The 56,034-nt window shown below is 59.6% G+C and carries 53 protein-coding genes and 1 pseudogene (1 of these 54 only partly in view); 28 read left to right on the top strand and 26 right to left on the bottom strand.

What is annotated here, in order from left to right; translation table 11 throughout:
* Positions 1-615 carry the 3' portion of an HAD family hydrolase gene (locus AC0ZWN_RS23850; RefSeq protein WP_476336797.1) on the top strand. Its footprint begins 93 nt before the window's first position, so 615 of the gene's 708 nt are visible here — the last part of the coding sequence; its start codon lies beyond the left edge, outside the window; its stop codon occupies positions 613-615.
* Positions 616-804: 189 nt separating this feature from the next.
* Here AC0ZWN_RS23850 and sutA read toward each other — a convergent pair whose 3' ends face one another.
* The 4 genes from sutA to glnK form a co-directional block, all read right to left on the bottom strand.
* Positions 805-1,131: a transcriptional regulator SutA gene (sutA, locus tag AC0ZWN_RS23845; protein WP_007920420.1), complete on the bottom strand. Its 327-nt coding sequence runs from the start codon at positions 1,129-1,131 to the stop codon at positions 805-807.
* Between the two features lie 102 nt (positions 1,132-1,233).
* Entirely contained in the window at positions 1,234-1,659 is a 426-nt protein-coding gene (locus AC0ZWN_RS23840) for a secondary thiamine-phosphate synthase enzyme YjbQ (protein ID WP_476336795.1), read from the bottom strand.
* A 215-nt stretch (positions 1,660-1,874) separates the two neighbouring features.
* Entirely contained in the window at positions 1,875-3,212 is a 1,338-nt protein-coding gene (locus AC0ZWN_RS23835; RefSeq protein WP_007920417.1) for an ammonium transporter, read from the bottom strand.
* A 38-nt stretch (positions 3,213-3,250) separates the two neighbouring features.
* Positions 3,251-3,589, bottom strand: coding sequence for a P-II family nitrogen regulator (gene glnK / locus AC0ZWN_RS23830; protein WP_002555808.1), 339 nt, complete (start codon positions 3,587-3,589; stop codon positions 3,251-3,253).
* A 414-nt stretch (positions 3,590-4,003) separates the two neighbouring features.
* Between glnK and AC0ZWN_RS23825 the strand changes: the two genes are divergently transcribed.
* The 4 genes from AC0ZWN_RS23825 to AC0ZWN_RS23810 all read left to right on the top strand — a co-directional run bounded on the left by AC0ZWN_RS23825 (position 4,004) and on the right by AC0ZWN_RS23810 (position 7,973).
* Positions 4,004-4,264: an accessory factor UbiK family protein gene (locus AC0ZWN_RS23825; RefSeq protein ID WP_007920416.1), complete on the top strand. Its 261-nt coding sequence runs from the start codon at positions 4,004-4,006 to the stop codon at positions 4,262-4,264.
* Between the two features lie 359 nt (positions 4,265-4,623).
* Positions 4,624-5,142, top strand: coding sequence for a BRO-N domain-containing protein (locus tag AC0ZWN_RS23820; RefSeq protein WP_476336792.1), 519 nt, complete (start codon positions 4,624-4,626; stop codon positions 5,140-5,142).
* 195 nt (positions 5,143-5,337) lie between these two features.
* Positions 5,338-5,883: an N-acetyltransferase gene (locus AC0ZWN_RS23815; RefSeq protein WP_342593393.1), complete on the top strand. Its 546-nt coding sequence runs from the start codon at positions 5,338-5,340 to the stop codon at positions 5,881-5,883.
* A 596-nt stretch (positions 5,884-6,479) separates the two neighbouring features.
* Positions 6,480-7,973, top strand: a complete 1,494-nt coding sequence (locus AC0ZWN_RS23810; RefSeq protein ID WP_476336790.1) for a YifB family Mg chelatase-like AAA ATPase — start codon at positions 6,480-6,482, stop codon at positions 7,971-7,973.
* Here AC0ZWN_RS23810 and AC0ZWN_RS23805 read toward each other — a convergent pair.
* From AC0ZWN_RS23805 to AC0ZWN_RS23795, 3 genes are all read right to left on the bottom strand, one after another.
* Positions 7,970-9,184, bottom strand: a complete 1,215-nt coding sequence (locus tag AC0ZWN_RS23805) for an aldose 1-epimerase family protein (RefSeq protein ID WP_476336788.1) — start codon at positions 9,182-9,184, stop codon at positions 7,970-7,972. The genes AC0ZWN_RS23810 and AC0ZWN_RS23805 overlap by 4 nt on opposite strands.
* A 219-nt stretch (positions 9,185-9,403) precedes the next feature.
* Positions 9,404-11,380: a methyl-accepting chemotaxis protein gene (locus AC0ZWN_RS23800; protein ID WP_099757500.1), complete on the bottom strand. Its 1,977-nt coding sequence runs from the start codon at positions 11,378-11,380 to the stop codon at positions 9,404-9,406.
* A gap of 184 nt (positions 11,381-11,564) precedes the next feature.
* On the bottom strand, positions 11,565-12,485 hold the full coding sequence (locus tag AC0ZWN_RS23795) for a LysR substrate-binding domain-containing protein (protein WP_007920406.1): 921 nt from the start codon (positions 12,483-12,485) through the stop codon (positions 11,565-11,567).
* 158 nt (positions 12,486-12,643) lie between these two features.
* Here AC0ZWN_RS23795 and AC0ZWN_RS23790 point away from each other — a divergent pair, with 158 nt between their 5' ends.
* Complete coding sequence (locus AC0ZWN_RS23790) at positions 12,644-14,038, top strand: NorM family multidrug efflux MATE transporter (protein WP_476336785.1); 1,395 nt, start codon at positions 12,644-12,646, stop codon at positions 14,036-14,038.
* A gap of 21 nt (positions 14,039-14,059) precedes the next feature.
* On the opposite strand, the gene AC0ZWN_RS23785 is transcribed toward AC0ZWN_RS23790, so the two are convergent.
* Positions 14,060-15,733 carry a putative bifunctional diguanylate cyclase/phosphodiesterase gene (locus AC0ZWN_RS23785; RefSeq protein ID WP_093429679.1) on the bottom strand — a complete coding sequence of 558 codons (1,674 nt, stop codon included), beginning with the start codon at positions 15,731-15,733 and terminating at the stop codon, positions 14,060-14,062.
* A 262-nt stretch (positions 15,734-15,995) separates the two neighbouring features.
* Between AC0ZWN_RS23785 and rep the strand changes: the two genes are divergently transcribed.
* Together rep and AC0ZWN_RS23775 are read left to right on the top strand one after the other, a co-directional pair.
* The gene (gene rep / locus AC0ZWN_RS23780; protein WP_220557163.1) at positions 15,996-18,005 is read left to right on the top strand and encodes a DNA helicase Rep; all 2,010 of its coding nucleotides are present in this window, start codon (positions 15,996-15,998) and stop codon (positions 18,003-18,005) included.
* A gap of 59 nt (positions 18,006-18,064) precedes the next feature.
* A complete protein-coding gene (locus AC0ZWN_RS23775) occupies positions 18,065-18,637 on the top strand; it encodes a xanthine phosphoribosyltransferase (protein ID WP_476336782.1) in 573 nt (190 codons plus the stop codon).
* Between the two features lie 128 nt (positions 18,638-18,765).
* On the opposite strand, the gene AC0ZWN_RS23770 is transcribed toward AC0ZWN_RS23775, so the two are convergent.
* From AC0ZWN_RS23770 to dadA, 6 genes are all read right to left on the bottom strand, one after another.
* Complete coding sequence (locus AC0ZWN_RS23770) at positions 18,766-20,688, bottom strand: acetyl-CoA hydrolase/transferase C-terminal domain-containing protein (RefSeq protein ID WP_476336780.1); 1,923 nt, start codon at positions 20,686-20,688, stop codon at positions 18,766-18,768.
* Between the two features lie 364 nt (positions 20,689-21,052).
* Positions 21,053-21,469 (bottom strand): c-type cytochrome, encoded by a 417-nt coding sequence (locus AC0ZWN_RS23765; protein ID WP_095049336.1) that lies wholly within the window; start codon positions 21,467-21,469, stop codon positions 21,053-21,055.
* A 181-nt stretch (positions 21,470-21,650) separates the two neighbouring features.
* The gene (locus tag AC0ZWN_RS23760; protein WP_007920393.1) at positions 21,651-22,199 is read right to left on the bottom strand and encodes a cupin domain-containing protein; all 549 of its coding nucleotides are present in this window, start codon (positions 22,197-22,199) and stop codon (positions 21,651-21,653) included.
* Positions 22,200-22,287: 88 nt separating this feature from the next.
* Positions 22,288-23,361 carry an alanine racemase gene (gene alr, locus AC0ZWN_RS23755; RefSeq protein ID WP_095049335.1) on the bottom strand — a complete coding sequence of 358 codons (1,074 nt, stop codon included), beginning with the start codon at positions 23,359-23,361 and terminating at the stop codon, positions 22,288-22,290.
* 94 nt (positions 23,362-23,455) lie between these two features.
* The gene (locus tag AC0ZWN_RS23750; RefSeq protein ID WP_476336778.1) at positions 23,456-23,809 is read right to left on the bottom strand and encodes a RidA family protein; all 354 of its coding nucleotides are present in this window, start codon (positions 23,807-23,809) and stop codon (positions 23,456-23,458) included.
* Positions 23,781-25,085 (bottom strand): D-amino acid dehydrogenase, encoded by a 1,305-nt coding sequence (gene dadA / locus AC0ZWN_RS23745; protein ID WP_095049334.1) that lies wholly within the window; start codon positions 25,083-25,085, stop codon positions 23,781-23,783. The genes AC0ZWN_RS23750 and dadA overlap by 29 nt, the downstream gene beginning before the upstream one ends.
* Positions 25,086-25,241: 156 nt before the next feature.
* Here dadA and AC0ZWN_RS23740 point away from each other — a divergent pair, with 156 nt between their 5' ends.
* The gene (locus AC0ZWN_RS23740) at positions 25,242-25,730 is read left to right on the top strand and encodes an Lrp/AsnC ligand binding domain-containing protein (RefSeq protein ID WP_003177284.1); all 489 of its coding nucleotides are present in this window, start codon (positions 25,242-25,244) and stop codon (positions 25,728-25,730) included.
* Between the two features lie 111 nt (positions 25,731-25,841).
* On the opposite strand, the gene AC0ZWN_RS23735 is transcribed toward AC0ZWN_RS23740, so the two are convergent.
* A complete protein-coding gene (locus AC0ZWN_RS23735) occupies positions 25,842-26,195 on the bottom strand; it encodes a YkgJ family cysteine cluster protein (protein ID WP_064389779.1) in 354 nt (117 codons plus the stop codon).
* A 147-nt stretch (positions 26,196-26,342) separates the two neighbouring features.
* Here AC0ZWN_RS23735 and AC0ZWN_RS23730 point away from each other — a divergent pair, with 147 nt between their 5' ends.
* Entirely contained in the window at positions 26,343-27,653 is a 1,311-nt protein-coding gene (locus AC0ZWN_RS23730) for an NAD(P)/FAD-dependent oxidoreductase (RefSeq protein WP_476336775.1), read from the top strand.
* A gap of 114 nt (positions 27,654-27,767) precedes the next feature.
* On the opposite strand, the gene AC0ZWN_RS23725 is transcribed toward AC0ZWN_RS23730, so the two are convergent.
* Positions 27,768-28,013: a DUF1127 domain-containing protein gene (locus AC0ZWN_RS23725; protein ID WP_476336773.1), complete on the bottom strand. Its 246-nt coding sequence runs from the start codon at positions 28,011-28,013 to the stop codon at positions 27,768-27,770.
* A 178-nt stretch (positions 28,014-28,191) separates the two neighbouring features.
* Between AC0ZWN_RS23725 and AC0ZWN_RS23720 the strand changes: the two genes are divergently transcribed.
* Together AC0ZWN_RS23720 and AC0ZWN_RS23715 are read left to right on the top strand one after the other, a co-directional pair.
* The gene (locus tag AC0ZWN_RS23720) at positions 28,192-29,613 is read left to right on the top strand and encodes an aminotransferase-like domain-containing protein (protein WP_186620155.1); all 1,422 of its coding nucleotides are present in this window, start codon (positions 28,192-28,194) and stop codon (positions 29,611-29,613) included.
* Positions 29,614-29,673: 60 nt separating this feature from the next.
* Positions 29,674-31,242 carry a phospholipase D family protein gene (locus AC0ZWN_RS23715; protein WP_476336770.1) on the top strand — a complete coding sequence of 523 codons (1,569 nt, stop codon included), beginning with the start codon at positions 29,674-29,676 and terminating at the stop codon, positions 31,240-31,242.
* Between the two features lie 88 nt (positions 31,243-31,330).
* On the opposite strand, the gene AC0ZWN_RS23710 is transcribed toward AC0ZWN_RS23715, so the two are convergent.
* The gene (locus AC0ZWN_RS23710) at positions 31,331-32,476 is read right to left on the bottom strand and encodes an MFS transporter (RefSeq protein WP_476336768.1); all 1,146 of its coding nucleotides are present in this window, start codon (positions 32,474-32,476) and stop codon (positions 31,331-31,333) included.
* A 188-nt stretch (positions 32,477-32,664) separates the two neighbouring features.
* Positions 32,665-34,158, bottom strand: coding sequence for an aldehyde dehydrogenase (locus AC0ZWN_RS23705; RefSeq protein WP_016985821.1), 1,494 nt, complete (start codon positions 34,156-34,158; stop codon positions 32,665-32,667).
* A gap of 238 nt (positions 34,159-34,396) precedes the next feature.
* On the opposite strand from AC0ZWN_RS23705, the gene AC0ZWN_RS23700 reads away from it, so the two are divergent.
* Positions 34,397-34,759: a cupin domain-containing protein gene (locus tag AC0ZWN_RS23700; protein ID WP_095049328.1), complete on the top strand. Its 363-nt coding sequence runs from the start codon at positions 34,397-34,399 to the stop codon at positions 34,757-34,759.
* Between the two features lie 180 nt (positions 34,760-34,939).
* Here the strand turns inward: AC0ZWN_RS23700 and rpmG are convergent, their stop codons facing one another.
* Together rpmG and rpmB are read right to left on the bottom strand one after the other, a co-directional pair.
* Positions 34,940-35,095: a 50S ribosomal protein L33 gene (gene rpmG, locus AC0ZWN_RS23695; RefSeq protein WP_007894709.1), complete on the bottom strand. Its 156-nt coding sequence runs from the start codon at positions 35,093-35,095 to the stop codon at positions 34,940-34,942.
* 11 nt (positions 35,096-35,106) lie between these two features.
* A complete protein-coding gene (gene rpmB, locus AC0ZWN_RS23690) occupies positions 35,107-35,340 on the bottom strand; it encodes a 50S ribosomal protein L28 (RefSeq protein ID WP_007920377.1) in 234 nt (77 codons plus the stop codon).
* Positions 35,341-35,788: 448 nt separating this feature from the next.
* Between rpmB and AC0ZWN_RS23685 the strand changes: the two genes are divergently transcribed.
* The gene (locus AC0ZWN_RS23685) at positions 35,789-37,375 is read left to right on the top strand and encodes an ABC transporter substrate-binding protein (RefSeq protein WP_476336765.1); all 1,587 of its coding nucleotides are present in this window, start codon (positions 35,789-35,791) and stop codon (positions 37,373-37,375) included.
* Between the two features lie 134 nt (positions 37,376-37,509).
* Here AC0ZWN_RS23685 and radC read toward each other — a convergent pair whose 3' ends face one another.
* Positions 37,510-38,184, bottom strand: coding sequence for a RadC family protein (gene radC / locus AC0ZWN_RS23680; RefSeq protein ID WP_476336763.1), 675 nt, complete (start codon positions 38,182-38,184; stop codon positions 37,510-37,512).
* Positions 38,185-38,319: 135 nt separating this feature from the next.
* Between radC and coaBC the strand changes: the two genes are divergently transcribed.
* From coaBC to argB, 4 genes and pseudogenes are all read left to right on the top strand, one after another.
* Positions 38,320-39,528 (top strand): bifunctional phosphopantothenoylcysteine decarboxylase/phosphopantothenate--cysteine ligase CoaBC, encoded by a 1,209-nt coding sequence (coaBC, locus tag AC0ZWN_RS23675; RefSeq protein ID WP_007920365.1) that lies wholly within the window; start codon positions 38,320-38,322, stop codon positions 39,526-39,528.
* Positions 39,529-39,533: 5 nt separating this feature from the next.
* Complete coding sequence (gene dut / locus AC0ZWN_RS23670; protein ID WP_095049326.1) at positions 39,534-39,989, top strand: dUTP diphosphatase; 456 nt, start codon at positions 39,534-39,536, stop codon at positions 39,987-39,989.
* A 318-nt stretch (positions 39,990-40,307) separates the two neighbouring features.
* Positions 40,308-41,684, top strand: a pseudogene (locus AC0ZWN_RS23665) (phosphomannomutase/phosphoglucomutase); the annotation flags it as partial.
* Between the two features lie 17 nt (positions 41,685-41,701).
* Positions 41,702-42,607, top strand: a complete 906-nt coding sequence (argB, locus tag AC0ZWN_RS23660) for an acetylglutamate kinase (RefSeq protein ID WP_003229488.1) — start codon at positions 41,702-41,704, stop codon at positions 42,605-42,607.
* A gap of 168 nt (positions 42,608-42,775) precedes the next feature.
* Here the strand turns inward: argB and pyrE are convergent, their stop codons facing one another.
* Positions 42,776-43,420, bottom strand: coding sequence for an orotate phosphoribosyltransferase (gene pyrE, locus AC0ZWN_RS23655; protein WP_008078597.1), 645 nt, complete (start codon positions 43,418-43,420; stop codon positions 42,776-42,778).
* 82 nt (positions 43,421-43,502) lie between these two features.
* Here pyrE and AC0ZWN_RS23650 point away from each other — a divergent pair, with 82 nt between their 5' ends.
* Positions 43,503-44,282 (top strand): exodeoxyribonuclease III, encoded by a 780-nt coding sequence (locus AC0ZWN_RS23650; RefSeq protein WP_007920349.1) that lies wholly within the window; start codon positions 43,503-43,505, stop codon positions 44,280-44,282.
* 79 nt (positions 44,283-44,361) lie between these two features.
* Here the strand turns inward: AC0ZWN_RS23650 and gltS are convergent, their stop codons facing one another.
* From gltS to rph, 3 genes are all read right to left on the bottom strand, one after another.
* Positions 44,362-45,573 (bottom strand): sodium/glutamate symporter, encoded by a 1,212-nt coding sequence (gltS, locus tag AC0ZWN_RS23645; RefSeq protein ID WP_186620164.1) that lies wholly within the window; start codon positions 45,571-45,573, stop codon positions 44,362-44,364.
* 357 nt (positions 45,574-45,930) lie between these two features.
* Positions 45,931-46,299, bottom strand: a complete 369-nt coding sequence (locus tag AC0ZWN_RS23640; protein WP_007920344.1) for a DUF4870 domain-containing protein — start codon at positions 46,297-46,299, stop codon at positions 45,931-45,933.
* Positions 46,300-46,327: 28 nt separating this feature from the next.
* Positions 46,328-47,050, bottom strand: coding sequence for a ribonuclease PH (gene rph, locus AC0ZWN_RS23635; protein WP_476336760.1), 723 nt, complete (start codon positions 47,048-47,050; stop codon positions 46,328-46,330).
* 271 nt (positions 47,051-47,321) lie between these two features.
* On the opposite strand from rph, the gene AC0ZWN_RS23630 reads away from it, so the two are divergent.
* The 6 genes from AC0ZWN_RS23630 to AC0ZWN_RS23605 all read left to right on the top strand — a co-directional run bounded on the left by AC0ZWN_RS23630 (position 47,322) and on the right by AC0ZWN_RS23605 (position 52,627).
* On the top strand, positions 47,322-48,185 hold the full coding sequence (locus AC0ZWN_RS23630) for a YicC/YloC family endoribonuclease (RefSeq protein ID WP_476336758.1): 864 nt from the start codon (positions 47,322-47,324) through the stop codon (positions 48,183-48,185).
* A gap of 12 nt (positions 48,186-48,197) precedes the next feature.
* On the top strand, positions 48,198-48,818 hold the full coding sequence (gene gmk / locus AC0ZWN_RS23625) for a guanylate kinase (RefSeq protein ID WP_008078609.1): 621 nt from the start codon (positions 48,198-48,200) through the stop codon (positions 48,816-48,818).
* 167 nt (positions 48,819-48,985) lie between these two features.
* Positions 48,986-49,249 carry a DNA-directed RNA polymerase subunit omega gene (gene rpoZ / locus AC0ZWN_RS23620; protein ID WP_008030604.1) on the top strand — a complete coding sequence of 88 codons (264 nt, stop codon included), beginning with the start codon at positions 48,986-48,988 and terminating at the stop codon, positions 49,247-49,249.
* Between the two features lie 57 nt (positions 49,250-49,306).
* Positions 49,307-51,412, top strand: a complete 2,106-nt coding sequence (gene spoT / locus AC0ZWN_RS23615; protein ID WP_007920338.1) for a bifunctional GTP diphosphokinase/guanosine-3',5'-bis pyrophosphate 3'-pyrophosphohydrolase — start codon at positions 49,307-49,309, stop codon at positions 51,410-51,412.
* A gap of 24 nt (positions 51,413-51,436) precedes the next feature.
* Positions 51,437-51,817: a RidA family protein gene (locus tag AC0ZWN_RS23610; RefSeq protein WP_003229509.1), complete on the top strand. Its 381-nt coding sequence runs from the start codon at positions 51,437-51,439 to the stop codon at positions 51,815-51,817.
* A 69-nt stretch (positions 51,818-51,886) separates the two neighbouring features.
* A complete protein-coding gene (locus AC0ZWN_RS23605; protein WP_476336756.1) occupies positions 51,887-52,627 on the top strand; it encodes a hypothetical protein in 741 nt (246 codons plus the stop codon).
* Between the two features lie 139 nt (positions 52,628-52,766).
* Here AC0ZWN_RS23605 and AC0ZWN_RS23600 read toward each other — a convergent pair whose 3' ends face one another.
* The gene (locus AC0ZWN_RS23600) at positions 52,767-53,624 is read right to left on the bottom strand and encodes an SDR family oxidoreductase (RefSeq protein WP_476336754.1); all 858 of its coding nucleotides are present in this window, start codon (positions 53,622-53,624) and stop codon (positions 52,767-52,769) included.
* A gap of 188 nt (positions 53,625-53,812) precedes the next feature.
* Between AC0ZWN_RS23600 and exbB the strand changes: the two genes are divergently transcribed.
* Genes exbB through AC0ZWN_RS23585 form a run of 3 tightly spaced genes read left to right on the top strand, consistent with a single transcriptional unit; the run spans position 53,813 to position 55,950 of the window.
* Complete coding sequence (gene exbB, locus AC0ZWN_RS23595) at positions 53,813-54,772, top strand: tonB-system energizer ExbB (protein ID WP_099757518.1); 960 nt, start codon at positions 53,813-53,815, stop codon at positions 54,770-54,772.
* Between the two features lie 6 nt (positions 54,773-54,778).
* Positions 54,779-55,207: a TonB system transport protein ExbD gene (gene exbD, locus AC0ZWN_RS23590; RefSeq protein ID WP_007920333.1), complete on the top strand. Its 429-nt coding sequence runs from the start codon at positions 54,779-54,781 to the stop codon at positions 55,205-55,207.
* The gene (locus AC0ZWN_RS23585) at positions 55,204-55,950 is read left to right on the top strand and encodes a TonB family protein (protein WP_127930238.1); all 747 of its coding nucleotides are present in this window, start codon (positions 55,204-55,206) and stop codon (positions 55,948-55,950) included. The genes exbD and AC0ZWN_RS23585 overlap by 4 nt, the downstream gene beginning before the upstream one ends.
* The last annotated feature ends 84 nt before the right edge of the window (positions 55,951-56,034 follow it).

Below are 56,034 nucleotides of genomic sequence, written 5' to 3'. Positions count from 1 at the left end.
CTGAGCGAACATGCGCCGAATCTGGGTGCAGTGCCGGTGGAGCATTTGTGGGGGATTCGTGAGCGGGTGCTGGCCAATGAGCCGGGGTTGAAACATCGCATCAGTGCGCTTCGGCGGCGGGTGTTGTTTCATGCGATGGAAGACGCCGGGTACGCCCATGGCGAGGCATCCGATCTGGCCGACAAGGGCTTTGAAGTGTTTCTGCATGCGCGGCATCAGATCGAAGTGTTCCCTGAAGTTGAGCCGGTGCTGGAGATTCTCGCCAATCACTATGCGCTTGGCGTGGTCACCAACGGCAACGCCGATGTGCGGCGGTTGGGGTTGGCGGATTACTTCAAGTTTGCGTTGTGCGCGGAAGATATCGGCATCGCCAAACCGGATGCCCGGTTGTTTCATGAAGCTTTACAGCGTGGTGGTGCTACAGCCGAAACAGCCGTGCATATTGGCGATCATCCGGGCGATGACATCGCTGGAGCACAACAGGCGGGGTTGCGGGCAATCTGGTTTAATCCGGCGGGGAAAGTCTGGGAAGCGGATCGTCTGCCGGATGCCGAGATTCGCAGCCTGAGTGATTTGCCAGCCGTACTCGCACGCTGGAATGCCACCTCGAAATAATCCACAAACCCTGTGGGAGCGAGCTTGCTCGCGAAAGCGTCAGGTCAGTCACTGCAATGCTGTACGACCTACCGCATTCGCGAGCAAGCTCGCTCCCACAAGGGAACAGTATTCACTTCAGCTCATTTATTCCAGGCATGAAAAAGCCCGCAGCGACGGCGGGCCTTTTCAGCAAGCCAGCGGCACGCCTCAGATAGGGCGGCTGCCGTACTTGTTGTCCGGCTTTTTCGGAGGATCGGCGACCACGTTGGCCTCCACTTCCTGAACCTTGCCGCCTCGCGACAGGAACTCTTCCATGGCCTTGGCCAGGGCGTCGCGTTCCTTGTTCTTGGCTTCAATGCTCGGCAACTCATCTACCGACACCGCAGCCTTGGCTTTGCCTTTGGCAGCCGGGGCCGGCGTATCGTCACCGCCATCGTCGTCAGCAACGTCTTCCGCTGCTGCTTCCAGGCCTTCTTCGGCCTCGTCTTCGTCGCCTACTTCGAGGTCGTCGTTTTCCAGATCATCGTCGCTCATGTTCTACCTCATGACTTGCGAAAAGCAGATTAGTTATAGACCAGCTTTGGCAACTGTCGAAAGTCGCCGTTAAAAAATCAGTAACCATTGATGACCAACGGTTTACGCCCCTTCACCGTGCAAGGTGGCGAGGACTTTTCGGGCACCGCCATGATCACGGTGCTCGCCCAGATAAACGCCTTGCCAGGTTCCCAGTGCCAGGCGACCTGCCGAAACCGGCAGACTGATCTGGCAGCCAAGCACGCTGGCCTTGAAGTGCGCCGGGAGGTCGTCCAGGCCTTCGTCGTTATGCTCATAGCCGTCTGTTCCTTGTGGGATCAGACGATTGAAAAATCGTTCGAAGTCGCGACGTACCGCCGGATCGGCGTTCTCGTTGATGGTCAACGACGCCGAGGTATGCTGCAGCCACAAATGCAACAGACCGACCCGGCACTCCCTGAGTTCAGGCAGCCCTGTGATCAACTCGTCCGTCACCAGATGAGAGCCCCGGGGCCGTGCCCGCAGGGTTATCAGAGTCTGTTGCCACATACAGTTCTCCGCACGTTCGGGGCGCATTCTAGCGCGCTCTGGGAAAAAACAAAGGCCCTAATATTCCTGCAATGATGTAAGCCATTGGCCGTAGAAAAACGCTCGTCGTAAACACGACCAAAGCCGTACGAAAAATCCTTTCAGCTGCTCTCTTTGCGACAAATTCCAGACAAAAAAATGCCCGGCGAACCGGGCAAGTTTTTTAGTGCGCGTACTTACAGGTTGTAGCCGCGTTCGTTGTGTTGTGCCAGATCGAGGCCCACCGACTCTTCTTCCTCGGTCACACGCAGACCCATGACGGCGTCCAGGACCTTGAGGATGATGAAGGTGACGATCGCGGTGTAGATCACCGTGAAGCCCACGCCTTTGACCTGAATCCACACTTGCGCACCGATATCGGTAACGGTGCCGAAGCCACCCAACGCCGGCGCAGCGAACACACCGGTGAGGATCGCGCCGAGGATACCGCCGATACCGTGCACGCCGAACGCGTCCAGGGAATCGTCATAACCGAGTTTGCGTTTCAGGGTTGTGGCGCAGAAGAAGCACACCACGCCTGCGGCCAGACCAATCACCAATGCGCCCATCGGGCCCACGGTGCCAGCAGCCGGAGTTATCGCTACCAGACCGGCAACCACACCCGATGCGATACCCAGTGCGCTTGGCTTGCCGTGGGTGACCCACTCGGCAAACATCCAGCCCAGTGCCGCAGCAGCGGTAGCAATCTGAGTGACCAGCATCGCCATGCCGGCAGTGCCGTTGGCCGCTGCAGCGGAGCCGGCGTTGAAGCCGAACCAGCCGACCCACAGCATCGCCGCGCCCATCAGGGTGTAACCGAGGTTGTGCGGCGCCATCGGGGTGGTCGGGAAGCCTTTGCGCTTGCCCAATACCAGGCAGGCAATCAGACCAGCCACACCAGCGTTGATGTGCACCACGGTGCCGCCGGCGAAGTCGAGTACGCCCCAGTCCCACATCAGGCCGCCGTTGCCGGACCAGACCATGTGCGCAATCGGTGCGTAAACCAGGGTGAACCAGATGCCCATGAAGATCAGCATCGCGGAGAACTTCATCCGCTCAGCGAACGCACCGACGATCAGCGCCGGGGTGATGATCGCGAAGGTCATCTGGAAGGTGATGAACACCGCCTCAGGGAACAAAGCCGCTGGGCCGGTCAGGCTCGAAGGCGTGACACCGGCGAGGAACGCCTTGCCCATGCCGCCGAAGAACGAGTTGAAGTTGACGACGCCCTGCTCCATGCCGGTGGTGTCGAACGCAATGCTGTAGCCATAAATGACCCACAGGATGCTGATCAGACCGGTAATGGCGAAGCACTGCATCATCACGGAAAGAATGTTTTTCGAGCGAACCATGCCGCCGTAGAACAGCGCCAGGCCCGGGATGGTCATGAACAGCACGAGGGCTGTCGAGGTGAGCATCCAGGCAGTGTCGCCGGAATTGAGGACCGGGGCCGCCACTTCGTCTGCCGCCATTGCAAGGCTTGGCATTACGATGGACAACAGGGCTCCTAGCCCTGCGAATTTACGCAGAGTCATATTGTTTTCTCCTGGGGCGTTGGGGTTTGTGGCGGCGCTTAGATCGCGTCGGTATCGGTTTCGCCGGTACGGATGCGGATCGCCTGTTCCAGATTGACCACGAAGATCTTGCCGTCACCGATCTTGCCGGTGTTGGCCGCTTTGGTTATCGCCTCGATAACCCGATCAAGATCCTTGTCGTCGATGGCCACGTCGATTTTCACCTTGGGCAGAAAATCGACCACATATTCCGCGCCGCGATACAGCTCGGTGTGACCCTTCTGCCGGCCGAAGCCTTTAACTTCAGTAACGGTAATGCCCTGCACGCCGATTTCGGACAGCGACTCGCGCACGTCGTCCAACTTGAACGGCTTGATGATGGCAGTGACTAGCTTCATGAAAACTCTCTCCCGAATTGGTGGACTTGCCCCAGGAAAACAAACCCGACTCAAGTCTAAGCGCAGTGCCTGGCTTTGTAACGCATCGTCGGCCTTACCTGCCCGACTGACGCCAGCTAACCGCTGCCGACGAAACTCCCCGCTCCGTCTGCCGCACTGCATTCGTCACAGCGACTGCATCAGTGCATGGGTCACTACCGACTAAGCAGAAAGCTTGCCATCTCGCCAAATTCCCCTGATTTCAATCCCTTGGCCGCTGCCACAGGCGTTAGCGCGAAAAAGGCCCGACGGTTACGCACAACAACGGTGCGTCGCCGCCCGCCCTCTTGCGCGAAAAGCGTGCATCCATGCCTGCATCAGTGACTATAGACACTGCGTGATACACTGCCCGCCACTGTTTACAGGACACATTCCATGCTCGCGCCCAAAGACTTCCTCGACGCCCTGAGCGGCACCGCCTCACGCCTGTTCAGCGGCGACACCCCGCTGCCGAAAGCCGAAATCGAAAGCCAGTTCAAGATGCTGCTGCAAAGCGCCTTCAGCAAACTCGACCTGGTGAGCCGGGAAGAATTCGATAGTCAGATGGTTGTGTTGGCGCGTACTCGCGCTCGCCTCGAAAGCCTCGAAGCCAAAGTCGCCGAGATGGAAGCAAAGCTGACGCCGCCCGCTGAATAATCCGCGCCCCCTGTAGGAGCTGCCGAAGGCTGCGATCTTTTGATCTCCAGCCCTTCAACCATCCCGGCAACGTCCTACAACCTGAATGACCGCCGTCCGATTGCGCCGAAAAGCCCAGGTTTCTAAGCTCACCCGATGCTGAATGTTCAGCACCGGGTTTGGCGACCCGAACAGCTTAAGGCGCACGACAACCATGATGGCGGCTACATTTACCGCCACATCGTTTCATGGCGGTTGTGCGTGGGAGACCTTCGGGTCTGCCGGGTTCCTTTTGCTCCGGTTCGCCAACCCGCGTACAACTGCCACCCAATCGTTTGGCGACGATTGAGGGCAGCCCCTTAAGCAAGAGGAACTGCTCCATGAATCAAGAAGAGACTTATCTAAGCCCGCACATCTTCACCCGCCACAAACTCCCCCTCCACGCCCTCCTCATCCAGAACCAACCCTGGTTCTGCGCCCGAGACCTGAGTCGCCTGCTGCACATCTACCTCAACGAACGCATGCTGCGAAAACTCGACCACGACCAATACCAAACCCGCAAAACCTTGATCCACAACCAGATCGAAAACGCCCTGCTGATCAGCGAATCCGGCATCTACGCCCTCCTCGTCTACCACTACTGCCCCGAATACCGAGCCCTGCGGGAATGGATCACCCACCAGGTCATCCCCACCCTGCGCGACGCCCAACACCCCAGCACAAGCGAACGCCCACATCTCAGCTTGCTCAGTTGGCCGGACATGACGTTGAGTTTGTTGCATTGGAATAATCAGCCGTGGATACGGTTGCAGGATGTGCCACACATGGTGACGGAGCGAGAACAAGCAAACCGCACGGTTGTGAACTCATGGTGGAGAAAGGCTCTGCAATTGATCTGAATTTTTGCGCTGCAACCTCACCAACGGTCATTTCAGTGATACCACTGAAATGACCTGTCTTGTGTCTTCGTTAACTCGCCCCCCCTACTCCGAAATCCTCCACTCACAGAAGTAACGTCCTACAAAACGCGTCCCCCACGTCTGATTTCGCTGCCCCCTCTCTGCTGGCTATCTTCTGCGACCAGATCCAAACAGATGAAAACAATGAGAAGAAAAGGCAAAGCAACGGATCTTCGTAACCAGACATTCAGATCAAACTCGCGAAAGATCGCCTACAAATTCTTTCTAAAGAACATTGCCCCGAGAATCCCAAATATTGATGCAGCAGCGGTCAAGTTTGAGCCAATTACCCCAGCAGCGATAAAGCAATACTTTCTCTGGGAGGGGCCAACAATTTTCCCTTGGGATGACGTTGCAGACTGGAAAAGTAAAGATGCGAAAGGTCTGGATTTGGCGATATGGTTCAAACAGATTCTTTGCGGCATGTGCTATGCGACCCCGCGCGCAAGCTCTATCTGCTTAAAGATTATTCTGTTGGAAGGGCATCCGGACAGGGCGCACCCGCTTCGCGGCAGGATCGCGCCGATTGCTCTGCTTGTCGCAGATCACTATGCGCGAGCGCTAGGATGCAAAGAAATCGAAATTCAGGATCCTGATCCGAATGTTGTTTTTTACTACCGGAAACTGGGGTTCGAATTCGACCATACCAACCGGCTTGTCATTTCTGTGAACGGTCAATAACATCGAAATCAACAACCCAATCGTACGAGGTGCGTATGAGCCCAAAAAAGCGAAAGGCAAAGCTTCTTCAGATTGTTGAACTACATCTCGAAGCACTCCGGTTGGCTGGGGATATGTCAGCCAACCAACGGCGATTTATTGAAGTTGCTGTTACGTGTGGGCCAGAGCTTGAGCCAAGCGGCCCGCTGGCCGGTAGAAGATCCTGAGTCAAAAATAAAAAGGCGTCCATAGGACGCCTTTTTTGTGTTTGGAGGAGTAGTCGCAGCGATTCTTTAGCTCCTGGCTTTGCAACCATGGGTTCAGAATCCGACGAGCTGGCCCGTCGTCACTACTTCAGAAAAACCAGCTTTCTCTGCTGCCAAAAATGCGGGGGAGCTTTTACTGGTGCCCAGTCCCGACGAATGCGCAGTTGCAGTCCTCGGACGGGATGATCCGTCAATGCCGGTCGAGAGTCAACGCTCCAATTCAGGGAAGCAGTGCCGCGCCATTGGGTTTTGATACGTCTTGTAAACCTCTATTCCAGCACTGAAACCCGGCTCAACTACCCTTAAAAAACCCGCAGGAAGCGGCCCCCCGATTCAGCTCAAGGAACGACCATGTCCCTCTCCATCGTCCACAGTCGCGCCCAGATTGGCGTGGAAGCCCCCGCTGTCACCGTCGAAGTCCATCTGGCCAACGGCCTGCCGTCGCTGACCATGGTCGGTCTGCCCGAGGCGGCGGTGAAGGAGAGCAAGGATCGGGTGCGTAGCGCGATCATCAATTCCGGGCTGCAGTTTCCGGCGCGGCGGATCACCCTGAATCTGGCGCCGGCGGATCTGCCCAAGGATGGCGGGCGGTTTGATCTGGCGATTGCCTTGGGGATACTGTCGGCGAGTGTGCAGGTACCGTGTCTGACGCTGGATGATGTGGAATGTCTTGGCGAGTTGGCGTTGTCCGGTGCCGTGCGGCCGGTGCGCGGGGTGTTGCCGGCGGCACTGGCGGCGCGCAAGGCCGGGCGTGCGCTGGTGGTGCCTCGGGCGAATGCCGAGGAGGCGTGTCTGGCTTCAGGGTTGAAGGTTTTTGCGGTGGATCATCTGCTGGAAGCAGTGGCGCATTTCAATGGGCATACGCCAGTGGAACCCTACGTGTCGGATGGTTTGATCCATGCCGCCAGACCCTATCCTGACCTCAACGAAGTGCAAGGGCAAATGGCAGCCAAACGCGCTTTGCTGATTGCGGCGGCAGGCGCGCACAACCTGTTGTTCAGCGGCCCCCCGGGGACGGGCAAGACGCTGTTGGCCAGTCGATTGCCGGGACTGCTCCCGCCGCTGTCCGAATGCGAAGCCCTTGAGGTTGCGGCGATTCAATCTGTCGCCAGCGGCGTGCCATTGACCCATTGGCCACAGCGGCCGTTTCGCCAGCCGCACCATTCCGCATCCGGTCCAGCGCTGGTCGGTGGCAGCTCAAAACCGCAACCCGGTGAGATTACCCTCGCCCATCACGGCGTGCTGTTTCTCGATGAGCTGCCGGAGTTTGATCGCAAGGTGCTGGAGGTGCTGCGCGAGCCGCTGGAGTCCGGGCATATCGTGATTGCCCGGGCCAAGGATCGCGTGCGTTTCCCGGCGCGATTTCAGTTGGTGGCGGCGATGAACCCGTGTCCCTGTGGATATCTTGGCGAGCCGAGTGGCAAGTGTTCCTGCACGCCGGACATGGTGCAGCGCTATCGCAACAAACTGTCGGGGCCGTTGCTGGACCGGATCGACTTGCACCTGACAGTGGCGCGGGAAGCGACGGCGTTGAACCCGCAGGTAAAGCCGGGAGAAGACAGCGCCAGCGCCGCAGCACTGGTAGCCGAGGCTCGCGAACGACAGCAGAAGCGGCAGGGCTGTGCCAATGCGTTTCTCGATCTGCCGGGATTGAAGCGGCACTGCAAGTTATCCACAGCCGATGAGAAATGGCTGGAATCAGCCTGTGAACGCCTGACGCTTTCGCTGCGCTCGGCCCATCGCCTGCTCAAGGTCGCCCGCACTCTGGCAGACCTTGAGCAAGTCGATGCAATCAAACGCGAACACTTGGCCGAGGCACTGCAATACCGGCCGGCGACACCTTAATGCTCGGTCAGATCAACCAACGGCGTCTGCCGCACTTCGGTTTCACGCCCGGCCTGAATCTCGCTCACACGCTTCAAGGCGTTCTCCACAGCACCTTTGTCCGCGAGCAGGCTGTAGCTGATCTGGAACTGTTTGTGTTCCTTGGGTGCAATGGTCGGCACCAGATTCAGCGGGCGCTGATAGCGACGGTTGTAGGAAAAGCTGGTGCCCGGCTCCAGCCCGGTGACGTAGCCCTGGCCTTGAGTGTCGGTATTTTTCCACAGGGAGAACACCGGCAACTGCTGGGTATTGAAGCCAACAGAAACACCGAGGCTGCCGGCCTTATTGTGCAAAACAGTCAGGGTTTCGCCTTTGGCATCGGCGTAAGGCACAACGTTGTAGACGGTTTCGTCGTAGTCCTTGGTCGGCGCGCGATAGGTCTGCCAATCGGCCAGATCGCCCTTGGCCTTGTCGTTGAACGGCGATACCTGTTTAACCGGTGCAGCAAAACGTGCGCCCTGCTCGAGGAACGGCGTGCTGAAATTGCTGTGATACAGCGCCTGGTATTCCTTCGGATAGTCGCCGTTGTTGCTCAGCGTATCGTTGAGTGCGAAACGCACACTGCCGGGTTCGGTGACCAGTTCAGTGACGACCGAGAAGTCGACTTTCTTGAAGGCCTGTTCTTTCAATTCGCCACGCAGGCTGATGGCGTAGGGCGGCTTTTCATCGATGTGCAGGGTGACGGTGCTGGCCGGGATGTTGGCGGCGCGGCCGTGCAAGGTCAGCAGTTCGCCATTGTCGATGCCGGGATGGCCGACCCATTCGTAACCGCAGCGGGCGACCAGTTCATTGAAGCCCTCCAGCCAACCCAGCCCACCACGCCCGTTGAGCTCGATAAAGGCCGGGTTGACCACGTCCTTGACCGGCGAATCCCAACCCATCCGCACGTTGCCGACAGAAGCCTGCAAGACGTTCATGCCTCGGGTGGGCACCACCGAGAGTTTCATCGCGCCGTTATCGATATCGACGATGCTGACGCCTTCTTGCCGCCCACCGTGCAAGGTACGCAGGCTCACGGAGAAGGGTTTGGCGGTTTTCACGCCGAGCTGCTCACTGGTGATGGTCCAGTTTTGCGCGGGCTTGTTGGTATCGAGAAGGACGTAATCCCAAGCCAAGGCGTGGGAAGCAGCAGAGAATGCGCCGAGGGCGACGGCGAGTTTGAGCGGGGTCATGGCAGCAGCCTTTATTGGAGTTGTGCCATTTTTATAGCGCTGCGGAAACGTTTCAGCAAGTATGAAAGAGAAAGAGCTCGAGTGTTTTACCCAGGATTGGCAGTGAGGCGATCGCGAGCAGGCTCACTCCTACAGGGATCTTCAGTGACCACAAAAATTGCGACCAACCGATATACCTGTAGGAGTGAGCCTGCTCGCGATAGCGATTTCAGCCACCCATCAACGGAAGCGATCAACCTCGGAACGCAAATCCGCCGCCAGTTTCTCCAGCTCTTTAGCCGTAACAGCCAAGTTCGACACAACCTCACGCTGCTCACTGTTCGCCAACGCAATGCTCTGCAAGTTGCTGCTCAACAAGGTCGCAGTGCTGCTCTGCTCCTGAGTGGCCGTGGTAATCGCAGCAAACTGCTGCCCCGCCGAACGGCTCTGCTCATCGATACGCGCCAGCGCCGACGCCACGTTGGCGTTGCGCGACAAGCCTTCCTGCATCAGCACATTGCCCTGCTCCATGGTGCTGATCGCGTTGCCGGTTTCCTGCTGGATGCTGTGGATCATGCTGGAAATCTCGTCGGTCGCCTGACGGGTGCGCGAAGCCAGGCTGCGCACTTCATCGGCCACCACAGCAAAGCCACGACCCTGCTCACCAGCACGGGCAGCTTCGATTGCTGCGTTAAGTGCCAGAAGGTTGGTCTGCTCGGCGATCGAGGTGATCACACCCACGATGCCGCCGATTTCCTGCGAGCGCTGACCGAGGGTGTTGATCACGGTGGCGGTGCTGTTCAGGGCGCCAGCGATTTGCTCCAGCGAGGACGACGCTTCTTCCATCGAGCTGCGGCCAATCTGCGTTTGCTGGGCATTTTCCTGCGCCAGACGCTGGGTCGCGCCCATGTTGTCGGCGATGTTCAACGACGTCGCACTGAACTCTTCCACCGCGCCGGCCATGCTGGTGATTTCGCCAGATTGTTGCTCCATGCCTTCATACGCACCACCGGACAAACCGGACAGGGCCTGGGCACGGCTATTGACCTCTTCCGAAGAGCGGCGGATGTGCTCGACCATGGTCGACAGCGCCTGGCTCATCTGGTTGAACGCGCGCGACAACTGACCGATTTCATCGTTGCTCGATACGTTCAGGCGAACGCTCAGATCACCGGCGCCCAAGGCCTCGGCCTGACGCACCAGATCCCCCAGAGGCGCCAGTTTGCTGCGCAGCAGCCAGACCACAGATCCGACCGCCAGCAGCATCGCCAACAGACTGCCAATGGCCAGTTGCGTACCCACGCTCCAGGTCACCGCGCGGATCTCGGCTTTCGGCATGCTCGCCACGACCGACCATGGCCCGCCATCGAACGGCACGGCAATGCTGTAGAAATCTTCCGAGGTGTCGCTCCAGAACTCACCCTTGCCCGGCTTTGCAGCCAAACCTTTGATCACCGGAACGGCTTGATCCAGCGCCTGCACCCCCGCTGGCGCGACCAGCCATTTGTTTTGCTCGTCGAGCAACGCCAGCGAACCGCTCTGGCCAATGCGGAAGCGCTTGAGGTTATCGAACTGGATGTTCTGCGCGTCGGTGTAATCGAAGCCGACGAACAGCACCGCAATCACCTTGCCGCTGCCATCACGCACCGGGGTGTATTGGGTCATGTAGGAGCGATCGAACAGCAAGGCGCGACCGACGTAACCCTGCCCCGCCATCAACTTCGCGTAGGCCGGGTGCGCGTGATCGAGCAAGGTGCCGATGGCACGGGTGCCATCCTGTTTGGTCAGCGAAGTGCTGACGCGGATGAAGTCTTCGCCGCTGCGCACGAACAGTGTGGCGACGCCGGCGGTCATCTGCTTGAACTCGTCGACTTCCTTGAAGTTGTTGTTCAGCACTTCGCTGCCCAGGTGCAGGCCCGGGGTCTGGGTGCCGGCAACATTCACAGGCTCACTCGGGTGAATGCTCAGACCTACGCTGAAGCGCTTCTCGAACAGCCCGCTCAGGCGCTGGGTGCTTTCACGCAGCGTGCCGTGGAAGGTGCTCAGTTGGTCGGCCAGCAGCCGCGCCTCACTGGCCAGATGCTCTTCACGGGTGGCGAGGTTGGCGGAGTCCAGCGAACGCAAGGCGAACACCGTACTGCCACTGATAACTATCGCCAGTATTACAGCGAGCGCGAGGCCCAGCTGCGAGGCAATCCGAGCGCGAGGTTGAGACATGGACAGCTCCTGGCCGAGCCACGGGATCCTCCTTGATCTCGACTCGGAAATTTTTCTGGTTGTGTGGGTGAATCGTGGATACCGGCACGACGGTTCCACAAGCACGTATTCGGCGGTGGATCCAAATACTTGAGCGGAAAACAAGGTTATGGCACAAGGCCGGTATTGTGGCGGCTCTAACGTTTCAGCTCAAGCGCGCAACCGCCGGCAACTCCATGGCGCGGACTTCGCTTTGCAGAAAGTCGCTGAGACGGCGCAAACGTTCACCTCCCGGGCGGGTCTTTGGCCACACAAGGTAGTAATTCAAGCCGCTGGCGACCGCGGTTGGCCACGGCAGGCTCAGCCTTCCCTGCGCCACATCTTCGGCGACCATCAACAGGTCGCCCATCGATACACCGTACCCGCGCGCCGCCGCGATCATGCCCAATTCGAGGGTATCGAACACTTGCCCACCCTTGAGTGACACCTGATCGGACAGCCCCATGTGTTCCAGCCAACTGCGCCAATCGCGACGGTCCGGTGTCGGGTGAAGTAATTCGGTGCAAGCCAGTCGAGCCAGATCCCACGGCTGATCATTCAGCAGGTTTGGCGCCCCCACCGGAATCAGCTCTTCAGGAAACAGCAGGCTCGCCTCCCAATCCGGCGGAAAATGCCCGTCACTCAACAGCACCGCGCAGTCGAACGGCTCATCGTTAAAGTCCACCGAATCGACGTCCATCCACGCACTGGTCAGTTGCACTTCGTTGCCAGGCTGCAAATGGCGGAAGCGACTCAGGCGCGCGAGCAACCAGCGCATGGTCAGGGTCGAGGGCGCTTTCATGCGCAAAATGTCGTCCTCGGCACGCAAGGTATTGCAGGCCCGCTCCAGCGCGCTGAAGCCTTCGCGGATCCCGGGCAGCAGCAACCGCGCCGCTTCGGTCAGTTGCAGATTGCGCCCGCTGCGATGAAACAGCCGACAGGCGAAGTGATCTTCGAGGGTCCGAATATGCCGACTTACCGCACTCTGGGTAATCGACAGTTCCTCGGCAGCCCGGGTGAACGAACTATGTCGCGCCGCCGCTTCAAATGCGCGCAGGGCATACAAGGGAGGAAGACGACGAGACATGCAGAAAGCTCCGATAGCGGGATAAAACCAATCTTAAACCGTTTACTCAAGATGAGTTTTAATCATGCCACCCATCCTTTTTATCCCTTTGTGCAAAGCCCGCCAAGCGCCGAGAATCGACGGTCTCCTGTTCCCTCTGAAATTGAGTGGTGATGACCATGCAGCATCCTGTGCGTACCGAACTCTGGGCCATTCTGCGGCTGGCAGGGCCGTTGATTGCTTCACAGTTGGCGCACATGTTGATGGTGCTGACTGACACGTTGATGATGGCGCGCCTGAGTCCTGAAGCGCTTGCGGGCGGCGGTCTCGGTGCGGCGACTTACTCGTTCGTGTCGATTTTCTGCATCGGCGTGATTGCAGCGGTCGGCACATTGGTGGCGATTCGCAAGGGCGCCGGCGACATCATTGGCGCTGCGCGTCTGACCCAGGCCGGATTGTGGCTGGCGTGGCTGATGGCGCTGGGCGCCGGGTTGCTGTTGTGGAACCTGAAACCGGTGTTGCTGCTGTTCGGTCAGACCGAAACCAACGTCAACGCGGCCGGGCAATTCCTGATAGCGCTGCCGTTCGCCCTGCCCGGCTACCTGAGCTTCATGGCCCTGCGCGGTTTCACCAGTGCAATCGGCCGGGCGACACCGGTGATGGTCATCAGCCTGGCCGGCACGGTGGCGAATTTCCTGCTCAATTACGCGCTGATCACCGGCATGTTCGGTCTGCCGAAAATGGGCCTGACGGGCATCGGCCTGGTCACAGCGATTGTCGCCAATTGCATGGCGTTGGCGCTGGCCTGGCACATCCGCCGGCATCCGGCCTATGACGCGTACCCGCTGCGCGCGGGCCTGTCGCGGCCGAACCGGCAGTACCTGAAAGAGTTGTGGCGCCTCGGCCTGCCAATCGGTGGCACGTATGCGGTGGAAGTCGGTTTGTTCGCGTTCGCAGCTCTGTGCATGGGCACCATGGGTAGCACGCAGTTGGGCGCGCACCAGATTGCCCTGCAAATTGTCTCGGTGGCGTTCATGGTGCCGGCGGGCATGTCGTACGCGATCACCATGCGCGTCGGTCAGCATTACGGTGCCGGGCAACTGAGCGATGCGCGGATGTCCGGGCGGGTCGGGATCGTCTTTGGCGCGGTGGTGATGTTGGGATTCGCGATGGTGTTCTGGCTGTTGCCGAACCAGTTGGTCGGGTTGTTCCTCGATCACAATGATCCGGCGTTTGCCGAGGTGATTCGCCTGGCGGTGAGCCTGCTGGCAGTGGCGGCGTGGTTCGAGCTGTTCGACGGCACGCAGACGATTGCCATGGGCTGCATCCGTGGACTCAAGGATGCGAAGACCACGTTTCTGGTCGGGCTCGCTTGCTATTGGCTGATCGGCGCGCCGGCGGCGTGGTGGATGGCGTTCCACTTGAACTGGGGGCCAACGGGTGTCTGGTGGGGATTGGCGCTGGGCCTGGCGTGTGCGGCGGTGAGTTTGACGCTGGCGTTTGAATGGAAGATGAAGCGGATGATTCGGCTGGAGCCGCAATCTCGGGGCTTCAACATCCCTCAACCTGAATGAAGCTCCCACAGGGTTATGCGTTCAGCTCACGATTTCGAGGGCTGACTGTTGGCTTGAGCCGAAGGTTAGATACTCAACCAACTCCGCCAACGGCAACGGCCGGCTGATCAGATAACCCTGCACCTGATCGCAGCCAAACCCGCGCAACAGTTCTAGCTGTTCAGGGGTTTCCACCCCCTCCGCCACCACTTCCAGATGCAGGTTGTGCGCGAGATTGATCATCGCGTGCACCAGTTTGCGGTTCTCTTCGCGCTGCTCCATGCCGCCGACAAAGCTTTTGTCGATCTTCAGCAAGGTGATCGGCAGGCTGTTGAGGTGCACGAACGACGAGAACCCGGTGCCAAAGTCATCCAGCGAGAAGCGCACACCGAGACGGCCGAGAGCGTCCATGGTCTGCTTGACCAGATCGCTACGGCGCATCACGGCGGTTTCAGTCAGTTCGAATTCCAGCCACTGCGCCTCAACGCCACGCTCGGCAATCAACCGGCTCAGCGTCGGCAACAACTGACTGTCTTGAAACTGGCGGAATGACAGGTTGATCGCCATGTGCAGCGCCGGCAGCCCGCGCTCGCGCAACGCCTGCATGTCACGCAAGGCCCGGGAAATCACCCAGTAACCCAGCGGCACGATCAAACCGCTCTGCTCGGCCAAAGGGACAAATTCACTCGGCGGCAGCAAACCGCGCTCGCCATGACGCCAGCGCACCAACGCTTCGAGGCCGACAATCTGGCCATCCTCAAGATTCAGGCGTGGCTGGTAATGCAATTCCAGCTCATCGCGACGCAACGCTCGGCGCAACTCGCTTTCGAGGTCGGCCATGCTCCGCGCATTGCGGTTGATGCGTTCGTTGAAGATATGGAAGGTGCAGCCCTGGGTGCTCTTGGCCTGCTGCATGGCGATGTGGGCGTGCCACATCAGCGGATCGGCGCCGCCCTGCGCACGGGCGTGGGCGATGCCGAGACTGGAGCCGATCAGCAGGCTTTCGCCATCGACCCAATACGGTTCGGCGAGCGCTTCGGTGATGCGTTCGGCCATCCACTCGGCGCGCTGCGGTGCACGGCGGGTGTCGATCAGCAGGGCAAACTCATCGCTGCCCAGCCGCGCCAGTTGATCACCGGCTTCGAGCTGACTTTTCAGCCGTGCGACCACTTGCAGGATCAAGCGATCGCCCGCCTGATGGCCAAGCGCATCGTTGGCGTGGCGGAAGTTGTCGAGATCGAGATGCCCGAGGGCCAGGCCGCGACCGTCGTTTTCCGCGAGGCGCGCAGCAAGCAAGGTCTGGAAACCCTGACGGTTGGCGATGCCGGTCAGCGGATCCTGCTCGGCGAGGCGTTGCAGGGTGTTTTCGAGAACGCCGCGTTCGCGCACATGGCGCAGGCAGCGGCGCAGCATGCCGGCGTCGAGGGCGTCGAACACCAGCCAGTCACTGACGCCAACCGGCGCGGTGTCCGGTTCATGTTCCAGCAGCAAGACCGTCGGCAGGCTGCACCGGCCCGGTGCCGGTTGCAATGCCGGAAGGGTCAACAACACCGCATGGCGGTTGTCTTCGAACAAACTGCTGACCGAATCCCAGCTCGGCGCGCTGATCAGCACCGCCGCGCTCCCCATTGGAGCCAGACACTCACGCAATAACGCTGTCCACGCTGGCTCTTCGGCCAGTAGCAGCAAACGCAAGGGTTCGACAGGCGTAGACAAGCTAGCTCCCTAGACTCTGCAATGATGTGGGCGGGGCATTATGCCGTTGCGCCGTTCAATGACCAAATGACAACGGTTATCAAAACGTTATTTTGTGTCACGAATGAGAACATTAGCCGCAAAATCACCGCGCATCCTCCGCGAAAGTAACAAAACCGGCAAATTTGAATCGCGCGGTACGTCACAAGTCGGAGAGAGCAGCACAAATCGCTGAGCCTGTTAAAATGCCGGCCCATTTCGTCAATGACTCCCGAATTTTCGTATGTCCCGACTCAATCCCCGGCAGCAAGAAGCCGTGAACTACGTCGGCGGCCCTCTATTGGTGCTCGCCGGTGCTGGCTCCGGCAAGACCAGCGTGATCACGCGCAAGATCGCGCACCTGATCCAGAACTGCGGCATCCGTGCCCAGTACATCGTCGCCATGACCTTTACCAACAAGGCCGCGCGCGAGATGAAAGAGCGGGTCGGCACACTGCTGCGCGCCGGCGAAGGTCGCGGCCTGACCGTCTGCACGTTCCACAACCTCGGTCTGAACATCATCCGCAAGGAACACGTGCGGCTGGGCTACAAACCCGGTTTCTCGATCTTTGACGAGACCGACGTCAAAGCCCTGATGACCGACATCATGCAGAAAGAGTACGCGGGCGACGACGGCGTCGACGAGATCAAGAACATGATCGGCGCCTGGAAAAACGACCTGATCCTGCCGCCTCAGGCGCTGGAGAACGCGCGCAATCCCAAGGAACAGACCGCCGCCATCGTCTACACCCACTACCAGCGGACGCTGAAAGCGTTCAACGCGGTGGACTTCGACGACCTGATCCTGCTGCCGGTAAAACTCTTCGAAGAACATGCCGACATCCTCGAAAAGTGGCAGAACAAGGTGCGTTACCTGCTGGTCGACGAATACCAGGACACCAACGCCAGCCAATACCTGCTGGTAAAAATGCTCATCGGCAAGCGCAACCAGTTCACCGTGGTAGGCGACGACGACCAGTCGATCTACGCCTGGCGCGGCGCGCGGCCGGAAAACCTGATGCTGCTCAAGGACGACTATCCGTCCCTGAAAGTGGTGATGCTCGAGCAGAACTACCGCTCCACCAGCCGCATCCTGCGCTGCGCCAACGTGCTGATCTCGAACAACCCGCACGAATTCGAAAAGCAGCTGTGGAGCGAGATGGGCCACGGCGACGAGATCCGCGTGATCCGCTGCCGCAACGAGGACGCCGAAGCCGAGCGCGTGGCCATGGAAATCCTCAGCCTGCACTTGCGCACCGACCGTCCGTACAGCGATTTCGCCATCCTTTATCGCGGCAACTACCAGGCCAAGCTGATCGAACTGAAGCTGCAGCACCACCAGGTGCCGTACCGCCTGAGCGGCGGCAACAGCTTCTTCGGCCGCCAGGAAGTGAAAGACCTGATGGCCTACTTCCGCCTGATCGTGAACCCGGATGACGACAACGCCTTCCTGCGCGTGATCAACGTGCCACGCCGCGAAATCGGCTCGACCACCCTGGAAAAACTCGGCAACTACGCCACCGAACGCAAAATTTCGATGTACGCCGCCACCGACGAAATCGGTCTGGGCGAACATCTGGACAGCCGCTTCACCGATCGCCTGTCGCGCTTCAAACGCTTCATGGACAAGGTCCGTGAGCAGTGCGCCGGCGAGGATCCGATCTCGGCGCTGCGCAGCATGGTCATGGACATCGACTATGAGAACTGGCTGCGCACCAACAGCTCCAGCGACAAGGCGGCCGATTACCGGATGAGCAACGTCTGGTTCCTGATCGAGGCGTTGAAAAACACCCTTGAAAAGGACGAAGAAGGCGAAATGACCGTCGAGGACGCCATCGGCAAACTGGTCCTGCGCGACATGCTCGAACGTCAGCAGGAAGAGGAGGATGGCGCCGAAGGCGTGCAGATGATGACGCTGCATGCGTCCAAGGGTCTGGAATTCCCCTACGTGTTCATCATGGGCATGGAAGAGGAAATCCTCCCGCACCGCTCCAGCATCGAAGCCGACACCATCGAAGAAGAACGCCGACTGGCCTACGTGGGCATCACCCGCGCGCGCCAGACCTTGGCGTTCACTTTCGCCGCCAAGCGCAAGCAGTACGGCGAGATCATCGACTGCGCGCCGAGCCGCTTCCTCGATGAGCTACCGCCGGACGATCTGGCCTGGGAAGGCAACGACGACACACCGACCGAAGTCAAAGTCGTGCGTGGCAATAGCGCATTGGCTGATATACGCGCGATGTTAAAGCGCTAGAATTGACCACTTTTTTTACTAGACCTTCGGCGCACAAAGCGCCAAAAGAGGACAGCTTCATGGAAGCATTGCACCAGAAAATCCGCGAACAAGGCATTGTGCTTTCCGACCAGGTCCTGAAGGTCGACGCCTTCCTGAACCACCAGATCGACCCGGCCCTGATGAAGCTGATCGGCGACGAATTCGCCTCGCTGTTCAGGGACTCGGGCATCACCAAGATCGTCACCATCGAAGCCTCAGGGATAGCCCCGGCGATCATGACCGGTCTGAACCTCGGCGTGCCGGTGATCTTCGCCCGCAAGCAACAGTCCCTGACCCTGACCGAAAACCTGCTGTCGGCGACCGTTTACTCCTTCACCAAAAAGACCGAAAGCACCGTGGCGATCTCTCCGCGCCACCTGACCAGCAGCGACCGCGTGCTGATCATCGACGACTTCCTGGCCAACGGTAAGGCGTCGCAAGCGCTGATCTCGATCATCAAGCAGGCCGGCGCGACCGTTGCCGGTCTGGGCATCGTCATCGAGAAGTCGTTCCAGGGCGGCCGTGCCGAGCTGGATTCGCAGGGCTACCGCGTTGAATCGCTGGCTCGGGTGAAATCGCTGAAGGATGGCGTGGTCACTTTCATCGAATAAAGCCACACCGCAGCCCCCCTGTAGGAGTGAGCCTGCTCGCGATAGCGTAGTGTCAGTCGATATATTCGTCGGTTGAAACACCGCTATCGCGAGCAGGCTCACTCCTACAGTTGTTTTGGGTCAGGCAGTTATTGGGTGGTGGCTTTGAGGCCGGTGAGCAGCAGGCGTTGGAAGAGGTCTTCTTTCAGGCCTTCCGGGTTTGTCAGCTGCATGCGTTCGAGGTGTTCGGGGTATAGCGATGCCTCGGGCGCATCGAGGGCTGCTTTGCCGAGATCGAGGATTTCGGTGAGTTTGAATTTGCTCTTCAGCCAGTTCAGCGCCCGCAGCAAATCCCGTTCGATCGCAGTGAAATCACAGCCCAGCGGATACTCCGGAAACAGGTTCGGATGCCGTGCGGCGATCGCCTGCAGACGCTGCGGTGTGTTATCGGCAAAGCGTGGGTCGAGGCGGAAATCCTTTGGCAGCTTGCCGACCTTTTGCGCTTGCTCGATCAGCCCCTGCTGGAAGCGCGAGTCACTAATGTTCAGCAGCGACTCGATCACTACTGCGTCGGCTTTGCCGCGCAGATCAGCGATGCCGTACTCGGTCACGACGATGTCGCGCAGATGCCGTGGGATCGTGCAATGGCCGTATTCCCAGACGATGTTGGAACTGACGTCACCACCGGATTCGCGCCAGCTACGCAGGATCAGAATCGATCGGGCATCGTGCAGCGCGTGGCCCTGCGCGACGAAGTTGTACTGCCCGCCGACACCGCTGAGTACCCGTCCATCCTCCAGTTGATCCGCCACACCGGCACCGAGCAAAGTCATAGTGAACACGGTGTTGATGAATCGCGCGTCAAGACGCTGCAAGCGCTTGAGCTCTTCCTGCCCATACAACTCGTTGATGTAACTGATGCGGGTCATGTTGAATTCGATGCGTTTGCTCTGCGGTAACTCACGCAGGCGCTCGTAGAAACTGCGCGGGCCAAGGAAGAAACCGCCGTGCACCGAGATGCCGTCAGTCTGCGCCGCCTCGTCGAGGGTGCCGGCGTTGGCCTGTTCCTGCGTTGGCACATCGGGGTAGACCTTGCGGCGGATGATCCCGGCATCCGCCAGCACCAGCAGGCCGTTGACGAACATTTCGCTGCAACCGTACAGGCCTTTGGCGAACGGCCCCGTGCCGCCCTCGCGTTCGATCAATTGCGCCCACTGGCTGAGGTTGATGTCATTGAGTAACGCTGTGTATCCGGCGTTATCTGCCTGACGGGCGAGCAGAGCGGCGGTCAGGGCATCGCCCATCGAGCCGATGCCGATCTGCAATGTACCGCCGTCGCGCACCAGCGTGCTGGCGTGCAAGCCAATGAAATGATCCTGAAAGCCCACCGGCATGTTCGGCGTGGAAAACAGCGTGCTGCTGTCCTTCGCGTCGATCAGCAGGTCGAAGGTGTCGATATCGACTTCGGCATCACCGGGCATGTACGGCAGATCGGTGTGCACCTGACCGACCAGCAAAATGGTCTCCCCGGCGTGGCGGCGCTTGGCGATCATCGGCAACAGGTCGAGGGTAATGTCGGGATTGCAACTCAGGCTCAGTCGATCGGGATGCTCGCTGCTGCTGGCCAGTAATTGCGCCACCAGATTGAGCCCGGCGGCGTTGATGTCGCGGGCGGCGTGGCTGTAATTGCTGCTGACGTAATCCTGCTGGGCCGGCGCGCTGTTGAGCAGGCTGCCGGGCTGCATGAAGAACTGTTCGATGCGGATGTTGGCGGGCAGGCTGTCGCGGTGCAGGTCGGCGAGGAAATCGAATTCCGGATAGTCACCGAAGACGCGTTCGACGAAGGGTTCGATGAAGCGTTTTTGCAAACCATCGCCCAGATTCGGACGGCCAAGGCACAGGGCAGTGTAGATCGTCAGTTGCCGCTCGGGCAGGCCTTTGATCCGCCGGTACAGCGCGTTGACGAAGTGATTGGGCTTGCCCAACCCCAGCGGCATGCCCATGTGGATATGCGCCGGCAACCGCGCCAGCACGTCGTCCACCGCCTGTTCGATCGAACACAACTGCACCATCTGAAGCCTCCTGCCCGTTCCGTGAATAGGGGTAGACCGAGCTTGCCTTGAGTTTGCTGCAAAGGACAGCCCAAATTCCTGGACGATTGTCGGCCACGGGAGTTTTTTATGACTGGAGATTGTTTGCCCTCACCCTAGCCCTCTCCCGGAGGGAGAGGGGACTGATTGGGGGATATTGGAGAGGTACGCCGACGTGAACCTGCTTTGCCGAATCCATAATCGACTTGATGTTTCAGGTCGATGTCGGACGAAAGACAACTCGGTCTGCCCCCTCTCCCTCCGGGAGAGGGCTGGGGTGAGGGGTTCTTGAATCGCGCCCACAAAAAAACCGTCCGAAGACGGTTTTTTTCGTCAGAAGTGCGCCTTACTTCAGGCCAGACATCTTCTGGATCGCGCCCTTCAACTCATCATCCGAGCAATCGGCGCAGGTGCCTTTCGGCGGCATGGCATTGATGCCGGTAATGGCCTTGGCCAGGATGCCGTCGAGGCCACCCTGATGATCAGCACGCTCTTTCCACGCTGCGGTGTCACCGATCTTCGGCGCGCCCAACAACCCGGTACCGTGGCAAGCATTGCAATGCTTGGCAATCACCTCATCCGGGGTTTTCGCCCCGCCACCGCCGCCTGCGGAAGCGGCAACTTCCATCCCCTTGCATTCCTGACCTTGTACACACACCTGGCCAACCGGCTCCAGGCGTTTGGCAATGTCGTCATTCGTCGCAGCTTGAGCGCTGACAGCCCAGAGGGCCAGTACGGTTGCTGGTGCGGCCAGCATTTTCATAATTAGGTTCACGCGTTCACCCTCAATGGTGGCTATTCACGCCTGCGGCCACGGTTCGCAGGCGGGCGGAAGTATAGCGGGTAGCCCGCCACACTGAAACAACCCCATAGTCGAAGGGGTTATACCGCACGGTAGATAAACGGTCCGGATGCCTTTGCCATCATGGCTTGGCACCTCTTTGTTAAAAATTCGCCGGCGTGGCTGCGCTGATTAGTCGCGCAGGCGCGTCAAACGGATTACGAAAACGGTGCGGCTTGGTACTTTCAAAGTAGTAGCTGTCGCCGGCTTCGAGAATAAAAGTTTCCAGACCCACCACCAGTTCCAGACGACCTTCCACCAGAATCCCGGTTTCTTCGCCTTCATGGGTGAGCATTTCTTCGCCGGTGTCGGCACCCGGTGGGTAGATTTCGTTGAGGAAGGCGATGGCGCGGCTGGGGTGCGCGCGGCCGACCAGTTTCATGGTCACGGCGCCGTCGGAAATGTCGATCAGCTCGTTGGCCTTGTAGACGATCTGGGTCGGGACTTCCTGCAGGATTTCTTCGGAAAAGAACTCGACCATGGACATGGGAATCCCGCCCAGTACCTTCCTCAGCGAACTGATCGAAGGGCTGACGCTGTTCTTTTCGATCATCGAAATGGTGCTGTTGGTGACGCCCGCGCGTTTGGCGAGTTCACGCTGGGAAAGCCCTTTGAGCTTGCGGATCGATTGCAGTCGTTCACCGACGTCCAAGGCGGGAGCCTCCTGATGTTGTAAGAATATTGAGCGTTATCATGGCGACAGCGTTCAGTATTTACAACACTTGGCCCCCGCAGCGGTGTCAACCCTCGGAATAGAGCCTTGGCACTCGGCGCAGATTGCAAAAGATCTGGTACGGAATGGTGTCGGCCCACTGCGCCACTTCGCTGGCGAGGATGTTTTTGCCCCACAGCTCAACGCTCGAACCGAGGCCAGCTTCAGGCACATCGGTGAGGTCGATGCAGAGCATGTCCATCGACACGCGACCGAGAATCCGGCTGCGTTTACCCGCCACCAGTACCGGCGTTCCGGTCGGCGCCTGACGCGGGTAGCCGTCGGCGTAACCCATGGCGACCACGCCGATGCGCATCGGTTTGTCGGTGATGAATTTGGCGCCGTAGCCGATCGGCTCGCCAGCGGGCAGTTCACGGACGCAGATGACTTTCGACTCCAGGGTCATCACCGGTTGCAGGCGATCAGCCACGGCGTTGGCCTCCTCGAACGGGGTCGCGCCGTAGAGCATGATGCCCGGACGTACCCAGTCGCTGTGAATCTGCGGCCAGCCAAGCACTGCTGGCGAGTTGCGCAAGCTGACTTCCGCCGCCAGGCCCTGACGCGCCGCTTCAAACACCGCGACTTGCTCGGTGCTGCTCTGCGCGTGCAGCTCATCGGCACGGGCAAAGTGGCTCATCAACACGATCTTCGCCACTTTGCCGCTGGCCAGCAGCCGTTGGTAGGCTGCCGGGTAATCCTTGGGATGCAGACCAACGCGGTGCATGCCCGAATCAAGCTTCAGCCACACGGTGATCGGCTTGCTCAGTGTCGCCTGCTCGATCGCTTCGAGCTGCCACAGCGAATGCACCACGGTCCAGAAATCATGCTCGACAACCAGCGCCAGCTCATCGGCTTCGAAGATGCCTTCGAGCAACAACACCGGGGCCTTGATGCCGGCCGCGCGCAACTCCAGCGCTTCTTCGATGCAGGCGACGGCAAAACCGTCGGCCTCGGCTTCCAGTGCCTGGGCGCAACGCACCGCACCATGGCCGTAGGCGTCCGCCTTGATCACCGCAAGCGCCTTGGCACCAGTGACTTCGCGGGCAATTCGGTAGTTGTGGCGCAGGGCTTCTAGGTCGATCAGGGCACGGGCAGGACGCATGGCGGCAGACTTCTAGGCGGTCATGGGAAGAAAAACCGGCGCCGACTGACGACGTGAACCGCCAACAGCGCCGGGAGAGGGATCTTTACAACGGTTACGGCAGCGCGGCGACGATGGAAATTTCCACCAGAATGCTCGGCTTGGCCATCTTCGCTTCGACGGTGGCACGGGCCGGGGCAGCACCTTTTGGCAGCCACTGGTCCCACACCGAGTTCATCCCGGCGAAGTGCGCCTCGATGTCGCTCAGGTAGATCGTCGCCGAGAGCAGATGCTGTTTGTCGGTGCCAGCCAGATCGAGCAAGCGCTCGATATTGGCCAGTACCTCGCGAGTCTGCTGTTCAATCCCGGCGTCGAAGTCGTCGCCGACCTGCCCGGCCAGATACACGGTGCCGTTGTGGCTGACGATCTGACTCATGCGCTCATTGGTGAGCTGGCGCTGGATTGCCATGTTTTGCGGACTCCTGGGTCTTGTTGCCGTAACGGGAAATATCGAGGCCTTCGGCGCTGATCTGCGGCTTTTTCTTCGCCATCAGATCGGCCAGCAAACGACCGGAGCCGCACGCCATGGTCCAACCGAGCGTGCCGTGACCGGTGTTGAGGAACAGGTTCTTGAACGGCGTGGCGCCAACGATCGGCGTGCCGTCCGGGGTGGTCGGACGCAGGCCGGTCCAGAAGCTCGCCTCGGCCAGATTGCCGCCCTGAGGATAAAGGTCGTTGACGATCATCTCCAGGGTTTCACGGCGACGCGGGTTCAGCGACAGGTCAAAACCGGCGATCTCGGCCATGCCGCCCACACGGATACGGTTATCGAAACGGGTGATCGCGACCTTGTAGGTCTCGTCGAGAATAGTCGAAGTCGGGGCCATCGCCGGGTTGGTGATCGGCACGGTCAGCGAGTAACCCTTGAGCGGATACACCGGCGCCTTGATGCCCAGCGGCTTGAGCAGTTGCGGCGAGTAACTGCCGAGCGCCAGTACGTAGCGGTCAGCGGTTTCCAGCTTGCCGTCGATCCACACACCGTTGATGCGATCACCGGCGTAGTCGAGTTTCTGGATATCCTGGCCAAAGCGGAATTCGACACCGAGTTTCACGGCCATCTCGGCGAGGCGCGTGGTGAAGATCTGGCAGTCGCCGGTCTGGTCATTCGGCAGGCGCAGGGCACCGGCGAGGATGTCAGTGACACCCGCCAGGGCCGGCTCTACGCGGGCAATGCCGGCGCGGTCGAGTACTTCAAACGGCACGCCGGATTCTTTCAGCACGGCGATGTCTTTGGCGGCGTTATCCAGTTGTGCCTGGGTGCGGAACAGCTGAGTCGTGCCGAGGCTGCGGCCTTCGTAGGCGATGCCGGTTTCGGCGCGCAATTCATCGAGGCAGTCGCGGCTGTACTCGGACAGACGCACCATGCGCTCCTTGTTCACCGCGTAACGGCTGGCGGTGCAGTTGCGCAGCATCTGCGCCATCCACAGGTACTGGTCGATGTCGGCGGTGGCTTTTATCGCGAGAGGGGCGTGGCGTTGCAGCAGCCACTTGATCGCCTTCAGCGGCACGCCCGGCGCGGCCCACGGCGAGGCGTAGCCCGGCGAGACCTGGCCGGCGTTGGCGAAACTGGTCTCCATGGCCGCGGCTGGCTGCCGGTCGACCACCACCACTTCAAACCCGGCACGGGCCAGATAGTAAGCACTGGCGGTACCGATGACTCCGCTACCCAAGACCATTACGCGCATTTTTGTATCCCTCATCGCGGCAGGGCCGCGTACGTCTGTTGTTAGAGCAATGATGGGCGCAGTGTAAAAAAGAAATGCCAGTGCTTTTCACTATATAAGCGCCTATATTTGGCGACAATTCTCGGCAAAAACCCTTTTCACGGAGGCGCATCCCCTATGCGTACCAACACTCAGACCAAACGTGAGCTGGACAAGATCGACCGCAATATCTTGCGGATCCTGCAGGCGGACGGGCGGATTTCCTTTACCGAACTTGGGGAAAAGGTCGGCCTCTCCACCACGCCCTGCACCGAACGGGTACGGCGTCTGGAGCGTGAAGGGATCATCATGGGCTACAACGCCCGGCTGAATCCGCAGCATTTGAAGGGTAGCTTGCTGGTGTTCGTCGAGATCAGCCTCGACTACAAATCCGGCGACACTTTCGAGGAGTTCCGACGCGCGGTGCTGAAGTTGCCGCACGTGCTGGAGTGTCATCTGGTGTCGGGGGATTTCGACTATCTGGTGAAGGCGCGGATTTCCGAGATGGCGTCTTACCGCAAGCTGCTCGGCGACATTCTGCTGAAGCTGCCGCATGTGCGCGAGTCGAAGAGCTATATCGTGATGGAAGAGGTGAAGGAGAGCTTGAGCTTACCTATTCCGGATTGAAGATCGCTGGCGCTCCACTCGCGAGCAGGCTCGCTCCCACAGGGGGAACGCATTCCAAATGTGGGAGCGAGCCTGCTCGCGAAGGCGTCAACTTGGTTCCGAGTGAACGCGTTAAACCAACACCTGCCGATTCGCCGCCATGTACTCGAATATCTGCTTCTCCACTCTCGGATGAATCAGCTCCACCGGGCGCCGCTCATTCGGGCAAGGCAAGGTCTTGGTCGTGCCGAACAAACGGCAAATCAACGGCCGCTCTTCATACACCGTGCAGCCGTTCGGCCCCAGGTGCACACAGTTCAGCTCTTCCATCGCCGCATCTTGCTCGGCGCGGGTCTTGCGTGGCAGGCGGGCCATTTCTTCCGGCGAAGTGGTCACCGGGCCGCAGCAATCGTGGCAGCCGGGCACGCACTCGAACGAGGGTATCTGCTGGCGCAAGGTGCGGATTTTCTGGCTGTTGCAGCTCATTGCAGCGATGACCGAGGAGGAATAGGCGGCAATTGTGCCGCAAAAGCCGAGATCCAGACACCGCAGGCCGACCAATGTTGCCCACGTTCGGGCGTGCGGCTTATGCTCCGTCAAATTTTCTCGACACTTAGCCGTTGGATGACGCCTATGACTGCCCGCGCTTTCACCTCCGCGAGCCAACCCCACGTTGCCTCTTACTACGCCGCCAGCAGCCTGCCGCAGCCCGATCACCCGGTGTTGCAAGGTGACGTGCTGGCCGACGTCTGTGTGGTCGGCGGCGGCTTTTCCGGATTGAACACGGCGCTGGAACTGGCCGAACGCGGCCTCAGCGTGGTGTTGCTGGAAGCGCACAAGATCGGTTGGGGCGCCAGCGGTCGCAACGGCGGGCAGCTGATTCGCGGGGTCGGTCATGGTCTCGATCAGTTCACCAACGTCATCGGTGCCGACGGCGTGCGCGAGATGAAACTGATGGGCCTGGAAGCAGTGGAAATCGTTCGCCAGCGCGTCGAGCGTTTTCAGATTGCCTGCGACCTGACCTGGGGCTATTGCGACCTCGCCAACAAACCGTCCGACCTCGAAGGCTTTGCCGAAGACGCCGAAGAACTGCGTGGCCTTGGCTATCGCTACGAAACCCGCTTGCTGCAAGCCCACGACATGCACACGGTGGTCGGTTCCAAACGCTATGTCGGCGGCTTGATCGACATGGGCTCCGGGCATCTGCATCCGCTGAACCTGGCCTTGGGCGAAGCAGCAGCAGCGCAGCAACTGGGCGTGAAGCTGTTCGAACATTCGGCAGTAACCCGTATCGACTACGGCCCTGAAGTGAAGGTGCATACAGCGCAAGGCTCAGTGCGCGCGAAGACGTTGGTGCTGGGCTGCAATGCCTATCTCAACGATCTGAACCCGCAACTCAGCGGCAAAGTCCTGCCCGCCGGCAGCTACATCATCGCCACCGAGCCGTTAAGCGAAGCGCAGGCGCACAACCTGCTGCCGCAAAACATGGCGGTCTGCGATCAACGTGTCGCGCTGGATTATTACCGACTCTCGGCGGATCGTCGTTTGCTGTTCGGCGGCGCCTGCCACTATTCGGGACGCGATCCAAAGGATATCGGCGCCTACATGCAGCCGAAGATGCTCGAAGTGTTCCCGCAACTCGCTGGCGTGAAAATCGACTATCAGTGGGGCGGCATGATCGGTATCGGCGCGAACCGCTTGCCGCAAATTGGCCGGCTCGCGGACCAGCCGAACGTGTATTACGCCCAGGCCTATTCAGGCCACGGGGTGAATGCCACGCACCTGGCGGGCAAGTTATTGGCCGAAGCGATCAGCGGGCAGCAAAGCGGGGGCTTTGATCTGTTTGCCAAGGTGCCGCACATCACCTTCCCGGGCGGCAAGCATTTGCGTTCGCCGTTGTTGGCGTTGGGGATGTTGTGGCATCGCCTTAAAGAGTTGGTCTGAGTGATCGTTCCCACGCTCTGCGTGGGAATGCATCCAGTGACGCTCTGCGTCACAGCGGACGCGGAGCGTCCGGCGCGGCGCTCCCACGCAGAGCGTGGGGGCGATCAGTGGTTGTCAGATCCGCCAGAACGGCTTCAACCCCTCCTCCTGCGCCTGCTCACGCGTCAGCCCGATGTCCTTGAGCTGATCCGCCGTCAGTGCCAGCAACGCCTTGCGCGTGTGCAGACGATGCCACAACAGACTCCAGCGACTCAGGCCGGACGGCGCAGTGCGCATGATCTCATTGCGCGCACTGTCCTTCTGCCCTGCCGCCAGTTCCTGACCGTGTAACGTCAACCGCACATCGCTCAAGCCGTTCATTTTCAATGCTCCTGTTTACTTGGGTAGCCAGAGATTCCATGATGCGCGGGCGAGCAAAACCATTACAGATTCAAAGACACTGTATTAACTCCATACAGATTTGCCGCTTTGTTGACTGAATTGTCGATTTTTGCGAGATCTGTACTGGTTTATCGAATCACCGCACCGAGGCAGCGCCATGACCCTTTATGTAAACCTCGCCGAATTGCTCGGCACGCGCATCGAAAACGGCTTCTATCGCCCAGGTGACCGGCTGCCATCGGTGCGCGCCTTGAGCGTCGAACACGGGGTCAGTCTGAGCACGGTGCAACAGGCCTATCGCGTGCTCGAAGACAGCGGCCTGGCCACGCCGAAACCCAAGTCCGGCTACTTTGTGCCGGTCGGCCGCGAACTGCCGGAGCTGCCTGCCGTCGGCCGTCCGGCGCAGCGCCCGGTGGAGATTTCGCAGTGGGATCAAGTGCTGGAGTTGATTCGCGCGGTGCCGCGCAAGGATGTCGTGCAACTGGGTCGTGGCATGCCGGACATCAGCTCGCCGACGATGAAGCCTTTGCTGCGTGGGCTGGCGCGGATCAGCCGCCGTCAGGACATGCCCGGTCTGTATTACGACAACATCCACGGCACTCTCGAACTGCGCGAACAGATCGCTCGACTGATGCTCGACTCCGGCTGCCAGTTGAGCGCGAGCGATCTGGTGATCACCACCGGTTGCCACGAAGCGCTGTCTACCAGCATCCACGCGATCTGCGAACCGGGCGACATTGTCGCGGTGGACTCGCCAAGCTTTCATGGCGCCATGCAGACCCTCAAAGGCCTGGGCATGAAAGCCCTGGAAATTCCCACCGACCCGCTCACCGGGATCAGCCTCGAAGCGCTGGAACTGGCACTGGAACAATGGCCGATCAAGGTCATCCAGCTCACGCCCAACTGCAATAACCCGCTCGGCTACATCATGCCGGAGTCGCGCAAACGCGCCCTCCTCAACCTCGCGCAGCGCTTCGACGTAGCGATCATCGAGGACGATGTGTATGGCGAACTGTCCTACACCTACCCGCGCCCTCGCACGATCAAATCCTTCGACGAAGACGGCCGTGTGCTGTTGTGCAGTTCGTTTTCCAAGACCCTGGCGCCGGGGCTGCGCATTGGCTGGGTCGCGCCGGGTCGATACCTTGAGCGGGTGCTGCACATGAAATACATCAGCACCGGCTCGACCGCGCCGCAACCGCAGATCGCTATTGCCGAATTTCTCAAGGCTGGCCATTTCGAACCGCATTTGCGGCGCATGCGCACGCAATACCAACGCAGCCGCGACCTGATGATCGATTGGGTGACCCGCTATTTCCCGGCAGGTACCCGCGCCAGCCGGCCGCAAGGCAGCTTCATGTTGTGGGTCGAGTTGCCGGAAGGTTTCGACACCCTGAAACTGAATCGTGAGTTGCACGACCAAGGCGTACAGATTGCCGTCGGCAGCATCTTTTCCGCCTCAGGCAAGTACCGCAATTGCCTGCGGATGAACTACGCTGCCAAACCGACAGCGCAGATCGAAGAGGCGGTGCGCAAGGTCGGCGAGACCGCTGTCAGATTGCTGGCGGAAGCCGACTGACCTTTTCCCAGAGAACCGCGTCCATATGCCGACCCTTGCCGCCAACCGGAATGATCCTACGTGAGCTTCAGACAGCCCCTACTCGCTTTGCTGTTACTCGCCTCGTTCCTGAGCGGCTGTGCCAGTCTCGATGTCCCGCGCGAGCCAAGTCAGGCGTTGCCGGCAGCTGATTCCAGCTTCGGCCGTTCGATTCAGGCGCAAGCGGCGCCCTATCAGGGCCGCTCAGGTTTTCGCCTGCTGTCCAACAGCAGCGAGGCGTTCACCGCCCGCGCCGAACTGATCCGCAACGCCCAGGCCAGCCTTGATCTGCAGTACTACATCGTCCATGACGGCATCAGCACGCGAATGCTGGTGGAGGAACTGCTCAAGGCTGCCGATCGCGGCGTGCGCGTGCGCATTCTGCTCGACGACACCACCAGCGATGGTCTGGACCAGATCATCGCCACACTGGCGGCGCATCCGCAGATCCAGATCCGCCTGTTCAACCCGCTGCATCTGGGCCGCAGCACCGGTGTAACGCGCGCAGCCGGACGCCTGTTCAACCTGTCGCTGCAGCATCGACGCATGCATAACAAGCTGTGGCTGGCGGACAACAGTGTGGCCATTGTCGGCGGGCGCAATCTCGGTGACGAATATTTCGACGCCGAGCCAAACCTGAATTTCACCGACATCGATATGCTCAGTGTCGGGCCGGTGGCTGAGCAGCTCGGGCACAGTTTCGACCAGTACTGGAACAGCGCCCTGAGCAAACCGATCGACGAATTCCTTACCAGCCAACCGACCGCCAAGGACCTGGAGAACACCCGCACACGCCTGGAAGAATCGCTGGAGGAAACCCGCAAACAGAATCACGCGCTGTACCAGCAGTTGATGACGTTCAAGACCGCACCGCGCATGGACATCTGGCGCAAAGAGCTGATCTGGGCATGGAATCAGGCGCTGTGGGATGCGCCGAGCAAGGTCTTGGCCAAGGGTGAGCCGGATCCGCAATTGCTGCTAACCACGCAGTTGGGTCCGGAGCTGCGCGGCGTCAGCAAAGAACTGATCATGATTTCGGCGTATTTCGTGCCGGGCCAGCCAGGGCTGGTTTACCTGACCGGTCGTGCCGATGCCGGCGTAACGGTAAGCCTTCTGACCAACTCGCTGGAAGCCACCGATGTGCCAGCGGTGCACGGCGGCTATGCGCCGTATCGCAAAGCGTTGCTGGAGCATGGCGTGAAACTGTATGAACTGCGCCGTCAGCCTGGAGATAACTACGGCAGTGGCCCGCATGTGTTTTACAGCAAATCGTTTCGCGGCTCTGATTCAAGCTTGCACAGCAAAGCGATGATCTTTGATCGGCAGAAGTCGTTTATCGGCTCGTTCAACTTCGACCCGCGTTCGGTGTTGTGGAACACCGAGGTTGGGGTCTTGGTCGACAGTCCGGAGTTGGCCGAGCATGTGCGTGAGCTGGCCTTGCAGGGGATGGCGCCGGCGCTGAGTTACGAGGCGAAGTTACAGGATGGCCAGATCGTCTGGATCACTGAGGACAACGGCCAGATGCACACCCTGACCAAGGAGCCGGGGAGTTGGTGGCGGCGGTTCAATGCGTGGTTCAGCACCACGGTAGGGCTTGAGCGAATGCTTTAAAAAAGCAAAGGATCGCAGCCTTCGGCAGCTCCTACAGTTGAAGTGCATTCCTCCTGTAGGAGCTGCCGAAGGCTGCTATCTTTTGATGTCAGGCAGGCTCAGTAACTGCGCCAAATGCACCTTGGCGCAACAGCAATATCACCAACCCGAACGCTCCGATCGCCATCAACAACGGCAACGCATGCCCACTGATCCACTGGCTGCCCGCCCCCGCAGCCAGCGGCCCGACCAGACAACCGACACCCCACAACTGCGCAATGTGCGCATTCGCCCGCACCAGCGCATCGTCACGATAACGCTCGCCAATCAGAATCAGCGACAGAGTGAACAAACCACCGGCACTCGCCCCGAACAATACCCACAATGGCCAGATCAGTAGCGTGTCGAGCAACAGCGGAATCGCCAGACTCGACAGCATCAACACCACCGCACAACCGGCGAATAGCGTACGCCGCGACAGATAATCGGCCAGCGCACCAATCGGCAGTTGCAGCAGCGCATCACCCACCACCACCGTGCTGACCATCGCCAGTGCAATCTCGGCAGTGAAGCCCTGTTGCAGGCAATACACCGGCAGTAACGTCAGGATCATCGCCTCGAATGCGGCGAACAACGACACCGCCCAGGCAATCGCCGGCAACTCACGGGCGAAGCCCCACAATTCCTTGAACGTTACGCTGCTGGCTTCACTGCTCGGCGCACCGCTGCGACCCAGCAAGAGCAATGGCGACAGCAACAGCAAAGCGACACCGACCCAGAAACCGTAATCATGCTCGGTACCCAGCGCGCCCAACAGCAACGGACCCGACAGTTGGCTCAACGCATAGCTGCTGCCATACAGCGCCACCAGTCGCCCGCGCCAGTTCTCGACCACCAGTTGATTGATCCAGCTCTCGCCGAGGATGAACACGATGGTCAGGATCACCCCGATCATCAGCCGTAGCACCAGCCAGATCGGGTAGCTCGGCAGCAACGCCAACAGACCGATCGACAGCGCCCCGGCCCACAGGCACAGGCGCATCAGGTTCGCCGTGCCGAAACGTGCCGCCAGATGACTGGAAATCTTCGCGCCCAACAACACGCCAATCGCTGGCATCGCCGCCATCACGCCGATGGCAAAAGAGCCGTAGCCCCAACCTTCGAGGCGCAACGACACCAACGGCATGCTGACCCCCAGGGCCAGGCCGACACTCAAGACAGACGCCAACACGGCGAAATACGTCGCCCACCGCATGTTCCACGCTCCTGTGGATTATTTTTATGTGCACCACAAAACCAATGTGGGAGCGAGCTTGCTCGCGAATACGGTTTCACATTCAGCAGATCTGCTGACTGATACACCGCATTCGCGAGCAAGCTCGCTCCCACAGGGGATCTCTGTCTGGTTTGGGAGCCTGATTGAATCAGGCTCCCCTCAGCGGCTTACAGCTTGATCCACGTCGCCTTCAACTCGGTGTACTTGTCGAACGCATGCAGCGACTTGTCGCGGCCGTTGCCCGACTGCTTGAAGCCGCCGAACGGTGCGGTCATGTCGCCGCCGTCGTACTGGTTGACCCAGACACTGCCTGCGCGCAGTGCCTTGGCGGTCAAATGCGCCTTGGAGATGTCCTGGGTCCATACCGCAGCGGCCAGGCCATACGGCGTGTCGTTGGCGATCTGGATCGCTTCTTCAGCGGTATCGAAAGCGATGACCGACAGCACCGGGCCGAAGATCTCTTCCTGAGCGATCTTCATCGCGTTGCTCACGCCGTCGAAAATCGTTGGCTCAACGTAGGTGCCACCGGTTTCCTGCAAAATGCGTTTGCCGCCGGCGACCAGTTTGGCGCCATCGGTGTGCCCGGATTCGATGTACGACAGCACGGTGTTCATCTGCTGAGTGTCGACCAGCGCACCGACGTTGGTCGCCGGATCCAACGGATTGCCCGGCTTCCAGGTTTTCAGCGCCTCGATCACCATCGGCAGGAATGTGTCCTTGATCGAACGCTCGACCAGCAGACGCGAACCGGCGGTGCAGACTTCGCCCTGGTTGAAGGCGATGGCGCTGGCAGCGGATTCGGCAGCCGCTTGCAGATCCGGCGCATCGGCAAAGACGATGTTCGGGCTCTTGCCGCCGGCTTCCAGCCAGACGCGTTTCATGTTCGATTCGCCGGAGTAGATCATCAGTTGCTTGGCGATCTTGGTCGAACCGGTGAACACCAGCGTGTCGACATCGTTGTGCAGGGCCAGCGCCTTGCCGACGGTGTGACCGTAGCCCGGCAGCACGTTGAGGACGCCTTTCGGAATACCGGCCTCAACAGCCAGCGCAGCGATACGGATGGCGGTCAGCGGGGATTTTTCCGATGGCTTGAGGATCACCGAGTTACCGGTCGACAGCGCCGGGCCGAGTTTCCAGCAGGCCATCATCAGCGGGAAGTTCCACGGCACGATGGCACCGACCACGCCTACCGGCTCGCGGGTCACCAGGCCCAGTTGGTCGTGCGGTGTGGCCGCCACTTCGTCGTAGATCTTGTCGATCGCCTCACCACTCCAGCTCAGCGCCTGCGCCGCGCCCGGAACGTCGATGTACAGCGAATCGCTGATCGGCTTGCCCATGTCGAGGGTTTCGAGCAGGGCCAGTTCTTCGGCGTGCTGCTTAAGCAGGCCGGCAAAACGAATCATGGTGGCTTTGCGTTTGGTCGGCGCCAGGCGCGACCAGACGCCGGAATTGAAAGTAGCGCGGGCGTTTTCCACGGCGCGCTGGGCGTCGGCGGCATCACAGCTGGCGATCTTGCCAAGCAGACGGCCATCGACCGGGCTGATGCACTCGAAGGTCTCGCCGGAGACGGCGTCGGTGTATTCGCCATTGAGGTAGGCGCGGCCTTCGATTTTCAGGTCGCGGGCGCGTTGTTCCCAGTCGGCACGAGTCAGGGTGGTCATTTAAGTGTCCTCCTCTTGTTCAATACGAGCGCCGCGCGATCGTCGCCAGCGTCCTCAAAAATTCTGCCCGGCCAGCCTGCATTTCGGCCCAAGGCACCCGCCACCCTAAACCAGCGGCCGGGGTTGTTTCAATATATTTGACATAAGGTGGCCATACGGCCTTGCGGTGTTGATTTTAATCAACATAGACTTTGACCATTTCCAGCCAATCGCGCCGTATTCACGGGGGATAACAACAATGAACATCCAGAACGTCGTCGACATCAGCCTGACCAGCAGCGAAGCCGAACGCTATCGCCCGGACCCGGCGAAGGTGCTGAAGGGAGATCCTGAGCAAGCGGTGTTCCATCAGTACGAAAGCCCCTGTGGGCAGATGGGCGTTGGCGTTTGGGAAGGTGCGATCGGGCAGTGGACGGTGAATTACACCGAGCATGAGTACTGCGAAATCCTGCAGGGGGTCTCGGTGCTGCGTGACGGCGAGGGCAATGCCAAGACGTTGCGCGTTGGCGACCGGTTTGTGATTCCGGCAGGGTTTCGGGGCACTTGGGAAGTGCTTGAGGCTTGCCGCAAGATCTATGTGATCTTTGAACAGAAGGCTTGAGGATTTTCGCTGGCTGATCCGGCCCTATCGCGAGCAGGCTCACTCCTACAGGTGACCGCATTCCAATTTAGGAATGAGCCTGCTCGCGATAGGGCCAGAACCGGAAACACAAAATCCGAGGCAACAAAAAAGGCCCGTATCGTGAGATACGGGCCTTTTTCGTAAGTCGGGAAAAATCAATTACTTGATTTTGCCTTCCTTGTAGATCACGTGCTTGCGAACAACCGGATCAAATTTCTTGATCTCGATTTTGTCCGGGGTAGTACGCTTGTTCTTGTCGGTAGTGTAGAAGTGACCAGTACCGGCGCTCGAGATCAAACGAATCAATTCACGCATGATTAGCTCCCTTAAATCTTGCCATCGCGGCGAAGTTCGGCGAGCACGACAGTGATGCCACGCTTGTCGATGATACGCATGCCTTTGGCAGATACGCGCAGACGCACAAAACGTTTCTCTTCTTCAACCCAGAAGCGGTGATGCTGCAGGTTCGGCAGGAAACGACGACGGGTTTTGTTGTTTGCGTGGGAAATGTTATTCCCAGTCACCGGACCCTTACCGGTAACTTGACATACTCTCGACATGCCTCAGCCCTCTAAAACCACATGCCCAACCCGGCATGGGTTGGCCGCTTAATCTCTCAGTCATTTGGCGCCAGGCGCCGCGTTTCTTTAGAGGTCTTACCGGCTACACCTACAGTGAAGGAACCGGGCCCCTAGAAAAGAGCGCTGCTTTATACCAGAAAGACTTCGGAGCAACAACATTCGGTGTGCAAACAATCCACAAAAAGGCGCTTTTTCAGCCTGCGAACGCCTTGGATAAAGGCTGGCATCGATTTTTACCACTCGTCGCAGAAAATCGTCCCTACGGGCGATTCAGACTTTTTACCGCGCACCGCGGTCTGAAAAACCGCCATCACTGTGCCCCGAAAATGCAAAAAGGGGATAGTCATTTGTAATCCAGACCTCTAGGGTAGGCCTTTTCCAGACTGCACTTGCAGATGGGCCTTCGATCTGTAAAAGGAAACCGACCATGCGCCTCGCTGCCCTACCCCTGTTGCTCGCCCCGCTCCTGCTGAGCCACCTGGCCCAGGCCGCCGCGCTGAGCGTCTGCACCGAGGCCAGCCCTGAAGGGTTCGACGTGGTGCAGTACAACTCGCTGACCACCACCAACGCCTCGGCGGACGTACTGATGAACCGTCTGGTGGACTTCGATACCGCCAGCGGCAAAGTCGTGCCGAGCCTGGCCGACAGCTGGGAAGTCAGCACCGATGGCCTGACTTACGTGTTCAAGCTGCACCCGCAGGTGAAGTTTCACACGACCGAATACTTCAAGCCGAGCCGCGAGCTGACCGCCGAAGACGTCAAATTCAGCTTCGACCGCATGCTCGACCCGGCCAACCCGTGGCACAAGGTCGCTCAAAGCGGCTTCCCGCACGCACAGTCGATGCAACTGCCAGCACTGATCAAGAAAATCGACGCACTCGATCCGCTGACCGTACGCTTCACTCTTGATCATCCGGATTCAACATTCCTGGCGACCCTGAGCATGGGCTTCGCCTCGATCTACTCCGCCGAATACGCCGACAAACTGATGAAAGCCGGCGCGACCGACAAGCTCAACAGCCAGCCGATCGGCACTGGCCCGTTCGTGTTCAACCGTTTCCAGAAAGACGCAGCGATTCGTTACAAGGCCAACCCGGATTACTTCGGCGGTAAGCCTTCGGTGGATCCGTTGATTTTCGCCATTACCCCGGACGCTAACGTGCGCCTGCAAAAACTGCGGCGCAATGAATGCCAGATCGCCCTGTCACCGAAGCCACTCGACGTACAAGCCGCGCTGAAAGAACCGACGCTGAAAGTCGAAAAGACTGACGCGTTCATGACCGCATTCGTCGGCATCAACAGCCAGCATCCGCCGCTGGACAAGCCGGAAGTGCGGCAGGCAATCAACCTCGCCTTCGACAAGGCCAACTACATCAAGGCTGTGTTTGAAGACACCGCCGAAGCCGCCAGCGGCCCTTACCCGCCGAACACCTGGAGTTACGCGAAGAACCTGCCGGGTTACCCGCACGATGTCGCCAAAGCCAAGGCATTGCTGGCCAAGGCCGGGTTGAAGGACGGTTTCCAGACCACCATCTGGACGCGTCCTTCCGGCAGCCTGCTGAATCCGAACCCGAGCCTGGGCGCACAGATGTTGCAGTCAGATCTGGCGGAAATCGGCATTCAGGCGGAAATCCGCGTGATCGAGTGGGGAGAGTTGATTCGTCGCGCCAAGGCCGGCGAGCATGATCTGCTGTTCATGGGCTGGGCCGGCGATAACGGCGACCCGGACAACTTCCTCACGCCGCAGTTTTCCTGCGCGGCGGTCAAGTCGGGTACCAACTTCGCACGCTACTGCAATGCCGATCTGGACAAGCTGATCAGCGCCGGCAAGACCACCAGCGAACAAGGTGTACGCACCAAGCTGTACGAGCAGGCGCAGGCGCAGATTCAGCAGCAGGCGTTGTGGCTGCCGCTGGCGCATCCGACCGCGTATGCGCTGACACGTAAGGACGTGCAGGGTTACTCGGTAAGCCCCTTTGGCCGCCAGGACTATTCGAAGGTAAACCTGAAATAACCTGCCCTGCACATAACGTGTAGGAGTGAGCCTGCTCGCGATGGCGTCATTTCAGTCAACCCATTCGGTGACTGGAAAATTGCTATCGCGAGCAGGCTCACTCCTACAGGGGGTTAGCGTTTTTCCCCTGAACTTTACATCCAGCCACACTCCGCCATCGACAACGGCTCACCATCGCCGACGATGAAGTGATCGAGCACCCGCACGTCAATCAGCTCCAGTGCCTTTTGCAGTCGCTTGGTCAGCAGCCGATCTGCCTGACTGGGGTCAGTGTTCCCCGATGGATGGTTGTGGCACAGGATCAACGCAGCGGCGTTATTGGCCAGACATCGCTTCACAACCTCGCGTGGATGCACGCTGGTGTTGTCGATTGAGCCGCGAAACAGTATCTCGAAATTCAGTACTTGATGTTTGGAGTCGAGAAACAGGCAACCAAACACCTCATGCGGTTCGTGACGCAGCATCGATTTCAGATAATCGCGAACGACCTGAGGGTTTTCCAGGGCTGGTTTCTGCCGTGATTTCTCAGCCAGATGCCGCCTGTTCATTTCCTGAGCAGCTTGCAGTTGCGCAAACTTCGCCGGCCCGAGCCCCAATTGTTTGCTGAATTCGTCCTGATCGGCCTCAAGCAGCAAACGCAGGCTACCGAATTGAGTCAACAGATTGCGCGCCAGGTCCACAGCGCTTATTCCGGGCAATCCGGTGCGCAGAAAAATCGCCAATAACTCAGCGTCTGAAAGGCTCGCTGCCCCGTGCTCCAACAACCTTTCCCGCGGACGTTCCGCCGCAGGCCAATCGCGAATACTCATAGCACTTCCCTGTCTGTGGGCGCCGCTGTTCCGTAGCGGTCGCTGTGATATCGTAGCCCATCTTTTTTGCGGGCGAATTCACCCTGGGGAGGGGGTTTCGCCACGTATGTCACCCACGAAATGAAAGGCAGACCTATGCAGCGGCTGTATCGGAAACGCATCGTGCTCGGCGTCGGCGGCGGCATCGCGGCCTACAAGAGCGCCGATCTGGTTCGTCGCCTGATCGATCAGGGTGCCGAAGTACGCGTGGTAATGACCCATGGCGGCGCCGAGTTCATCACCCCGCTGACCATGCAAGCGCTGTCCGGCCACCCGGTCCACCTCGACTTGCTCGACCCGGCTGCCGAAGCCGCGATGGGCCACATCGAGCTGGCGAAATGGGCCGATCTGGTACTGATCGCCCCGGCCACCGCCGACCTGATCGCCCGCCTGGCCCAAGGCATCGCCAACGATTTGCTGACCACCCTGGTGCTGGCCACCGACGCCGTTGTGGCAGTCGCGCCGGCAATGAATCAGGCGATGTGGCGTGATCCGGCGACCCAGGCCAACCTGCAACTCCTGGAAAGCCGTGGCCTGAAGACCTTCGGCCCGGCCTCGGGTAGCCAGGCCTGCGGCGACGTCGGCATGGGCCGCATGATGGAGGCCACCGACCTCGCACAATGCGCGGCGGACTGCTTCCAGCGCCAGGCGCTGACCGGCAAACACGTCGTCATCACCGCCGGCCCGACTCAGGAAAACATCGACCCGGTTCGCTACATCACTAACCACAGCTCCGGCAAAATGGGCTTCGCCCTCGCTGAAGCCGCAGTTGAGGCCGGCGCCCGCGTCACGCTGATCAGCGGCCCGGTGCACCTGCCGACACCGGATCGCGTCACGCGTATCGACGTGGTCAGCGCCCGCGACATGCTCGCGGCTTGCGAGTCGGCGATCCCGTGCGATGTGTTCATCGCCTCGGCAGCCGTTGCGGACTACCGCCCGGAAGTCGTCGCCCCGCAAAAACTCAAGAAAGATCCTACGAGCGGTGACGGCTTCGTCCTGCAAATGGTGCGTAACCCGGACATCCTGGCCACCATCGCGACCCGTCCCGACCGTCCGTTCAGTGTCGGTTTCGCCGCCGAGACCGAACACCTGCTCGACTACGCTGCACGCAAGCTGAAGGACAAGAATCTCGATTTGATCGTCGCCAACGACGTCGCCAACCCGAGCATCGGTTTCAACAGCGAAGAAAACGCCTGCAGCGTGATTGACCGTGCGCTGCACGCCACGGTTTTCGCCCAGACCAGCAAGAGCAAGATCGCTCGCCAACTGGTCACCTTTATCGCCGAACGTCTGAACCAGGTTTAATTTACATGCACGCTTTGCAAGCCAAGATCCTCGACCCACGCATCGGCACCGAATTCCCGCTGCCGCAATACGCCACCCCGGGTTCCGCCGGCCTCGACCTGCGCGCCATGCTGGATCAGGACATCGTGATCAAGCCGGGTGAAACCGTGCTGATCCCCACCGGTCTGTCGGTTTACATCGGCGACCCGAACCTCGCCGCGCTGATCCTGCCGCGCTCGGGCATGGGCCATAAGCACGGCATCGTGCTGGGCAACCTCGTGGGTCTGATTGACTCGGATTATCAGGGCCCGCTGATGGTGTCTTGCTGGAACCGTGGCCAGACCGACTTCACCATGACCGTCGGCGAACGTCTGGCGCAACTGGTGCTGGTACCGGTGGTACAGGCGCATTTCGAAATGGTTGAAGAGTTCGTCGAAACCGAACGCGGCACTGGCGGATTTGGCCATACCGGCACCAAATAACCGGAGCCATCTTCTGTAGGAGCTGCCGCAGGCTGCGATCTTTTGATTTTTAAGATCAAGATCAATAGATCGCAGCCTGCGGCAGCTCCTACAGGGGGAAGTTTCAGCAGATCAGCTGAAAGGTTTAACACCGAAAATCAAGGTTTTGCCGGCCGAAAGCCACGCCCGCCGAGGCATCATGGCCCTTTCATACCACGAACTCTCCGTGAAAAACGCCGTCATACCCTTCAGTTTGAGCCTGCCGTCGAACGATTCGTCGGTCTGTCCCGCCACTTTCGAGATGGAGCATTTCCGTAGATGAGCACCCCAGCCAAGATCGCCCCGAAGCTGCCCGACAGCATTTTCCGCGCCTATGACATTCGCGGCACCGTGCCGGAATTCCTCAATGCCGAAACCGCTTACTGGATTGGCCGCGCCATCGGTTCGCAGAGCCTGGCCCAAGGTGAACCGAACGTTTCCGTCGGTCGCGACGGCCGCCTGTCCGGCCCGGAGCTGGTTGCAGAACTGATTCGCGGCATCGCCGAAAGCGGCTGCCACGTCAGCGATGTCGGCCTGGTGCCAACGCCCGCGCTGTACTACGCCGCTAACGTCCTGGCCGGCAAATCCGGGGTGATGCTCACCGGCAGCCACAACCCGTCGAACTACAACGGTTTCAAGATCGTCATCGCCGGCGACACCCTCGCCAACGAACAGATCCAGGCCCTGCACGAGCGCCTGAAGAGCAACAACTTGAGCAGCGGCACCGGCAGTGTCACTCAGGTCGAGATCCTCGACCGCTACAACACCGAAATCGTCCAGGACATTAAACTGGCACGGCGCATGAAAGTCGTGGTCGACTGCGGCAACGGCGCGGCCGGTGTGATCGCCCCGCAACTGATCGAAGCACTGAATTGCGAAGTCATCCCGCTGTTCTGCGAGGTCGATGGCAACTTCCCCAACCACCACCCGGATCCGGGCAAGCCTGAGAACCTCGTCGACCTGATCGCCAAGGTCAAGGAAACCAACGCCGATATCGGCCTGGCTTTCGACGGCGACGGCGACCGCGTCGGTGTAGTGACCAACACCGGCAGCATCGTTTATCCCGATCGCCTGCTGATGCTGTTCGCCCGTGACGTGGTCGCGCGCAACCCGGACGCGGAAATCATCTTCGACGTCAAATGCACCCGCCGCCTGGTGCCGCTGATCAAGGAATACGGTGGTCGTCCGCTAATGTGGAAGACCGGTCATTCGTTGATCAAAAAGAAAATGAAACAATCCGGTGCGCTATTGGCCGGGGAAATGAGCGGGCACATCTTCTTCAAGGAGCGCTGGTTCGGTTTCGACGACGGTATCTACAGCGCCGCACGGCTGCTGGAGATCCTCAGCAAGGAAAAATCCACCGCGGAAGAGCTGTTTGCGACCTTCCCGAACGATATTTCTACGCCGGAAATCAATATCCATGTGACCGAAGAGAGCAAATTCAGCATCATTGATGCACTGCACGACGCACAGTGGGGTCCGGGTGCTGACCTGACCACCATCGACGGCGTGCGAGTCGATTACGCCAAAGGCTGGGGCCTGGTGCGCGCGTCCAACACCACACCGGTGCTGGTGCTGCGCTTCGAGGCCGATGACGAGGCTGAATTGCAACGCATCAAGGATGTGTTCCACGCCCAACTGAAACGCGTTGCACCTGATCTCCAACTACCGTTCTGATCCACCCGGAGCCCTGAATGACCCTCGAACGCGAAGCCGCCGCCCATACCGCCCAGGTCCTGTCCGAAGCGTTGCCTTACATCCGACGTTATGTCGGCAAGACCCTGGTGATCAAATACGGCGGCAATGCGATGGAAAGCGAGGAGCTGAAAACCGGCTTTGCGCGCGATATCGTCTTGATGAAAGCCGTGGGCATCAACCCGGTCGTGGTTCACGGTGGCGGCCCGCAGATCGGCGATCTGCTCAAGCGTCTGTCGATCGAAAGCCACTTCGTCGATGGTATGCGCGTCACCGACGCCGCGACCATGGATGTGGTGGAAATGGTCCTTGGCGGCCAGGTCAACAAAAGCATCGTCAACCTGATCAACCGTCACGGCGGCAGCGCCATCGGCCTGACCGGTAAAGACGCCGGGCTGATTCGTGCGAAGAAGCTCACCGTCACCCGTCAGACGCCGGAGATGACGCAACCGGAAATCATCGACATCGGTCAGGTCGGCGAAGTGGTCGGGATCAATACCGAACTGCTGAACCTGCTGGTCAAAGGCAACTTCATCCCGGTGATCGCGCCGATCGGCGTGGGTGAGAACGGCGAGTCGTACAACATCAACGCGGATCTGGTGGCTGGTAAAGTCGCCGAGGCACTGAAAGCCGAGAAGCTGATGTTGCTGACCAATATTGCCGGCCTGATGGACAAGTCGGGCACCGTGTTGACCGGCCTGAGCACGCAGCAGGTCGACGACCTGATCGCCGACGGCACTATCTACGGCGGTATGCTGCCGAAGATTCGTTGCGCACTGGAAGCGGTTCAGGGCGGCGTGGGCAGCTCGCTGATCATCGACGGCCGCGTGCCGAACGCGATCCTGCTGGAAATCTTCACCGACACCGGTGTGGGCACGCTGATCAGCAATCGCAAGCGCCCATAAGCGCTGACGTAAACAAAAAGACCCCGCTCAGCCTGGCTGAGCGGGGTCTTTTTTTGCACCACATTCCCTGTGGGAGCGAGCCTGCTCGCGAAAGCGGTCTTTGCATCACATTAATATTGAATGTGAAGGCCTCTTCGCGAGCAGGCTCGCTCCCACAGTGCTCCGCCGCTAGACGCCGAATTGTGCGCGGTAGGCTTCTACGGCTGGCAGGTGTTGCTTGAGCTGCGGATCATCGGCAAGGAATTCCAGCACCTGATTCAGCGAAACAATGCTGATCACCGGGATACCGAAATCACGCTCGACTTCTTGAATGGCCGACAATTCACCGTTGCCACGTTCCTGACGGTTCAGCGCAATCAGCACGCCCGCAGCCTTGGCACCGTCCTGGGAAGCGATGATCTGCATCACTTCGCGGATTGCTGTACCGGCCGTGATTACGTCATCAATGATCAGCACATCGCCAGTCAGTGGCGCGCCGACCAGACTACCGCCCTCGCCGTGGGCCTTGGCTTCCTTGCGGTTGAAGCACCACGGCAGATCACGGTCGTGGTGCTCGGCCAGTGCCACAGCGGTGGTTGCCGCCAACGGGATGCCTTTGTAGGCCGGGCCAAACAGAACGTCGAAGGGAATGCCGCTCTCAGCGATGGCTGCCGCGTAGAAACGCCCCAGCTGCGCCAGGGCCGAACCCGAGTTGAACAGGCCGGCATTGAAGAAGTAAGGACTGGTGCGCCCGGACTTCAGGGTGAACTCACCGAAGCGCAAAACGCCGCGATCGATGGCAAAACGAATGAAATCGCGCTGATACGCTTGCATGAAAAAAACCCCAAATACCACGGATTTAGCTAATTAGCTTGACGCCGTGTATCATACACGCACGCGATTTTTGGGGCCATTTATGCGGATCATCAGTGTGAACGTCAATGGTATTCAGGCTGCAGTCGAGCGTGGTTTGCTCAGTTGGCTGCAAGCACAGAATGCCGACGTCATCTGCCTGCAGGACACCCGTGCCTCCGCCTTTGAACTGGATGACCCAGCCTTCCAACTGGATGGCTACTTCCTTTATGCCTGCGATGCTGAAGTCCCTGCCCAAGGCGGCGTGGCTTTGTATTCGCGGTTGCAACCGAAGGCTGTCATCAGCGGTCTCGGTTTCGAGACGGCCGACCGCTACGGGCGCTACCTGCAAGCAGATTTCGACAAAGTCAGTATTGCCACCTTGCTGCTTCCTTCGGGGATGAACGGCGATGAGGACTTGAACCAGAAATTCAAGCTCATGGACGACTTCGGCAAGTACCTGGACAAACAGCGGCGCAAACGTCGCGAGTACATTTATTGTGGCTCGCTGTACGTGGCGCAGCAGAAGCTCGACATCAAGAACTGGCGCGACAGCCAGCAATCCCCGGGCTTCCTGGCGCCAGAACGCGCCTGGATGGACGAGATTGTCGGCAACATGGGCTATGTCGATGCGCTGCGCGAAGTCAGCCGTGAAGGCGACCAGTACAGCTGGTGGCCGGACAACGAACAGGCCGAGATGCTCAATCTCGGCTGGCGGTTTGACTACCAGATCCTGACCCCGGGCCTGCGGCGCTTCGTGCGCAGTGCTCGCCTGCCGCGTCAGCCACGGTTCTCGCAGCACGCACCGCTGATCGTCGACTACGACTGGACGCTGACCATCTAAGCGCCTTTTCGAAGTAAAAAAATGCCCGTATCGCAGGATATGGGCATTTTTTGTGCGTCAGTGCCAAGCCGATTCGGACTCAGACAGCAGCGAAGAACGGTAAGGCCAGGTAGAGCTTGATCACGACGACATTAATGATATCGATGAAAAACGCTCCGACCATCGGCACCACCAGAAAGGCAATCTGCGACGGCCCATAACGCTGCGTCACTGCCTGCATATTGGCGATCGCCGTCGGCGTCGCACCCAATCCGAAACCGCAATGCCCTGCCGCCAGCACGGCCGCGTCGTAGTTGCGCCCCATCATCCGGAATGTCACGAAAATCGCGAACAACGCCATGACCAGCGCCTGCACTGCCAGGATGATGAAGATGGGCAGCGCCAATGCTGCCAGATCCCACAGTTTGAGCGACATCAGGGCAATCGCCAGAAACAGCGACAAGCTGACATTGCCCAGCACCGACACCTCACGCTCGAACACCTGATACAGACCCAACGCCGAAAGCCCGTTGCGCAAGACCACGCCAACAAACAGAACACAAACGAACGTCGGCAACTCGAATGCGGTGCCCTGCAGCAGGCCGTTCAACAGATTGCCCGCCAGCAAACTGACCGCGATCAGGGCGAGTGTTTCTATAAACGAAAACGGGGTAATCGAGCGTTCTTTGTTTGGTTGCTCGAAGCCTTTCGGCAACCGCAGCGGCGCATCCGGACTCTGACAACCGGGCACCTGCACTCGCTTGATGAGCAAGCGCGCGACTGGTCCGCCGATCAAACCACCCAGCACAAGGCCAAACGTCGCGGAAGCCATCGCCAGCTCCGACGCAGAGGCCAGACCGTATTTCTCACTGAATACCGTACCCCACGCAGCCCCAGTGCCGTGACCGCCCGCCAAGGTGATCGATCCGGTCAGCAGTCCCATCAATGGATCGAGCCCGAGCATTGTTGCCAGCCCGATCCCCATCGCATTCTGCACCACCAACAATCCGGTGACTGCCAATAGAAATATCCCAACAACGCGCCCGCCTTTCTTCAAGCTGGCAAAGTCTGCACTTAGACCAATGGTGGCAAAAAAGGCCAGCATCAAAGGTGTCTGCAGCGAAGTATCGAAACGAATTTCAATATTTAGCGTTCGCAGCAGCAACAAGATCAAGGCAACTACCAGGCCACCCGCGACCGGTTCAGGGATATTGTAACTGCGCATGAAACCAACACGCATAACGAGCCCGCGTCCTAGCAGAAGGACTAAGGAGGCGGCCACAAGTGTTCCGTAAAAATCGAGCTGAATCATTGGGATTATTCTTGGCTATATATTCAGAGGCGAGCTGTTTACCTGCACGCGCCTCATGAACCGGCTGATTGTCTCAACACTGATTACTCGGAAATTCAATAGCCTTCGATGGCTTGAATATATCTTAATATTTCAGGAGAAATATTATCCGAGCAACTTTAACAATCGTCGCCTTTGATTCCAAGGCCATGAATCCTAACTAAGCCGATGCAGTTGTGACTAAAAGTGTATATACAGAAAGAGTATCGACCGATCATCGCGATCAGATCATTCCTACCCATAATAACGATTAATTTTGTTGCATTAATAAAATGCCCTGACAGGTCAGGGCATTTGCTTTAAAACTTTTCGAGCGCCTTATTTAATCAGCCGCCAGGTAAACGGATATCGGTAAGGAAAACCTTCATTGGCCTTCACACCGGCGATGATGGTCAATACCAGCGCACCAATGGCCAGTATCCCCAACAGGAAGAACCCGATGATCAGCACCATCAGCAGGAAACAGATCAACGAGGCGATGGCGACGGTGATCTGAAAATTCAGCGCCTCCTTGCCTTGAGCGTCGATGAACGGGTCCGTTTCGCGCTTCATCTGCCAGAGGATCAACGGCCCGATCAGATTGCCGAACGGAATCCAGATCCCCAGCAAGGCGGACAAGTGACAAAACATCGCCCATTGGCGAACCTCCTGGCTCGGTTTGGGCAGCAATTCTTGTTCGTCACTCATCGCGTCCTCCTTGCGGTTATGAACCTGCTCAGTCGGCCAGTGCAGCCTTTTGCAGTTCGAAGATTTCGTTCATGCCTTGCTTGGCCAGTTCCAGCATGGCGTTCAAGTCTTCAGGCTGGAACGGCGCGCCTTCAGCCGTGCCCTGCACCTCGATGAAGCCACCGGTGCTGGTCATCACCACGTTGAGGTCAGTCTCGGCGACGGAATCTTCAAGATAGTCCAGATCCAGCACGGCCTCGCCCTGATACATGCCGACCGACACGGCACCGATCATCTGCTTGAGCGGATCGCCACCCTTCTGGCCGCCACGCTTCTTGATTACTTTCAGTGCATCAACCAGTGCAACCATGGCGCCGGTGATCGAAGCCGTGCGAGTACCACCGTCGGCCTGAATCACGTCGCAGTCGACGTACAGGGTCACATCGCCCAGCTTGGACATGTCCAGCGCAGCGCGCAGGGAACGGCCGATCAGGCGCTGGATTTCCAGGGTGCGACCGCCCTGCTTGCCACGGCTCGCTTCACGCTGGTTACGCTCGCCAGTGGCGCGCGGCAGCATGCCGTATTCGGCGGTCAACCAACCCTGGCCCTGGCCTTTGAGGAAGCGCGGTACACCGTTTTCGACGCTGACGGTGCAGATGACTTTGGTATCACCGAATTCGACCAGTACGGATCCCTCGGCGTGTTTGGTGTAGTTGCGGGTAATGCGGATCGAGCGGAGCTGATCGGCAGCGCGACCACTTGGACGTTTCATAGGGAATACCTGTACTGGGGACGGAAAACTGCCGAGCATTATAGAGCGCTGCACCGCGCGTGGGCACTCGTTAAAAATCCAGCCCGACGATCGAAGGCCCTGAAACACCCGTTACCGACGGGATGCAGCCCTTTGTCACACCGTGTGTTTGGGCGCATTCGCCGCACTGCGCTACAATCCTGCGCCTTTGCTGCCAGTCGGCTTAAATTCATACATATCGCGCCTGCGGAACACAGGTTTCGCGCCGATCTGCATTTGCGAGGTCACCGCCATGGTGCACAGCATGACCGCCTTCGCCCGCGTCGAAAAAGCCGGCGCACAGGGCACCCTGAGCTGGGAACTGCGCTCGGTGAACAGTCGCTATCTGGAACCGCACCTGCGCCTGCCGGAGTCGTTTCGCGACCTCGAAGGCGCGGTGCGTGAAGCGCTGCGTCAGGGCCTGTCGCGGGGCAAACTGGAATGCACCCTGCGTTTCACCGAAGAAAGCACCGGCAAAGCCCTGCAAGTCGATCGCGAGCGCGCCGCGCAGCTGGTCGCAGCGGCTGAGACCGTGGCTGGCCTGATCAAGAACCCTGCCGCACTCAACCCGCTGGAAGTGCTGGCCTGGCCCGGCGTACTGGTGGGCGATGCGAGCGACCCGCAGGCGCTGAATGCCGACGCACTGGCGCTGTTCAATCAAGGCCTGAAAGAGTTGAAGGCCGGCCGCGAGCGCGAAGGCGCGGAGCTGGCACGCCTGATCAACGAGCGCCTGACCTCCATTGAAGAAGACGTGGTGACCCTGCGTGAACTGGTGCCGCAAATGCTTGCGACCCAGCGCCAGAAAGTCCTCGATCGCTTCGCCGACATGAAGGCCGAACTGGATCCGCAGCGTCTCGAACAGGAAATGGTCATCCTCGCGCAAAAGAGCGATGTGGCCGAAGAACTGGATCGCCTGAGCACCCACATCATCGAAGTTCGCCGGGTGCTCAAGTCCGGCGGTGCCGCCGGTCGGCGCCTGGACTTCCTGATGCAGGAACTCAACCGCGAAGCCAACACACTGGGCTCCAAGGCCTTCGACCCGCGCAGCACCCAAGCCGCCGTCAACCTCAAGGTGTTGATCGAGCAGATGCGCGAACAAGTGCAGAATATTGAGTAAGGCTACCCCGACATGACCCACAGCACCGGCACCCTGTACATCATTTCCGCGCCATCGGGCGCGGGCAAGAGCAGCCTGGTCAAGGCCTTGACCGACGCCATACCGGAAATTCGCGTTTCGGTTTCCCACACCACCCGCGCCATGCGCCCGGGTGAAGTGGACGGCGTGAACTATCACTTCGTGACCCGCGAAGAGTTCGTGAAGATGGGCGAGCATGGCGACTTCCTCGAACGCGCCGAAGTCTTCGGCAACTTCTACGGCACCTCGCAAAGCCGCCTGCAGCAGACGCTGGACGAAGGTCACGACCTGATTCTGGAAATCGACTGGCAAGGCGCCGAGCAAGTACGCAAGCTGATGCCGCAAGCACGCTCGATCTTTATCCTGCCGCCGTCGCTTCAGGCCCTGCACCAACGCCTGACCAATCGCGGTCAGGACAGCGACGAGATCATTGACGGGCGGATGCGCGAAGCGGTCAGCGAGATGAGTCACTATGTCGAATACGACTACCTGATCATCAACGACGATTTTGCTCACGCACTGGACGATCTGAAGGCGATTTTCCGCGCCAATCAACTCCAGCAGAAACGCCAGCAAGTACGTTTCGGCAAATTGCTGGCCGAATTGCTCGGATAATCAGCACTTCCCAAAACAGCTGCAAGCGCTTTACATTGGTGCTTGCAGCGCGTTGAAGGGCTTGGTCAAAAAATCAGCGCTTCCCTAATCGCTGGTGATTTTTTAAACTGTTGAGTCCGCTCGCCCAACCGGGCAGCGCGCATATTGCATTCGCTCCGAGGAATACCATGGCCCGCGTAACCGTTGAAGACTGCCTAGAACACGTGGAAAACCGCTTTGAGCTGGTCATGCTCTCTACCAAGCGTGCCCGTCAACTGGCCACCGGCGGCAAAGAGCCATTGGTCCAGTGGGAAAACGACAAGCCGACTGTTGTCGCACTGCGTGAAATCGCTGAAGGCCTGATGAGCTACGAGTTCATCGCCGAGCAGGAAATCGTCCAGGATGAGCCGCTGTTTGCAGCGTTCGAGGACGAGTCCAACGAGGCCGTCTAAGCCTATGCCTGGTCGACGTAGCACGGCGCGGGATCACAGCTTACGGCAGGAATCATCATGCCGAGCATAGACGCCCTCGCCGATCGCTTATCGACCTACCTCGGCAACGACCAGGTCAACCTGGTCCGCCGAGCGTATTTCTACGCCGAACAAGCCCATGACGGTCAACGCCGTCGCAGCGGCGAGGCGTACGTCACGCATCCTCTTGCCGTGGCCAATATTCTTGCCGACATGCACATGGACCATCAGAGCCTGATGGCGGCGATGCTGCATGACGTGATCGAAGACACCGGTATCGCCAAAGAAGCGCTGCAAGCGCAGTTCGGTGAAACCGTGGCCGAACTGGTCGACGGGGTCAGCAAGCTGACCCAGATGAATTTCGAGACCAAGGCCGAAGCCCAAGCCGAAAATTTCCAGAAAATGGCCATGGCCATGGCACGCGACATTCGCGTGATCCTGGTCAAACTCGCCGACCGCCTGCACAACATGCGCACGCTGGAAGTGCTGTCCGGCGAAAAGCGCCGACGCATCGCCAAGGAAACCCTGGAAATCTACGCACCCATCGCCAACCGGCTGGGCATGCATGCCATTCGTATCGAATTCGAAGACCTTGGCTTCAAGGCCATGCACCCGATGCGTTCCGCGCGGATCTACCAAGCGGTCAAACGCGCCCGGGGCAACCGCAAGGAAATCGTCAACAAGATCGAAGAATCCCTTGGCCATTGCCTCGCCATCGACGGCATCCAGGGCGAAGTCAGCGGTCGGCAGAAACACCTCTACGGCATCTACAAGAAAATGCGCGGCAAGCGTCGGGCCTTCAACGAGATCATGGACGTCTATGCGTTCCGGATCATCGTCGACAAGGTCGATACCTGCTACCGCGTGCTGGGTGCTGTACATAATTTGTACAAACCGTTGCCAGGGCGCTTCAAGGATTACATCGCGATTCCCAAAGCCAACGGCTATCAGTCGCTGCACACCACGCTGTTCGGCATGCACGGCGTACCGATCGAAATCCAGATCCGCACCCGCGAAATGGAAGAGATGGCCAACAACGGCATCGCCGCCCATTGGCTGTACAAATCCAGCGGTGACGAGCAGCCAAAAGGCACTCACGCCCGCGCCCGTCAGTGGGTCAAAGGCGTGCTGGAGATGCAGCAACGCGCCGGCAACTCGCTGGAATTCATCGAGAGTGTGAAGATCGACCTGTTCCCGGACGAGGTCTATGTGTTCACGCCCAAAGGACGGATCATGGAGCTGCCGAAAGGCTCCACGGCGGTCGACTTTGCCTACGCGGTACACACCGACGTCGGCAACAGCTGCATTGCCTGCCGGATCAACCGTCGACTCGCACCGCTTTCCGAACCGCTGCAAAGCGGCTCCACGGTCGAGATCGTCAGCGCACCCGGCGCCCGACCGAATCCGGCGTGGCTCAACTTCGTGGTCACGGGCAAGGCGCGCACGCACATCCGTCACGCGCTGAAACTGCAACGTCGCTCGGAGTCCATCAGCCTCGGCGAACGCCTGCTGAACAAGGTGCTCAACGGTTTCGACAGTTCGCTGGAGAAGATCCCGGCCGAACGCGTCAAGGCGATGCTCACCGAGTACCGCCTCGAACTGATCGAAGATTTGCTCGAAGACATTGGCCTGGGTAACCGCATGGCCTACGTGGTCGCCCGCCGCCTGCTTGGCGAAGGCGAACAGTTGCCAAGCCCGGAAGGCCCGCTGGCGATTCGCGGTACCGAAGGTCTGGTGCTGAGCTACGCCAAGTGCTGCACGCCGATCCCGGGCGACCCGATTGTCGGGCACCTGTCGGCGGGCAAAGGCATGGTCGTGCACCTGGACAACTGCCGTAACATCAGCGAAATCAGGCACAACCCGGAAAAATGCATCCAGCTCTCGTGGGCCAAGGATGTCACCGGCGAATTCAACGTCGAACTGCGCGTCGAGCTGGAACACCAGCGCGGCCTGATCGCTCTGCTGGCCAGCAGCGTCAACGCGGCCGACGGCAATATCGAGAAAATCAGCATGGACGAACGCGATGGTCGCATCAGCGTGGTCCAGTTGGTGGTCAGCGTTCACGACCGTGTGCACCTGGCCCGCGTGATCAAGAAACTGCGCGCCTTGACCGGGGTGATCCGCATCACCCGCATGCGTGCATAACCTGCCTATTACAAGGAGTCATATATGACCAAAACCGTAATCACCAGCGACAAGGCCCCGGCCGCCATCGGTACTTACTCCCAGGCGATCAAGGCAGGCAACACCGTTTACATGTCGGGCCAGATTCCTCTGGACCCAAAAACCATGGAACTGGTTGAAGGCTTCGAAGCCCAGACCGTCCAGGTGTTCGAGAACCTCAAAGCCGTGGCTGAAGCCGCTGGCGGCTCGTTCAAGGACATCGTCAAACTGAACATCTTCCTCACCGACCTGAGCCACTTCGCCAAGGTCAACGAGATCATGGGCAAGTACTTCGACCAGCCATACCCGGCTCGCGCCGCCATCGGCGTGGCTGCCCTGCCAAAGGGTTCGCAGGTTGAAATGGATGCCATTCTGGTCATCGAGTGATGCGCACGGCGCGGCCTTCAAACGCCGCGCCGACTGCTCAGCAAGAAAAGGTTTTGAAAGGATTCCACCATGCGCAAAGCGCTAGCTCTCCCGCTGCTCGCCATTTTCCTCGGCGGCTGCGCCAGCAACCCTGCCGAGCGTGACATCAGCGGCACCTGGATCAACCAGGTGGCGATCGATGCCGCAGCCAAGGGCGGCCCCCTGCGCGAAGCGCTTCAGGCTTACGGCCCGAACCTTGAGTGGGACGTCAACACCAAGGCCGGCCAGGCCCGCTACACCAACGGTTTTGAGAACGTCGAAGGACGGCTGCTGGGTGAGAAATCCGGCGCCTGGAAAGTCGACTTCTATGGCAGCTCCGCCAGCGAGCTGAAACGCGACGGCGGGCAACTGCAGCAAGCCGCCAGCGAGAACGAACCCGAGCAGCTTTTCGACCGTGCGCAGATTCCGGTGCCGGAAGGTGCGCCGATCGGCGCCAGTTTCGAGCGCGCGCTGTATTCCGCCTACATGGGCGGCAACTGGACAATCGCCAGCGGTCAGGGCGAAGGCGGCACCGTGCAGTTTCAGGCTGACGGCCAGGTCTCCGGGCTGCCAGGAGCCGACCGTTATGCCTTGTGCCTGGCAGGTGATTGCGCTTCGATGAGCAGTACCAACGACAACATGTGGTTGCAGCTCAACGGTCAGGGCAATGCCTACATCTTTACGCGCAAGGGCAAGGAACTGGAGATTTTCCAGGCGGTGAACACCGCGCTGGCGGATGAAATGCCGCAATACACGCCGGGCGAGCGTAAGTGGTTGCTGGAGAAGCAGTAATCCGGACCACAATCCGCTGAGATCCCCTGTAGGAGTGAGCCTGCTCGCGATAGCGGTGTAACAGTCAGCATATGTGTTGAATGTTAGACCGCTATCGCGAGCAGGCTCACTCCTACAGTTGTTTTGGGGTGTCAGGAAGTCAGCACTTACCTTCGAGGATCGCGGCATAGCCCTCGCGGTAACTTGGGTACGCTGGCGCCCAGCCCAACGCTTTCGCCCGGGCATTGCTGCATCGCTTGCTGCCCGTGCGCCGAACGCTGGCGTCTTCCGCCCATTCGGTAACGCCCAGATACTCACGCAACCAGCCCACCACTTCGGCCAACGGTGCCGGTGCATCGTCCACGCCGATGTAGAAATCCTCCAGCTTCACGCCCTGCCGATCCTTTTCCAGCAGAAACGCCAGCAATCCCGCCGCGTCGTCAGCGTGAATCCGGTTGCCATACAGCGGCGGCTCCACCGCGACGCGATAACCGCGACGCACCTGAGTCAGCAGCCATTCGCGACCCGGGCCGTAAATCCCGGTCAGGCGCAGGATGCTCGCAGGGATGCCACTGTTTAGAGCCACCTGCTCTGCTTCGAGCATCAGTCGCCCGGAATAACCCGCAGCGACCGTCGCAGATGCCTCGTCAACCCACTCACCCTCCTGCTGACCGTAGACACTGCTGCTGGATACGAACAGCAGCCGCTCAGGCACTTGCCCGTAATCTTCCAGCCAGCTCAGGACATTCTGCAAACCCTGCACATAAGCCGCGCGATAACCGGCCTCATCGTGATCAGTCGCTGCAGCGCAATACACCAGATAGTCCACGGCCCCCACCGGCCAGGTCGCCGGGCAGTCTTCGTTGAACAGGTCGCCGGCAACGCCGATCACCCCAGCAGGCAGCTTCGAAACATCCCGGCGCAGGCCATGAACTTCCCAGCCAGCCGCCAGCAATTGCCTGGCCAGACGACTGCCGACATCACCACAACCGGCAATCAAAACAGAAGGCGCGGACATCAAAAAACTCCTATCGGAAAGACACAGCCTAGCGCCGGCAAAGGACGGGCGGCTAGCAATGAAGGAAAAAAAGATACTCTATTACTTTTGTTAACAAGAATTACTTGCAATAATGCACCTCACTTTTGTTCTCGGCCTCACGAGGCCTGGAAGAGCATCAACGTTTTTCTATCTCAGGTCCGGCCAGCATGACACGCAATCAAATCCCCGCTTCGCCAACCAATCGACCTCGCGCCTGGAGCGCGCTGGCGGCTCTGCTGCTCAGCATGATGCTGGCACCGACCGCCGCGTTCGCCGACGCACAAGCGCCAGCAGCCCCGGCCGCGACCGAACAGCACGCACCGGCCGCCAACGCGCCTGCCGCTGCTCCCGCTGCCACTGATCCAGTGCAAGCGGTAGACGCTGCCGACGTACCTGAAGTTCTCGAAGCCGACAACAGCCTGGGCATGGCCCACGACCTGTCGCCGTGGGGCATGTACCAGAACGCCGACATCATCGTGAAAATCGTGATGATCGGTCTGGCCATCGCTTCCATCATCACCTGGACCATCTGGATTGCCAAAGGCTTCGAGCTGATGGGCGCCAAGCGTCGTCTGCGTGGCGAAATCGCCGCCCTGAAGAAAGCCACCACCCTGAAAGAAGCCAGCGCCACGGCCGGCAAGGAAGGCACCCTCGCCAACCTGCTGGTGCACGACGCCCTCGAAGAGATGCGCCTGTCGGTCAACAGCCGCGAGAAAGAAGGCATCAAAGAACGCGTGAGCTTCCGTCTCGAGCGTCTGGTTGCCGCCTGCGGTCGCAACATGAGCAGCGGCACCGGCGTCCTCGCCACCATCGGTTCCACCGCGCCGTTCGTGGGTCTGTTCGGCACCGTGTGGGGCATCATGAATTCCTTCATCGGCATCGCCAAAACCCAGACCACCAACCTTGCTGTCGTCGCGCCCGGCATTGCTGAAGCGCTGCTGGCCACTGCATTGGGTCTGGTTGCTGCGATTCCTGCGGTAGTGATCTACAACGTCTTCGCCCGCTCCATCGCCGGTTACAAGGCGCAGGTTTCCGACGCCTCGGCAGAAGTGCTGCTGCTGGTCAGCCGCGACCTCGACCACCAGCCTGAGCGCAGCTCGCAACCGCACATGGTGAAAGTGGGGTAATCGGCCATGGGCCTGCATTTGAAAGAAGGCGCAGACGACGATCTGGCCGAGAACCACGAAATCAACGTCACGCCGTTCATCGACGTGATGCTGGTGCTGTTGATCATCTTCATGGTGGCCGCGCCATTGGCCACCGTAGACATCAAAGTCGACCTGCCTGCCTCGACCGCCAAACCGGCGCCGCGGCCAGAGAAACCGGTGTTCCTCAGCGTCAAGGCTGACCAGCGCCTGTACATCGGCGACGATGAAGTGAAAGCCGAAACCCTCGGCGCCGTGCTCGACGCCAAGACTCAGGGCAAGAAAGACACCACCATCTTCTTCCAGGCCGACAAAGGCGTGGATTACGGCGACCTCATGAGCGTGATGGACAAGCTGCGCTCCGCCGGTTACCTGAAGGTCGGTCTGGTCGGACTTGAGACGGCAGCCAAGAAATGATCACGACGCGCCATAAGCTGACGCGTTACAGCGGTAGTCTGGCCGTGGTGCTGGGCGTTCACGCGCTGGCCATCGCGCTGGCGCTGAACTGGACCGCCCGCCCGCCCATCGAATTGCCCCCACAGGCAATGATGGTCGAGCTGGCCCCGGTTCCGGCCCCGCCACCGCCTGCTCCGCCGAAAGTCGTCACACCGCCGCAGCCACCGGCTCCGGTTGAAGAGTTGCCGATTCCGAAGCTGGCCGAAGCACCGAAAGCTGAAATCGCGGTGCAGAAACCCAAGCCGAAGCCAAAGCCGAAACCGCCGAAGCCGGTCGAGAAGAAGCTGCCGGATCCACCGAAGGAAAAACCTTCCGAGGAGAAACCGGCCGACACTCAACCGACTCAGGCACCGACGGAGAAATCCGCCCAGCCTGCGCCGGGTCCGTCGCCGGCACAGTTGGCCGCCAAGGCCAGTTGGCAGGGCACCCTGCTCGCGCATTTGGCCAAGTACAAGAAGTACCCGCAAAGTGCTCAGGCGCGGGGCAAGGAAGGCTTGAACCGTCTGCGTTTCGTGGTGGATGCCGAAGGTAATGTGTTGTCGTTTGAACTGGTGGGCCGCTCGGGCAACGCTGATCTGGACCGGGCAACCCTGGAAATGATCCGCCGCGCACAACCGCTGCCCAAGCCACCGGCCGACATGCTGAACAATGGCTCGATTGAAATTGTTGCGCCGTTTGTTTACTCGCTGGAACGCCGCCGCTAAGGCAACGCAAAACCCTGTAGGAGTGAGCCTGCTCGCGATAGCGGTGTATCAGTCAGAAAATCATCGTCTGACACACCGCTATCG

This window comes from Pseudomonas sp. 3B-A001-10F, assembly GCF_056313565.1.
This window is presented reverse-complemented; position numbering and strand designations above follow the sequence as displayed.

What these genes read in the sequence shown, in the direction of transcription:
- sutA (WP_007920420.1), bottom strand. Translation starts at nt 1,131, where the DNA reads ATGAGCGACGATGATCTGGAAAACGACGACCTCGAAGTAGGCGACGAA.
- AC0ZWN_RS23840 (WP_476336795.1), bottom strand. Translation starts at nt 1,659, where the DNA reads ATGTGGCAACAGACTCTGATAACCCTGCGGGCACGGCCCCGGGGCTCT.
- AC0ZWN_RS23835 (WP_007920417.1), bottom strand. Translation starts at nt 3,212, where the DNA reads ATGACTCTGCGTAAATTCGCAGGGCTAGGAGCCCTGTTGTCCATCGTA.
- glnK (WP_002555808.1), bottom strand. Translation starts at nt 3,589, where the DNA reads ATGAAGCTAGTCACTGCCATCATCAAGCCGTTCAAGTTGGACGACGTG.
- AC0ZWN_RS23825 (WP_007920416.1), top strand. Translation starts at nt 4,004, where the DNA reads ATGCTCGCGCCCAAAGACTTCCTCGACGCCCTGAGCGGCACCGCCTCA.
- AC0ZWN_RS23820 (WP_476336792.1), top strand. Translation starts at nt 4,624, where the DNA reads ATGAATCAAGAAGAGACTTATCTAAGCCCGCACATCTTCACCCGCCAC.
- AC0ZWN_RS23815 (WP_342593393.1), top strand. Translation starts at nt 5,338, where the DNA reads ATGAAAACAATGAGAAGAAAAGGCAAAGCAACGGATCTTCGTAACCAG.
- AC0ZWN_RS23810 (WP_476336790.1), top strand. Translation starts at nt 6,480, where the DNA reads ATGTCCCTCTCCATCGTCCACAGTCGCGCCCAGATTGGCGTGGAAGCC.
- AC0ZWN_RS23805 (WP_476336788.1), bottom strand. Translation starts at nt 9,184, where the DNA reads ATGACCCCGCTCAAACTCGCCGTCGCCCTCGGCGCATTCTCTGCTGCT.
- AC0ZWN_RS23800 (WP_099757500.1), bottom strand. Translation starts at nt 11,380, where the DNA reads ATGTCTCAACCTCGCGCTCGGATTGCCTCGCAGCTGGGCCTCGCGCTC.
- AC0ZWN_RS23795 (WP_007920406.1), bottom strand. Translation starts at nt 12,485, where the DNA reads ATGTCTCGTCGTCTTCCTCCCTTGTATGCCCTGCGCGCATTTGAAGCG.
- AC0ZWN_RS23790 (WP_476336785.1), top strand. Translation starts at nt 12,644, where the DNA reads ATGCAGCATCCTGTGCGTACCGAACTCTGGGCCATTCTGCGGCTGGCA.
- rep (WP_220557163.1), top strand. Translation starts at nt 15,996, where the DNA reads ATGTCCCGACTCAATCCCCGGCAGCAAGAAGCCGTGAACTACGTCGGC.
- AC0ZWN_RS23775 (WP_476336782.1), top strand. Translation starts at nt 18,065, where the DNA reads ATGGAAGCATTGCACCAGAAAATCCGCGAACAAGGCATTGTGCTTTCC.
- AC0ZWN_RS23770 (WP_476336780.1), bottom strand. Translation starts at nt 20,688, where the DNA reads ATGGTGCAGTTGTGTTCGATCGAACAGGCGGTGGACGACGTGCTGGCG.
- AC0ZWN_RS23765 (WP_095049336.1), bottom strand. Translation starts at nt 21,469, where the DNA reads ATGAAAATGCTGGCCGCACCAGCAACCGTACTGGCCCTCTGGGCTGTC.
- alr (WP_095049335.1), bottom strand. Translation starts at nt 23,361, where the DNA reads ATGCGTCCTGCCCGTGCCCTGATCGACCTAGAAGCCCTGCGCCACAAC.
- AC0ZWN_RS23750 (WP_476336778.1), bottom strand. Translation starts at nt 23,809, where the DNA reads ATGGCAATCCAGCGCCAGCTCACCAATGAGCGCATGAGTCAGATCGTC.
- dadA (WP_095049334.1), bottom strand. Translation starts at nt 25,085, where the DNA reads ATGCGCGTAATGGTCTTGGGTAGCGGAGTCATCGGTACCGCCAGTGCT.
- AC0ZWN_RS23740 (WP_003177284.1), top strand. Translation starts at nt 25,242, where the DNA reads ATGCGTACCAACACTCAGACCAAACGTGAGCTGGACAAGATCGACCGC.
- AC0ZWN_RS23735 (WP_064389779.1), bottom strand. Translation starts at nt 26,195, where the DNA reads ATGAGCTGCAACAGCCAGAAAATCCGCACCTTGCGCCAGCAGATACCC.
- AC0ZWN_RS23730 (WP_476336775.1), top strand. Translation starts at nt 26,343, where the DNA reads ATGACTGCCCGCGCTTTCACCTCCGCGAGCCAACCCCACGTTGCCTCT.
- AC0ZWN_RS23725 (WP_476336773.1), bottom strand. Translation starts at nt 28,013, where the DNA reads ATGAACGGCTTGAGCGATGTGCGGTTGACGTTACACGGTCAGGAACTG.
- AC0ZWN_RS23720 (WP_186620155.1), top strand. Translation starts at nt 28,192, where the DNA reads ATGACCCTTTATGTAAACCTCGCCGAATTGCTCGGCACGCGCATCGAA.
- AC0ZWN_RS23710 (WP_476336768.1), bottom strand. Translation starts at nt 32,476, where the DNA reads ATGCGGTGGGCGACGTATTTCGCCGTGTTGGCGTCTGTCTTGAGTGTC.
- AC0ZWN_RS23705 (WP_016985821.1), bottom strand. Translation starts at nt 34,158, where the DNA reads ATGACCACCCTGACTCGTGCCGACTGGGAACAACGCGCCCGCGACCTG.
- AC0ZWN_RS23700 (WP_095049328.1), top strand. Translation starts at nt 34,397, where the DNA reads ATGAACATCCAGAACGTCGTCGACATCAGCCTGACCAGCAGCGAAGCC.
- rpmG (WP_007894709.1), bottom strand. Translation starts at nt 35,095, where the DNA reads ATGCGTGAATTGATTCGTTTGATCTCGAGCGCCGGTACTGGTCACTTC.
- rpmB (WP_007920377.1), bottom strand. Translation starts at nt 35,340, where the DNA reads ATGTCGAGAGTATGTCAAGTTACCGGTAAGGGTCCGGTGACTGGGAAT.
- AC0ZWN_RS23685 (WP_476336765.1), top strand. Translation starts at nt 35,789, where the DNA reads ATGCGCCTCGCTGCCCTACCCCTGTTGCTCGCCCCGCTCCTGCTGAGC.
- radC (WP_476336763.1), bottom strand. Translation starts at nt 38,184, where the DNA reads ATGAGTATTCGCGATTGGCCTGCGGCGGAACGTCCGCGGGAAAGGTTG.
- coaBC (WP_007920365.1), top strand. Translation starts at nt 38,320, where the DNA reads ATGCAGCGGCTGTATCGGAAACGCATCGTGCTCGGCGTCGGCGGCGGC.
- dut (WP_095049326.1), top strand. Translation starts at nt 39,534, where the DNA reads ATGCACGCTTTGCAAGCCAAGATCCTCGACCCACGCATCGGCACCGAA.
- argB (WP_003229488.1), top strand. Translation starts at nt 41,702, where the DNA reads ATGACCCTCGAACGCGAAGCCGCCGCCCATACCGCCCAGGTCCTGTCC.
- pyrE (WP_008078597.1), bottom strand. Translation starts at nt 43,420, where the DNA reads ATGCAAGCGTATCAGCGCGATTTCATTCGTTTTGCCATCGATCGCGGC.
- AC0ZWN_RS23650 (WP_007920349.1), top strand. Translation starts at nt 43,503, where the DNA reads ATGCGGATCATCAGTGTGAACGTCAATGGTATTCAGGCTGCAGTCGAG.
- gltS (WP_186620164.1), bottom strand. Translation starts at nt 45,573, where the DNA reads ATGATTCAGCTCGATTTTTACGGAACACTTGTGGCCGCCTCCTTAGTC.
- AC0ZWN_RS23640 (WP_007920344.1), bottom strand. Translation starts at nt 46,299, where the DNA reads ATGAGTGACGAACAAGAATTGCTGCCCAAACCGAGCCAGGAGGTTCGC.
- rph (WP_476336760.1), bottom strand. Translation starts at nt 47,050, where the DNA reads ATGAAACGTCCAAGTGGTCGCGCTGCCGATCAGCTCCGCTCGATCCGC.
- AC0ZWN_RS23630 (WP_476336758.1), top strand. Translation starts at nt 47,322, where the DNA reads ATGGTGCACAGCATGACCGCCTTCGCCCGCGTCGAAAAAGCCGGCGCA.
- gmk (WP_008078609.1), top strand. Translation starts at nt 48,198, where the DNA reads ATGACCCACAGCACCGGCACCCTGTACATCATTTCCGCGCCATCGGGC.
- rpoZ (WP_008030604.1), top strand. Translation starts at nt 48,986, where the DNA reads ATGGCCCGCGTAACCGTTGAAGACTGCCTAGAACACGTGGAAAACCGC.
- spoT (WP_007920338.1), top strand. Translation starts at nt 49,307, where the DNA reads ATGCCGAGCATAGACGCCCTCGCCGATCGCTTATCGACCTACCTCGGC.
- AC0ZWN_RS23610 (WP_003229509.1), top strand. Translation starts at nt 51,437, where the DNA reads ATGACCAAAACCGTAATCACCAGCGACAAGGCCCCGGCCGCCATCGGT.
- AC0ZWN_RS23605 (WP_476336756.1), top strand. Translation starts at nt 51,887, where the DNA reads ATGCGCAAAGCGCTAGCTCTCCCGCTGCTCGCCATTTTCCTCGGCGGC.
- AC0ZWN_RS23600 (WP_476336754.1), bottom strand. Translation starts at nt 53,624, where the DNA reads ATGTCCGCGCCTTCTGTTTTGATTGCCGGTTGTGGTGATGTCGGCAGT.
- exbB (WP_099757518.1), top strand. Translation starts at nt 53,813, where the DNA reads ATGACACGCAATCAAATCCCCGCTTCGCCAACCAATCGACCTCGCGCC.
- exbD (WP_007920333.1), top strand. Translation starts at nt 54,779, where the DNA reads ATGGGCCTGCATTTGAAAGAAGGCGCAGACGACGATCTGGCCGAGAAC.
- AC0ZWN_RS23585 (WP_127930238.1), top strand. Translation starts at nt 55,204, where the DNA reads ATGATCACGACGCGCCATAAGCTGACGCGTTACAGCGGTAGTCTGGCC.